General features: G+C 69.6%; 55 protein-coding genes and 2 riboswitches (1 of these 57 only partly in view). Of the genes, 25 read left to right on the forward strand and 30 right to left on the reverse strand.

Annotated elements, in window-relative coordinates:
* The 3 genes from ACQP2T_RS40060 to ACQP2T_RS40070 form a co-directional block, all read right to left on the reverse strand.
* Positions 1-77 carry the beginning of a C40 family peptidase gene (locus tag ACQP2T_RS40060; RefSeq protein WP_433510062.1) on the reverse strand. The gene continues 325 nt to the left of window position 1, outside the view, so only the first 77 of its 402 coding nucleotides appear in the window; its start codon is at positions 75-77; its stop codon lies beyond the left edge, outside the window.
* Positions 78-264: 187 nt separating this feature from the next.
* Positions 265-423, reverse strand: a riboswitch (cyclic di-AMP (ydaO/yuaA leader).
* 899 nt (positions 424-1,322) lie between these two features.
* Complete coding sequence (locus ACQP2T_RS40065; protein WP_433510063.1) at positions 1,323-2,297, reverse strand: C40 family peptidase; 975 nt, start codon at positions 2,295-2,297, stop codon at positions 1,323-1,325.
* Between the two features lie 84 nt (positions 2,298-2,381).
* Complete coding sequence (locus tag ACQP2T_RS40070) at positions 2,382-3,704, reverse strand: NYN domain-containing protein (protein ID WP_433510064.1); 1,323 nt, start codon at positions 3,702-3,704, stop codon at positions 2,382-2,384.
* Between the two features lie 153 nt (positions 3,705-3,857).
* Between ACQP2T_RS40070 and ACQP2T_RS40075 the strand changes: the two genes are divergently transcribed.
* Positions 3,858-4,934, forward strand: a complete 1,077-nt coding sequence (locus ACQP2T_RS40075; RefSeq protein ID WP_433510065.1) for a phosphotransferase family protein — start codon at positions 3,858-3,860, stop codon at positions 4,932-4,934.
* Here ACQP2T_RS40075 and ACQP2T_RS40080 read toward each other — a convergent pair.
* Positions 4,909-5,571 (reverse strand): response regulator, encoded by a 663-nt coding sequence (locus ACQP2T_RS40080; RefSeq protein ID WP_433510066.1) that lies wholly within the window; start codon positions 5,569-5,571, stop codon positions 4,909-4,911. The two genes, ACQP2T_RS40075 and ACQP2T_RS40080, sit on opposite strands and share 26 nt — an antisense overlap.
* Entirely contained in the window at positions 5,568-6,767 is a 1,200-nt protein-coding gene (locus ACQP2T_RS40085) for a sensor histidine kinase (RefSeq protein WP_433510067.1), read from the reverse strand. The genes ACQP2T_RS40080 and ACQP2T_RS40085 overlap by 4 nt, the downstream gene beginning before the upstream one ends.
* 495 nt (positions 6,768-7,262) lie before the next feature.
* Between ACQP2T_RS40085 and ACQP2T_RS40090 the strand changes: the two genes are divergently transcribed.
* From ACQP2T_RS40090 to ACQP2T_RS40100, 3 genes are read left to right on the forward strand one after another with little or no spacing between them, the layout of a single operon-like run.
* Positions 7,263-7,490 carry a hypothetical protein gene (locus ACQP2T_RS40090; protein WP_433510068.1) on the forward strand — a complete coding sequence of 76 codons (228 nt, stop codon included), beginning with the start codon at positions 7,263-7,265 and terminating at the stop codon, positions 7,488-7,490.
* A 56-nt stretch (positions 7,491-7,546) separates the two neighbouring features.
* Positions 7,547-8,038: a PH domain-containing protein gene (locus tag ACQP2T_RS40095; protein WP_433519895.1), complete on the forward strand. Its 492-nt coding sequence runs from the start codon at positions 7,547-7,549 to the stop codon at positions 8,036-8,038.
* Positions 8,035-9,696 carry a PH domain-containing protein gene (locus ACQP2T_RS40100; RefSeq protein WP_433510069.1) on the forward strand — a complete coding sequence of 554 codons (1,662 nt, stop codon included), beginning with the start codon at positions 8,035-8,037 and terminating at the stop codon, positions 9,694-9,696. Before ACQP2T_RS40095 ends, ACQP2T_RS40100 begins: the two co-directional genes overlap by 4 nt.
* 282 nt (positions 9,697-9,978) lie before the next feature.
* Here the strand turns inward: ACQP2T_RS40100 and ACQP2T_RS40105 are convergent, their stop codons facing one another.
* From ACQP2T_RS40105 to ACQP2T_RS40115, 3 genes are all read right to left on the reverse strand, one after another.
* Positions 9,979-11,517, reverse strand: coding sequence for a hypothetical protein (locus tag ACQP2T_RS40105; protein WP_433510070.1), 1,539 nt, complete (start codon positions 11,515-11,517; stop codon positions 9,979-9,981).
* Positions 11,518-11,593: 76 nt separating this feature from the next.
* On the reverse strand, positions 11,594-13,075 hold the full coding sequence (locus tag ACQP2T_RS40110) for a serine/threonine-protein kinase (RefSeq protein WP_433510071.1): 1,482 nt from the start codon (positions 13,073-13,075) through the stop codon (positions 11,594-11,596).
* A complete protein-coding gene (locus tag ACQP2T_RS40115; protein ID WP_433510072.1) occupies positions 13,065-14,561 on the reverse strand; it encodes a serine/threonine-protein kinase in 1,497 nt (498 codons plus the stop codon). Before ACQP2T_RS40115 ends, ACQP2T_RS40110 begins: the two co-directional genes overlap by 11 nt.
* 86 nt (positions 14,562-14,647) lie before the next feature.
* Between ACQP2T_RS40115 and ACQP2T_RS40120 the strand changes: the two genes are divergently transcribed.
* Positions 14,648-16,348, forward strand: a complete 1,701-nt coding sequence (locus ACQP2T_RS40120; RefSeq protein WP_433510073.1) for a DEDD exonuclease domain-containing protein — start codon at positions 14,648-14,650, stop codon at positions 16,346-16,348.
* 9 nt (positions 16,349-16,357) lie between these two features.
* Positions 16,358-16,645: an Lrp/AsnC family transcriptional regulator gene (locus ACQP2T_RS40125; RefSeq protein WP_225298448.1), complete on the forward strand. Its 288-nt coding sequence runs from the start codon at positions 16,358-16,360 to the stop codon at positions 16,643-16,645.
* A gap of 451 nt (positions 16,646-17,096) precedes the next feature.
* Here ACQP2T_RS40125 and qcrB read toward each other — a convergent pair whose 3' ends face one another.
* Genes qcrB through ctaE form a run of 4 tightly spaced genes read right to left on the reverse strand, consistent with a single transcriptional unit; the run spans position 17,097 to position 21,332 of the window.
* Positions 17,097-18,749: a cytochrome bc1 complex cytochrome b subunit gene (gene qcrB / locus ACQP2T_RS40130; protein ID WP_433510074.1), complete on the reverse strand. Its 1,653-nt coding sequence runs from the start codon at positions 18,747-18,749 to the stop codon at positions 17,097-17,099.
* Positions 18,746-19,858: a cytochrome bc1 complex Rieske iron-sulfur subunit gene (gene qcrA / locus ACQP2T_RS40135; RefSeq protein WP_433510075.1), complete on the reverse strand. Its 1,113-nt coding sequence runs from the start codon at positions 19,856-19,858 to the stop codon at positions 18,746-18,748. The genes qcrB and qcrA overlap by 4 nt, the downstream gene beginning before the upstream one ends.
* Entirely contained in the window at positions 19,855-20,667 is an 813-nt protein-coding gene (gene qcrC, locus ACQP2T_RS40140; RefSeq protein WP_433510076.1) for a cytochrome bc1 complex diheme cytochrome c subunit, read from the reverse strand. The genes qcrA and qcrC overlap by 4 nt, the downstream gene beginning before the upstream one ends.
* A 14-nt stretch (positions 20,668-20,681) precedes the next feature.
* Positions 20,682-21,332: an aa3-type cytochrome oxidase subunit III gene (gene ctaE / locus ACQP2T_RS40145; RefSeq protein WP_225298440.1), complete on the reverse strand. Its 651-nt coding sequence runs from the start codon at positions 21,330-21,332 to the stop codon at positions 20,682-20,684.
* A 197-nt stretch (positions 21,333-21,529) separates the two neighbouring features.
* On the opposite strand from ctaE, the gene ACQP2T_RS40150 reads away from it, so the two are divergent.
* Both ACQP2T_RS40150 and trpD read left to right on the forward strand, forming a co-directional pair.
* Positions 21,530-21,928: a hypothetical protein gene (locus ACQP2T_RS40150; RefSeq protein WP_363990350.1), complete on the forward strand. Its 399-nt coding sequence runs from the start codon at positions 21,530-21,532 to the stop codon at positions 21,926-21,928.
* Positions 21,929-21,937: 9 nt separating this feature from the next.
* Complete coding sequence (trpD, locus tag ACQP2T_RS40155) at positions 21,938-22,984, forward strand: anthranilate phosphoribosyltransferase (RefSeq protein ID WP_433510077.1); 1,047 nt, start codon at positions 21,938-21,940, stop codon at positions 22,982-22,984.
* A gap of 128 nt (positions 22,985-23,112) precedes the next feature.
* On the opposite strand, the gene ACQP2T_RS40160 is transcribed toward trpD, so the two are convergent.
* The 4 genes from ACQP2T_RS40160 to ctaC form a co-directional block, all read right to left on the reverse strand.
* Positions 23,113-24,396 (reverse strand): Ig-like domain-containing protein, encoded by a 1,284-nt coding sequence (locus ACQP2T_RS40160; protein ID WP_433510078.1) that lies wholly within the window; start codon positions 24,394-24,396, stop codon positions 23,113-23,115.
* A 141-nt stretch (positions 24,397-24,537) separates the two neighbouring features.
* On the reverse strand, positions 24,538-24,951 hold the full coding sequence (locus ACQP2T_RS40165) for a cytochrome c oxidase subunit 4 (protein WP_225298434.1): 414 nt from the start codon (positions 24,949-24,951) through the stop codon (positions 24,538-24,540).
* Positions 24,951-26,612 (reverse strand): aa3-type cytochrome oxidase subunit I, encoded by a 1,662-nt coding sequence (ctaD, locus tag ACQP2T_RS40170; RefSeq protein WP_433510079.1) that lies wholly within the window; start codon positions 26,610-26,612, stop codon positions 24,951-24,953. Before ctaD ends, ACQP2T_RS40165 begins: the two co-directional genes overlap by 1 nt.
* Positions 26,609-27,403, reverse strand: a complete 795-nt coding sequence (gene ctaC / locus ACQP2T_RS40175) for an aa3-type cytochrome oxidase subunit II (RefSeq protein ID WP_433510080.1) — start codon at positions 27,401-27,403, stop codon at positions 26,609-26,611. The genes ctaD and ctaC overlap by 4 nt, the downstream gene beginning before the upstream one ends.
* Positions 27,404-27,578: 175 nt before the next feature.
* Between ctaC and ACQP2T_RS40180 the strand changes: the two genes are divergently transcribed.
* The 3 genes from ACQP2T_RS40180 (at position 27,579) to ACQP2T_RS40190 (ending at position 29,476) form a co-directional block, all read left to right on the forward strand.
* A complete protein-coding gene (locus ACQP2T_RS40180) occupies positions 27,579-28,721 on the forward strand; it encodes a cysteine desulfurase family protein (protein WP_433510081.1) in 1,143 nt (380 codons plus the stop codon).
* The gene (locus ACQP2T_RS40185; protein WP_225298426.1) at positions 28,718-28,963 is read left to right on the forward strand and encodes a sulfurtransferase TusA family protein; all 246 of its coding nucleotides are present in this window, start codon (positions 28,718-28,720) and stop codon (positions 28,961-28,963) included. Before ACQP2T_RS40180 ends, ACQP2T_RS40185 begins: the two co-directional genes overlap by 4 nt.
* 81 nt (positions 28,964-29,044) lie before the next feature.
* Positions 29,045-29,476, forward strand: coding sequence for a CBS domain-containing protein (locus tag ACQP2T_RS40190; RefSeq protein ID WP_433510082.1), 432 nt, complete (start codon positions 29,045-29,047; stop codon positions 29,474-29,476).
* Between the two features lie 164 nt (positions 29,477-29,640).
* Here the strand turns inward: ACQP2T_RS40190 and ACQP2T_RS40195 are convergent, their stop codons facing one another.
* The gene (locus ACQP2T_RS40195; protein WP_363989488.1) at positions 29,641-30,627 is read right to left on the reverse strand and encodes a carbohydrate kinase family protein; all 987 of its coding nucleotides are present in this window, start codon (positions 30,625-30,627) and stop codon (positions 29,641-29,643) included.
* A 113-nt stretch (positions 30,628-30,740) separates the two neighbouring features.
* Entirely contained in the window at positions 30,741-31,094 is a 354-nt protein-coding gene (locus tag ACQP2T_RS40200; RefSeq protein WP_357944942.1) for a HesB/IscA family protein, read from the reverse strand.
* Between the two features lie 157 nt (positions 31,095-31,251).
* Between ACQP2T_RS40200 and nadA the strand changes: the two genes are divergently transcribed.
* Entirely contained in the window at positions 31,252-32,409 is a 1,158-nt protein-coding gene (nadA, locus tag ACQP2T_RS40205) for a quinolinate synthase NadA (RefSeq protein ID WP_433510083.1), read from the forward strand.
* Positions 32,410-32,656: 247 nt separating this feature from the next.
* Here the strand turns inward: nadA and ACQP2T_RS40210 are convergent, their stop codons facing one another.
* The 7 genes from ACQP2T_RS40210 to ACQP2T_RS40240 all read right to left on the reverse strand — a co-directional run bounded on the left by ACQP2T_RS40210 (position 32,657) and on the right by ACQP2T_RS40240 (position 39,697).
* Complete coding sequence (locus ACQP2T_RS40210) at positions 32,657-33,274, reverse strand: SIMPL domain-containing protein (protein ID WP_433510084.1); 618 nt, start codon at positions 33,272-33,274, stop codon at positions 32,657-32,659.
* A 36-nt stretch (positions 33,275-33,310) separates the two neighbouring features.
* On the reverse strand, positions 33,311-35,503 hold the full coding sequence (locus ACQP2T_RS40215) for a serine/threonine protein kinase (protein WP_433510085.1): 2,193 nt from the start codon (positions 35,501-35,503) through the stop codon (positions 33,311-33,313).
* A gap of 261 nt (positions 35,504-35,764) precedes the next feature.
* Complete coding sequence (locus ACQP2T_RS40220; RefSeq protein ID WP_433510086.1) at positions 35,765-37,147, reverse strand: alpha/beta fold hydrolase; 1,383 nt, start codon at positions 37,145-37,147, stop codon at positions 35,765-35,767.
* Positions 37,148-37,172: 25 nt separating this feature from the next.
* Positions 37,173-37,730, reverse strand: a complete 558-nt coding sequence (pspAB, locus tag ACQP2T_RS40225; protein ID WP_357640042.1) for a PspA-associated protein PspAB — start codon at positions 37,728-37,730, stop codon at positions 37,173-37,175.
* Positions 37,731-37,734: 4 nt separating this feature from the next.
* On the reverse strand, positions 37,735-38,631 hold the full coding sequence (gene htpX, locus ACQP2T_RS40230) for a zinc metalloprotease HtpX (RefSeq protein WP_358188227.1): 897 nt from the start codon (positions 38,629-38,631) through the stop codon (positions 37,735-37,737).
* Positions 38,632-38,633: 2 nt separating this feature from the next.
* Complete coding sequence (gene pspAA, locus ACQP2T_RS40235) at positions 38,634-38,912, reverse strand: PspA-associated protein PspAA (protein WP_357944926.1); 279 nt, start codon at positions 38,910-38,912, stop codon at positions 38,634-38,636.
* The gene (locus ACQP2T_RS40240; protein ID WP_433519896.1) at positions 38,909-39,697 is read right to left on the reverse strand and encodes a PspA/IM30 family protein; all 789 of its coding nucleotides are present in this window, start codon (positions 39,695-39,697) and stop codon (positions 38,909-38,911) included. Before ACQP2T_RS40240 ends, pspAA begins: the two co-directional genes overlap by 4 nt.
* Positions 39,698-39,874: 177 nt before the next feature.
* Between ACQP2T_RS40240 and ACQP2T_RS40245 the strand changes: the two genes are divergently transcribed.
* Together ACQP2T_RS40245 and ACQP2T_RS40250 are read left to right on the forward strand one after the other, a co-directional pair.
* The gene (locus ACQP2T_RS40245) at positions 39,875-40,459 is read left to right on the forward strand and encodes a DUF3043 domain-containing protein (RefSeq protein ID WP_433510087.1); all 585 of its coding nucleotides are present in this window, start codon (positions 39,875-39,877) and stop codon (positions 40,457-40,459) included.
* 149 nt (positions 40,460-40,608) lie between these two features.
* Positions 40,609-41,223, forward strand: a complete 615-nt coding sequence (locus ACQP2T_RS40250; protein WP_433510088.1) for a hypothetical protein — start codon at positions 40,609-40,611, stop codon at positions 41,221-41,223.
* 106 nt (positions 41,224-41,329) lie between these two features.
* Here the strand turns inward: ACQP2T_RS40250 and ACQP2T_RS40255 are convergent, their stop codons facing one another.
* Complete coding sequence (locus tag ACQP2T_RS40255) at positions 41,330-42,007, reverse strand: TenA family protein (RefSeq protein ID WP_433510089.1); 678 nt, start codon at positions 42,005-42,007, stop codon at positions 41,330-41,332.
* A 145-nt stretch (positions 42,008-42,152) separates the two neighbouring features.
* Positions 42,153-42,248, reverse strand: a riboswitch (TPP riboswitch).
* 380 nt (positions 42,249-42,628) lie between these two features.
* Here ACQP2T_RS40255 and ACQP2T_RS40260 point away from each other — a divergent pair.
* Together ACQP2T_RS40260 and ACQP2T_RS40265 are read left to right on the forward strand one after the other, a co-directional pair.
* A complete protein-coding gene (locus tag ACQP2T_RS40260; protein ID WP_433510090.1) occupies positions 42,629-42,811 on the forward strand; it encodes a winged helix-turn-helix transcriptional regulator in 183 nt (60 codons plus the stop codon).
* 313 nt (positions 42,812-43,124) lie between these two features.
* The gene (locus ACQP2T_RS40265) at positions 43,125-43,568 is read left to right on the forward strand and encodes a hypothetical protein (RefSeq protein ID WP_433510091.1); all 444 of its coding nucleotides are present in this window, start codon (positions 43,125-43,127) and stop codon (positions 43,566-43,568) included.
* On the opposite strand, the gene ACQP2T_RS40270 is transcribed toward ACQP2T_RS40265, so the two are convergent.
* Positions 43,558-43,776: a hypothetical protein gene (locus ACQP2T_RS40270; RefSeq protein WP_433510092.1), complete on the reverse strand. Its 219-nt coding sequence runs from the start codon at positions 43,774-43,776 to the stop codon at positions 43,558-43,560. The genes ACQP2T_RS40265 and ACQP2T_RS40270 overlap by 11 nt on opposite strands.
* A gap of 203 nt (positions 43,777-43,979) precedes the next feature.
* Here ACQP2T_RS40270 and ACQP2T_RS40275 point away from each other — a divergent pair, with 203 nt between their 5' ends.
* A complete protein-coding gene (locus tag ACQP2T_RS40275) occupies positions 43,980-44,981 on the forward strand; it encodes an aldo/keto reductase family protein (protein ID WP_357944918.1) in 1,002 nt (333 codons plus the stop codon).
* 66 nt (positions 44,982-45,047) lie between these two features.
* On the opposite strand, the gene ACQP2T_RS40280 is transcribed toward ACQP2T_RS40275, so the two are convergent.
* Positions 45,048-45,197: a hypothetical protein gene (locus ACQP2T_RS40280; RefSeq protein WP_393471862.1), complete on the reverse strand. Its 150-nt coding sequence runs from the start codon at positions 45,195-45,197 to the stop codon at positions 45,048-45,050.
* A gap of 354 nt (positions 45,198-45,551) precedes the next feature.
* On the opposite strand from ACQP2T_RS40280, the gene ACQP2T_RS40285 reads away from it, so the two are divergent.
* Entirely contained in the window at positions 45,552-46,289 is a 738-nt protein-coding gene (locus tag ACQP2T_RS40285; RefSeq protein ID WP_433510093.1) for an SCO2322 family protein, read from the forward strand.
* 318 nt (positions 46,290-46,607) lie between these two features.
* Positions 46,608-47,675, forward strand: coding sequence for a bifunctional adenosylcobinamide kinase/adenosylcobinamide-phosphate guanylyltransferase (locus ACQP2T_RS40290; protein ID WP_433510094.1), 1,068 nt, complete (start codon positions 46,608-46,610; stop codon positions 47,673-47,675).
* A 140-nt stretch (positions 47,676-47,815) separates the two neighbouring features.
* On the opposite strand, the gene ACQP2T_RS40295 is transcribed toward ACQP2T_RS40290, so the two are convergent.
* Positions 47,816-48,616 carry an ABC transporter ATP-binding protein gene (locus ACQP2T_RS40295; protein WP_433510095.1) on the reverse strand — a complete coding sequence of 267 codons (801 nt, stop codon included), beginning with the start codon at positions 48,614-48,616 and terminating at the stop codon, positions 47,816-47,818.
* 262 nt (positions 48,617-48,878) lie between these two features.
* Between ACQP2T_RS40295 and ACQP2T_RS40300 the strand changes: the two genes are divergently transcribed.
* From ACQP2T_RS40300 to sucB, 4 genes are all read left to right on the forward strand, one after another.
* Entirely contained in the window at positions 48,879-49,673 is a 795-nt protein-coding gene (locus ACQP2T_RS40300) for an adenosylcobinamide-GDP ribazoletransferase (protein ID WP_433510096.1), read from the forward strand.
* A 267-nt stretch (positions 49,674-49,940) separates the two neighbouring features.
* Entirely contained in the window at positions 49,941-51,434 is a 1,494-nt protein-coding gene (locus ACQP2T_RS40305) for a leucyl aminopeptidase (RefSeq protein WP_433510097.1), read from the forward strand.
* A 51-nt stretch (positions 51,435-51,485) separates the two neighbouring features.
* Complete coding sequence (gene lpdA, locus ACQP2T_RS40310; RefSeq protein ID WP_433510098.1) at positions 51,486-52,850, forward strand: dihydrolipoyl dehydrogenase; 1,365 nt, start codon at positions 51,486-51,488, stop codon at positions 52,848-52,850.
* A gap of 39 nt (positions 52,851-52,889) precedes the next feature.
* Positions 52,890-54,359, forward strand: a complete 1,470-nt coding sequence (gene sucB, locus ACQP2T_RS40315) for a 2-oxoglutarate dehydrogenase, E2 component, dihydrolipoamide succinyltransferase (protein WP_433510099.1) — start codon at positions 52,890-52,892, stop codon at positions 54,357-54,359.
* 316 nt (positions 54,360-54,675) lie between these two features.
* Here the strand turns inward: sucB and ACQP2T_RS40320 are convergent, their stop codons facing one another.
* A complete protein-coding gene (locus ACQP2T_RS40320; protein WP_433510100.1) occupies positions 54,676-54,864 on the reverse strand; it encodes a hypothetical protein in 189 nt (62 codons plus the stop codon).
* Positions 54,865-55,063: 199 nt separating this feature from the next.
* Between ACQP2T_RS40320 and ACQP2T_RS40325 the strand changes: the two genes are divergently transcribed.
* Positions 55,064-55,378, forward strand: coding sequence for a hypothetical protein (locus ACQP2T_RS40325; protein ID WP_433510101.1), 315 nt, complete (start codon positions 55,064-55,066; stop codon positions 55,376-55,378).
* A 68-nt stretch (positions 55,379-55,446) separates the two neighbouring features.
* The gene (locus tag ACQP2T_RS40330; protein ID WP_433510102.1) at positions 55,447-56,295 is read left to right on the forward strand and encodes a hypothetical protein; all 849 of its coding nucleotides are present in this window, start codon (positions 55,447-55,449) and stop codon (positions 56,293-56,295) included.
* Positions 56,296-56,535: the final 240 nt, after the last annotated feature.

Raw genomic sequence — 56,535 nt, forward strand, 5'->3', positions numbered from 1 at the left:
TCCTTGGCCACGGCTACGGCCGTACGGGCCTTCACCTTTTGCCGAGCGACCGCTGTCTGCTGCGCGACCTTCTTCACGGACCTGACGGCTTTCGCCGCCGTATTAGTCCCGGAAACTTCGGCCGCATCACGCGTTGTCGCCGCCTGCGCCGTCGGGGCAGGGAGGACCAAACCTCCGGCCGTCACGGTCATCGTGAGCGCTGCGCCACTCAGGGCAATGCGGGACAGACGGGGGTTACTGGGGGAGGTAGACAGGATTTCTCCTTGGGACTTCCACGAACGCCTACCGGGTTAGCTGACGGATTCGGGCCTGGAAGTCGCCCTACGGCGCAATACGCGCCGATTCACCCCTGATCCCGGGAGCGGGATCGCTGGGTCCCCGGCTCCGTGCCTCCTGGCTGCACGGACTCGGCAGGCCACCGCCACGTAATGACATATGGAAAGGCGGTGACCTAACGGATTTCTTATTTGTCCACATCGGGGACCCGATGGAGAGTCGCGACGCCATGGCTTGTTCGCCGCGACGCCAGAAGCTACGCCCTTGAGTAACGAGCTGGCAAAGCCGTCATGGGGCTGTCAGGATCACTCAGAGGTGTCAGTAAAGTCCCCAACCGCAGCTGGAGCGCCGGGTTATGTTATTCAAATGTGACCCTTCTCACACTTGACGACACTGTGATCTGTCAGGTCCCTTTTGTCACTCTTGTCACACTGGTCCCGCTAACAACACGCCGCAGGGCCCGTGATCGTGTCGCGACCGCGCGGATGTGGGCGTCGCGAAGGTCGCCGCCGGGCCGAGATCAGTGATTGTCGTCACCCGCTGAAGGCGTTCGAGCAGCGCTCAGCCGACCCGGCCAGCGGCATCGGCCTGCGCGCCGAGGTCCGGTGACCAGCGAATCGGGGTCAGTTGAACAGCCGGTCGGATTCCGCCGAACAAGCGACCGGAGCCCGCCGAACAGCCGGTCAAAGCCCGCTGACCACCGGGCCGAGTTCGTTGACCACCAGACGGGTCGTCAACCAGCCGACCGGGGCCCATGGACCCCCCGGCCGGGATCCGTTGACCACCGGCCGAGGTCCGTTCGCCACCCGGCAGAGGTCCGTTGGCCAGCAAGCGGGTGAGTCCACATGGACCGCCAAGCGTCCATCAGCGGACCATCCGGTCCATGGCCACCTGAAACCACGGACCGGGTCAAGAGGGCGCACGTAACGGCGCCCAGCGCGCTCCACCGGAGGAGCGTTCCCCTGGACAGAGCCAAGCCACGCACGGCGGGTGGGGCTCACCGTGCTTGCCGTAAAGAAAATCAGTGGCTCTTCATCCAGAAGAAGCTACGGACGGATTGCTCCGACCAGCGTGCCGCCATAGGAGGACAGCGTGACCACCTTGACCACGTCGCCGGTCTGGGGGGCGTGCACGATCTGCCCGTTGCCCGCATAAATGCTGACATGCCCAAGCCCTGAGCTGAAGATCAGGTCGCCGGGCTGCAGGTCCTTCAGATCCACCTTGCGGGCCGATCCCCAGGCCCACTGCTGCCACGTGGTGCGGGGCAGCGACACGCCCCCAGCGCGCCACGACGCCTGCGTGAGGCCCGAGCAGTCCCAGCCGCCCGGTCCCGTGCCGCCGAACACGTACGGCTTGCCCACCTGCGCGTAAGCGAACCTGAGCACCGCCGCCGCGTTGCCGGAGGCCGAGCCCGTGTACTTGATGCCGGTGCTGTTGGGGTCACCGGTCTTGTAGGCGCCGAGCTTCTCCAGCAGCTTCTTCTGCTTCACGATCAGCTTGCGGACCTCCGAGCGCTCCTTCTCGACCCCGTCGCGCTCCTTGTCGGCCGCCTGCAGCGCCGCCTCGGCCTTGTCGCGTTCGTCCTTGAGCCCGCGGTTCTCGCGGTCGAAGGCCGCCAGCCGCGCCACCTTCTCCGACGACAGCTCCCCCGCGAGCGCCATGCTGCCCAGCAGGCCCGTGGGATCCGGCTGGCCGATCATCGTGGGCCAGGAGGTGGCGTCGGGGCCACGCGTGTAGGTGTCGACGGCCATGTCGATGACCTGGGCGCGCAGTGTGGCAACCGTTTCAAGCTTGCGCTTGTAGCTGGCGTTCAGTTTGCCGTACTCGCCTTGGGCCGCCTTGTACTTCTCGGTCGCCGTGTTGTAGCGGTCGACGACCTTGTCGGCCTGATCGTTCAGCTTTTTAAGCTTGGCTTTCGCCTGTTTGATCGTGGGCTTCGGCGCGGCCAGTGCCTCGCTTGTGGGGAAAAGCAGCAGCCCGATCGCGAGTCCCGCGGCCAGTGGCGCCCGGCCAAACCTCACAGTGTCGCCTCCAGGGGAATATATCTGGGGCGAAATGGTACAGAAGTGGCGGGTGTGCTTTCACCCCCACAACCGATTCGTAATCTACGCGCGGCCCAGCCTGCGCAGCAGCAGAGCCGACGGAACCGGTCTGGCTCCCATGCGCCGGACGGACTCGGCCACCTCACGGTCGGAGGAGACCACCGCCATGGCCCGGCCGGGCGGCTCGGCGCGGACGAGCTGGCGGATCAGGTCGTCGGCGATCTCGCCGGGCGCGCTGAAGAGCACCCGCACGCCGCGCGGCGCCACCACCTGGACGGGCGCGTTGAGCTCGGCGCCGTCGAAGACCACGGTCACCTCGACCCTGGTCTGCGCGACCAGCCCGCCGAGGCCGGTCATCAGCCGGTTGCGCTGGTCGGCCAGGGTCAGCGTGCCGTAGCCGGTCTTGGTCACGTTGTAGCCGTCGATGATCAGGTGCACCTGCGGCAGCGCGAGCAGCTGGTCGAGCAGCTGCGGGTCGTCGTCGGCCAGCGCGCGGGCGGGCACGCCCCTGACGCCGGGGCGCTCGCCCGTGAGCGCGGCCACCGAGTCGGCGGGCCTGCTGATCATGGTGGGCAGGGCCAGCTCCCTGCGCAGCCCGGCGGAGGCGTCCTGGAGCGCGTCGAGCAGCACCCTGACGCGGGCGTCCTCGATGCTCCTGCCCTCACGCGCGGCCCGGCGCGAGGCCTCGAGCTGTTTCTCCACGTCGGCCAGCCGCTCGCGGAGCCGGCGCAGCTCGGACTCGCCCGCGCTGCCCGCGGCCGTGGCGGCGGACTTGGCGTCGTCGGCCGCGTGCTCCATCTCCTCGGCGCGGCGCACGGCCGCCTTGCTCCGCTCGCGGGCCTCGTGGAGCTTGCGGCGCAGGTCGGAGTTCTCGGCGCGGGCCGCCCTGAGCTGCTCGCGCAGCCGGTCGGACTCGTCCTTGGCGGCGCTCTTCTGGGCGGCGAGCTGCTCGCGCAGCCGGGTCACCACCTCCTCGCGCTCGGTCCCCTCGGCCGCGACCGCCGACTGCTCGAGATCGACCCGGGCGGCCTCGACCATGTCCGCCCAGCCGACCGGCCGCGTCAGATAGGCCGCGGCGGCCACCAGCACGGGGTCGGCGGCGGGTGGCACGTTGCCCTCGACCAGCGAGGCGACGAGCTCGGGCCATCCGGCGGCCACCGACTCGGCGACCACCTCGCGGAACTCTTTGTCGTTCTCCAGCTGGGCGGCGATGGGCGCGCTGCCCAGTTTGGCGCGCTTGCGCGGGTCGAACTTGGCGATGCCGCGCAGCGGCGGCGGAACCGTGGCAGCGGGCATGGACCCGAGGACCTGCGCCGCCAGATCGACGACGTTGAGTCTCACCTGCTCGGGAAGCGGGCGAGACAGACCTTCACCCGCTGAACTCATCCCAGGGTCCCTTCGTGACATGCCCTTTCAGACAAGGGTACGGCTGTCGTGTACCTGTCCGTAACGGCAGGTCGGATATGGACAAGCGCTTGCTAGGGGTATACGACTGGGCCGGGACCCGCGTTCACCCGGTGTTCATCCAGGAGGCCCACCGTGACGGACGAGATGCGCACCTCCACCCGTGACCTGGAGGAACTGCACGATCGGCTGGGAATCTGGCTCAGCGGGCGAGTTGACCGGCCGGTGACGGTGTCCGAGCTGTCGAGGCCGATGGAAAACGGCATGTCCAGCGAAACGCTCTTCTTCACCGCGTCCTGGCCCGGAGAGCGCGTCCGATGCGTGGCCAGGATGGCGCCCGCCCAGGAAGCGGTGCCCGTCTTCCCCTTCTACGATCTGCGGGCCCAGTTCGAGATCATGCGCTCGGCCAGGGAGAAAGCTGGAATTCCAGCGCCCAGGGCCCTCTGGTTCGAGCCCGACCCTGGTCCGCTGGGCACGCCCTTTTTCATCATGGAACGGGAGGATGGTGACGTACCGCCCGACGTGCTGCCGTACACGTTCGAGGGCTGGATGCTCGACGCGGCGCCGCGTGATCGGCGCCGGCTGCAGGACGCGACGGTGGCGATCGTGGCCGCGCTGCACGACGCGCCGTTCACCGAGCGGGACCTGGCCGTACTCCCGGAGGGCGGGCTGCGCCGCCACGTGGACGGGCAGCGCGCCTATTACGAGTGGGCGCACGGCGGGATGCGGATCCCGCTGCTGGAGCGGGGCTTCGACTGGCTGGAGGCGCACTGGCCGCGCGACCCTGGACCCGACGTGCTCTGCTGGGGCGACGCCCGCATCGGGAACGTGATGTATCGCGACTTCAGGCCGGTGGCGGTGTTCGACTGGGAGATGGCCGCGGTGGGGCCGCGCGAGCTCGATCTGGCGTGGATGATCTTCCTGCACCGTTTCTTCCAGGACATTACGGAGGCCATCGGCATGCCCGGAATTCCCGACTTCATGCGACGCGACGACGTTTGCGGGAAATATCGGGAGCTGACGGGTTATCAGGTGCGGGACATGGAGTTCTACGAGATGTACGCGGCGCTGCGGCACGGGGCCATCATGGCCAGGGTGTGGCAGCGCCGGATCTACTTCGGCGAGCAGCCCATGCCGGACGACCCCGACGACCTGGTGCTGCACCGGGCCACGATCGAGCGGATGCTCAAAGGCTGGCGTCGTACACCGTGAGCGCGATCTGCACCCGGTTGTTGAGGTCCAACTTGGTGAGGATCCGCGAGACGTGCGCCTTGACCGTGGCCACGCTCATGTAGAGCTCGCGGCCGATGGCGGCGTTCGACTTCCCCTGGCCGACGGCCAGCGCCACGTCGCGCTCGCGCTCGCTGAGCTTGGCCAGCAGGTCACGGGCCCTGTCCGTACGCCGGCCCGCGCCGCCGCCGTCCTCGGAGACGTGCGTGATGAGCTGGCGGGTCACCGCGGGCGACAGGATCGGCTCGCCGGCCGCCACCTTCCGGATCGCCTCGACCAGCTCGCGCGGCGGGATGTCCTTCAGCAGGAACCCCGCCGCCCCCGCGCGCAGCGCCCGCACCACCTGGGCGTCGGCATGGAAGGTGGTCAGCACCACCACCTCGGGCGGCGACGCGGCCGCGCGCAGCGCCTCCGTCGCGGTGAGCCCGTCGACGTCGGGCATCCGGATGTCCATCAGCACCACGTCGGGCCGGTGCGCGGCGATCAGCGGCGGCACCTCGGAGCCGTCGCCCGCCTCGGCCACGATCTCGATGTCGCCCGTCCCGCCCAGGATCATCGACAGTCCGGCGCGCACCAGGGCGTCGTCGTCGACGATCAGCACGCGGATCGGCGCGGTCATGCGTCCTCCAGGGAAGTCTCCACCGGCCAAGGTAACCAGGCGCGCACCAGGAAGTCGCCTTCGCGGGTCGCGCCGTGTTCGAGCCGGCCGCCCGCAAGCTGGGCCCGCTCGGTCAGGCCGATGAGCCCCGCTCCCGCTCCGGGGATGCGGGTGATCTGCCGTACCCGGAGCGGATTGCGGACCTCCGCCGTCAGACCCGTGCCCGGACCGCCGGCGACGGTGACCGTCACGGGAGCGCCGCTCGCGTGCTTGCGCGCGTTCGTGAGCGCCTCCTGAACGATGCGGTACACGTTGCGGCCCAGCCCCTCCGGCGCGTCATCACCGGCGTCGAGGGCGAAGTCCACCTCCATGCCCGCCTCATGGCACTCCTCGATCAGCGGGTGCAGGTCGGCCAGCGTGGGCTGCGGGCGGTCGGGGACGGGGTCGCCGGCCGGAGGCGCCGAGTGGCGCAGCACGCCGATCACATCGCGCAGGTCCTGCAGCGCGTGGTGGGCGCTGCTCCTGATCGCCCCGGCGGCCCTGGCGATCTCCTCGGCGGGCGCGTCCGGCCGGAACTCCAGCGCTCCCGCGTGCAGGCTGAGCATGGAGATGCGGTGCGCGAGCACGTCGTGCATCTCCCTGGCGATCCGCTCGCGTTCGAGCCGCTTGGCCTCCTCCGCCGCGATGTCGGCGCGCTGCGTGAGCGACCAGACGAGCTGCCGCCTGGCCCGGACCACGATGCCCCAGGCGAACACCGTCAGCCCGATGGCCGCCCCGATGATCGCCGGTCCCAGCACGCCCAGCTCCGCGTCGGGCCTGAGGATGGAGAACGGGATCAGCGTCACGAGCCCGAGCAGTACGAGCGGGCCGGAGATCTTGAACGGCCGGTGCACCGCCACGGTGAACATGGCGACGACCGCGGCCCCGCCCACCAGCGACAGATAGATCGACAGCACATTGGTCACCAGCGCCAGCCCGACCGGCCACCTGCGGCGCAGCCACACCGCCGCGCACGCCAGCGCGCCGACCACCTGCTCGATCGCCACCACGGGCGTCGGCTGCCCCTCCAGGTCCGGGATGCTCAGCAGGGCCAGCCCGCAGGCGACCAGGAACATCAGGACGTCGACGATCCAGTCGCGGGTCGAGCGGCGCACCGGACGCCGCTCGTCGCCGTCCCCCAGCAGGACTGAGGGCAGCAGCCACCTGTATTCCGTCACGTTCCACGAGGTTAGAGCGTCTTCGATTCCCTGTGTTTACCTAAGCAAAACGAACATCGGCGTAGCCTCGTCGCACCTGGCCGAGGCCGGGCAGTGATCCGGTGGAAGCCGAAGCCGCGTCCGTCCGGCGAGCCGGGCGGACCGTGGTTGGAGAGCCGCGTTGTCGGGGCCTGACTGCGCACTCCTGGAGGGAGCGCGCCTCTTGGGCCACCGCCCCGCCGGACGCTTTCCCGTTGATGCGGACACCAACGGGGGCGGGGACCGAGCGCTCAGTCAGGCACCCGGCTGTGACAGAAAATTACCTCACGATTACCAACCGTCGCAACCGATCAAGCCAGAGAAATCCAACAACAGTTCTGACTGAAACCACCGGCTCGCATAGCGAGTGACGACAGTTCATACCCTGCCCGGGCCCAAGAACAGCGACCAAAGTCGATGGTCGCCGAGACCTACGGCCGACGCGGCGGGCATCGCGGGCGCGGAAGGCTGGATGGCATGAAGGTGATATTGGACGTGTTGGGCTGGCTGCTGGTGGCGCAGGGCGTCGGCGGCGTGGTCAACACCCTGCTGGGCTGGTGGCGGTGGGCCCACGACCTGCTGCTGGTCAACATCCTGCCGTTCCTCCACGGCCGCGAGATCTTCGCCGCCATCGTGATCGGCGTGCTCGGGCTGGTGCTGCTCTCGGCCTCGGCGTCCATGGGCAAGCCGGCGAGCCGGACGTGAGCACGACGCGACCAGGCGAGCCGGACGTGAGCACGACGCGACCAGGCGAGCCGGACGTGAGTACGACGACGCTGCGTCCGCCGCGCAACCAGGCCGACAGACGGGCCATCTCCTGGTGGACGGTCCAGGCGATGATCCTGGCCGTGCCGGTGGCCGCCGCCGCGGTGGCGGCCTACTGGCTGTTCACCGACCGGTCCGGCTGGCTGGGGATCGTGACGGCCGTCTTCGCGGCGGGCTGCCTGCTGCTGGCGGTGGCCGCGCCACGCGCGTACTACCGGGTGGAGCGCTGGGAGGTCACCGGCGAGGCCGTCTACACGCGCAAGGGCTGGCTGACCCACACCTGGCGGGTCGCGCCTATGTCGCGCATCCAGACGGTCGACACCGCGCGGGGGCCGGTGCAGCGGCTGTTCAGGCTGGCGGACGTCACGGTGACCACGGGGTCGGCGGCGGGCGCGATCAAGATCGAGGCGCTGGACCACGAGCTGGCCGCCGAGCTGGCACAGCGACTCACCGCGATCACCCAGGCGACACCGGGAGACGCGACGTGAGCTGGCGGAAGCTCTCCTCACGGAGCCTGGGCGCGTCGGCGGTGCTGTCGCTGGCGATCGTGGTGCCCGCGGTGACCGTCCTGGTGCGCACCCTGATCGGGCGCGACTGGTCACTCGGCGCCACGGTCGCGGCGGGCGCGGGCGCGGCCGTGCTGATCGTGGCCGGGGTTCTGGCCTACGACGGGGCGCGGCTCCGCTCGACCCGGTGGCGGCTCACCACGGAGCGCCTGGAGCTGCGCTCGGGCATCGCCGTACGGCAGCACCGCTCGATCCCGCGCGACCGCGTGCGCAGCGTCGACCTCACGGCGGATCCGGTACGGCGGGTGTTCGGGCTGACCGTCGTCAAGGTCGGCACCGGTGAGCACGCGGGCGAGGGGACCGAGCTCACCCTTGACCCGCTGGCCAGGTGGGAGGCCGAGGAGCTGCGCCGTACCCTGCTGCGGACCGGCGAGGTCCCGCTGGGGGACGACCGCGCGGTGGCGGAGCTGCGGTGGGCCTGGATCAGGTACGCGCCGCTGTCGGTGTGGTCGTTCGCGGGCGGCGCGCTGGTGCTGGGGGCGCTGTACAAGCTGCTCGACGCGTTCGGCGTGAACCTGTTCACCACCGGGACGGCGGCGGGTGCCTGGGGCTGGGTCACGGGGCAGCCGTGGCTGGCGGTGCCGATGCTCGTGGCGGCCAACGTGGTGATCGGGGTGGCGGGTGCGCTGCTGCTGTTCGCCGAGTCGTGGGGGCGCTACCGGCTGGAGCGCGAGCCGGGGCGGCTGCGGCTGCGGCGTGGGCTGCTGACCAGCCGGTCGCTGACGCTGGAGGAGCGGCGGCTGCGCGGCGTGGAGCTCAGTGAGCCGCTGCTGCTGCGGCTGGGCGGCGGCGCGCGGGTCAAGGCCGTCGCCACCGGGCTGCGCAAGGCGGCCGAGAACGAGACGGAGGACGTGGCCGCGCTCACCCCGCCACTCCCCCGCGCACTGGCCGAACAGATCGCGGAACGCGTCATGAGCCTGGGACGGCCCGGAGCGGTGGCCTCTCCGGTGGACCCGGGGCCTGCCACGACTCCGCCCGCGGTGGACCCGGGGCAGGCCGCCGCATCGCCCGCCGTGAGCCCGGGGCTGGGCGTGACGTCGCCCGCGGTGAGCCCGTGGCGGGCCGGGCTGGTGGCGCATCCGGCGGCGGCCAGGCGCAGGCGCCTCGTCCGCGCGGTCGTCGCCGTCGTGGTGGCGGCCGCGTTGGCCGGGGTGCCGCCGCTCCTCTGGACGTGGCCAGCGGGCTGGATCTGGCCTGCGGCCGTGCTGGTCATCGGGCTCCCGACCGGCCTGTGGCTGGCCGCCGACGCCTACCGGGGACTCGGCCACGCGCTCGGCCCGCACCACCTGATCACCAGGAAGGGCTCGGCCGCACGGCGTACGGTCGCGCTCGACCGGAGCGGCATCGTCGGCTGGACGGTCGAGCAGTCGTTCTTCCAGCGCCGCGCCGGTCTGCTCACGCTCACGGCGACGACGGCGGCGGGAGACGGGCACTACGACGTGGTCGACGTCGGCACGGGTGAGGGGCTCGACCTGGCGGCACGCGCCGTACCCGGCCTGCTGGAGCCCTTCCTCGCCGGGAAAAGCAGCGAGCCGCGGATCTCCCCCGGCTTGCCCATGCCCCTGTATTGGACAAGCTAGATCACGCGGCTCATTTGCTTTGCGGTCCCACGCTATTTGCCGCACTTGCAGCGCACTTGCAGAGCTGTAACCGTCGCCGTCAAGCTCCGGCCGGGTGCCTCTGGGGGTGGCCGCGTGCCTCTGCGGGGAGCTGAGCGGCCCCCAGAGGTCCGGCGCGACGCCGGTCATGCCTGTGACCGTGAGCGAGCTCGCGATGCGCGACAGCGGCCGCTGGACGGCCTGAAGCACCCAGTCAGGCCGGACGCCCAGCATCCGGCCAGGCCGGGGGCGCCCGCCGCCCGGTCAGCTGCCGATCGGCTTCTTGGCCAGTTCGGCCAGGTACGTCTTGGCCAGGGACAGCGCCCCGTCGCGCGCTTCCTTGTCGGGCATCAGCTTGACCTTGGGCGAGTTGACGGGCTCGTCCTTGGGCCGCTCGGCGCCCGAGTAGTCCACCACGATCACCGTCGCCCCCTGTCGCAGCAGCACCGTGCCCGTGGAGGCGAACGTCTCGCCGTGCATGATCCGCATGTACTGGCTGAAGGCCGCCTCTCCCAGACCCTTGACCTCGGAGAGCGCGCTCCACGAGATGCCGCCGATGGTGGAGCCCGCGTTGACGCCGCGGCTGCCGCGCTCTCCCGTGTAGTAGGCGCGCGCGGCCGGCACGTCCTCGACGCCGGCGCGGTTGGTGAAGCGGTGCGTGGTGATCAGCACGCTGCGGATCCGCTTGACGTCGGCGCCCACGGGGATATCCAGGTTCAGCCACCGGCACTCGGTCTGCGCGTCGTTGCCCACCTCGGTGCCACGGGCGCGCGGCGTGGGAGTGGGGACCAGCTTGGTGACCGGTCCGGTCATGGCCTGGCAGGCGGCCGGGAAGACGGTGAGGTTGGTCGGCGAGGGCGTCCCCTCGGGCTTGGGCGTGCTGGTGACGGCGGACTTGTCCGGCTGGGCCAGCACGTTGGGGTGCTGCGCCTTCCAGGCCGCCACGCCCTTGGCGATGTGCCCGAGTACGGTGCTGGCCTCGCGGATCCCGTTGGCCTCGGTGACCGACTGGGTGGTCGCGTTGCTGAGGATCTGCGCGTCCTTGCGCTGCTGGTCGGCCTGGTATTTGACCTTGATCGTCATGTCGTCGACGCGGGCGTGGGCCTCGCCGAAGGAGTACCACAGCAGCTTGCCGGAACGGCGCCAGGTGTATTGGGCGAACGCGGCGTCACCGATGCCGGGCACGTCCTTGACCGGGGAGACGTACTCCTTCTCCCCCTTCTTCGGCGTGGGCTTGGCCGTCTCGGCGTACTTGCCGCCGCCGTAGTCGATGTCGTAGGAGTTCTGGGCCATGGTCCGGCCGGTCTTGGCGCCGTCGCCGCGGTGCTGCTCGACGCGGACGTCGATCTCCCGGCTGCGCCAGTATTCGCCGAACGAGATGCGGCGGTTGACCCAGTTGCAGGTGAAGCTGAGCGTGTAGTCGGAGTCGTTGGAGCCCTTGGCCACCGTCGCCTGAGGCACGAGGCGTTCGGTCTCGCTCTTGGGCAGCATCGAGCACACGTCGAGCGCCGGCGCCGCCGCCGAGACGGGCGACTTGACCGGCTTGGCGCCGGTCGAGGGCGTGGAGCGGGCGACCTTCCCGTACACGATGTACGCGCCCGCGCCGCCCCCGACCAGCACGACCACCGCGACGGCCACCACGGGCAGGATCCACGACCGCCTGCGCGGCGGCGGAGGAGGCGGAGGCGGGGGCGGCCCCCAGGGCGATCCGGGCGGTCCGGGTGGCATGGTCGGCTGCTCGAACTGCCTGCCCTGGATCGGATAGGGGTTGGTCGGCGGCTCGAACGCGCTACCGGGATTCACGAGGGACTCCTGAGGTTGCCCTGACTTGCGGGGAAACATGCTAGTCACACCACTTGCAAGATGCTTGCGAAGGGCTTCAGCCGCGGAGCGCCGCGGAGACCACGCGGGCGGACTCGATCGCCGTCTTCCTGTCGGCCGGGGAGCTCAGCGGAACGTCCTCGCGGCGCAGGATGACCTCGCCCACGAGATTGCTCGTACGGAAGAGCAGCGTGCTGTCCGATCGGCCGGATTCGGTACTGCCCATGTAGAGCTCGTAGGCGTCCTGGACGAACGCCGCCTCGCCCACGCCCGGCACGTCGGCCAGGGGACCGACGGTCTTGCGGAAGACCGTGCCCTTCGCCGCCGCGCGGCTGCCGCGCTCGCTGTCGAACCGCAGCCGGGCCACGGCGGGACCGCTGTAGTCGCCGTCGGGCTGCTCGGCCCTGGTCCGCACGGTGATCGAGCGGACGACCCGGGAGCCGTCGCGCACCTGCCACACGCACTCGCCCGCCCTGGTGCGTTGCCGCTGCACCGCACCGGTGGACGCCTGCCTGGGATCCTTCAGCAGTTGCCCGGCCTTCGCGTCACCGATCAGCCCGCACGGGTCGGGCGCCGCCGCGTAGCTGCCCGTCTCCTTCGGCCCGTTCAGTACGCTCACGCCGTACCAGCCGCCCACCCCCACCACGGCGACGGCGGCCAGCACGGCGGGCACGAGCCACCATCGGCGCCGGCCGGCACCGGAAGCGGACACGAGCCCCCGGCGAGCGGACGTGGGCACACCACTCAGCCGCTCGCCGATCTGCTCGGCCGACGGCCGGGCCGCGGGATCCTTGGCCAGCATGGCCATCAGCAGCCCGCCGAGCTCACGCCCCGCCCTGGCCGGGAACGGCGGGTCGTGCAGCAGCACCGCGGCGGCCACCGCGGCCGGCAGGGCGCGCTCGAACGGCGGCCGTCCCTCCACCGCGGTGTAGAGGCTCGCGCCGAGTGACCACAGGTCGGAGGCGGGGCCGGCGGCATGCTCGTTCAGCCGCTCGGGGGCCATGTAGCCGGGCGAGCCCGCGGTGCCCCGCCGATCGCCCCGGCCGCCCATCGGGGTCGCGATGCCGAAGTCGGTGAGCATGGCCGAACCGTCGGCGTCGAGCATGATGTTGCCCGGCTTGACGTCCTGATGCAGGATGCCGTGCGCGTGCGCCACCCGCAGCGCCGACAGCACCTGCGCCCCGATGCGGGCCACGGCCTGCGGCGGCAGCGGGCCGCGCTCTCCGATGACCTTGTCCAGCGAGCGCCCGGCGACCAGGTCCATGACGATCCACGGCTGGTCACCGTCGAGCACCACGTCGTGGACGAGCACGATGGCGGGATCGCGCAGCCGCCCCGCGGACCTGGCCTCATGGATCGCCCGATCGGCGAACTCGGCCCGCTGGCGCGGCGTCAGCCCCTCCGGCACCCGCATCTGCTTGACCGCGACCTGCCGGTCTAGCGTCTGGTCGAGCGCCCGCCACACGGTGCCCGCGCCGCCTTCGCCGAGCCGCTCCACCAGGCGGTAACGGCCGGCCAGGAGGTAGAAGTCAGCCTGCACTGCGCAACGCCCGCTCACTGGCCCGCGCCGCCTTCAGCGCCGACTGCCTGATGTCCTCGTCGGTGGGCTTGGTGGCCAGCGTGGTGTACTCGACGCTCACCACCAGGTTGGCCAGCCGGTAGTAGACGTGGGCGGAGTGCACCCGCCCCGACGGCCCGGCGAGCTCGAAGGCGAAGCCCTCCTCCCCGACGCCGGTGAGGGCGTGGACCGGAGTGCGCTTGGCCTTGAGTGAGTTCTTCACCCCGATCTCCGGCCAGGTCCAGTCGACCTCGTCGTACTTGGCCCAATAGCGCTGCTGATTGCCCAGCAGCGTGTGGGCCGTCACCGGAGTCATCGACCAGGGGTCGGCGGTGTCGGAGTCCTTCTGGAGCTGCAGCCCCACGCCGCTGCCCTGGACCGGCCAGCCGCACTTGGGGCCCACCTCGTCGGAGCCGGGCTGTGGCTTGGGCGGCTGCCGGGTGTTCAGCAGCTCGCCGATCTCGGCCTGGGCGAGGAGCGAGCACACGTTCATGGGGACGCTGAAGGCTTCTGGCACCTTGTCCTGATTTTTCGCCACAAAGTAGGTGACGCCGACGGCGATCAGCAGCACCGCCACGGCGCCGGCGATCCAGACGATCGCCTTACCGCGGCGCTTCACCCGGCCGGGCGCGGTGAGGTCGTGCTGCGTCGCGAGCCGCACCGTGCGCCCCGCCGCGACCTCGCCGAGCGCGTGAATGGCAGTCCGCGCGTCGAGGCGGGTGGCGGGATGGCGCGCCATCATGGCGGCGAGGACCGGCCCGATCGGGCCGGGCACGACCGGCGGCGGCAGCGTCAGCGTCGCCCTGATCCGCTCGGCCGGCGAGCCGCCGTAAGCCGGCCCGCCCGCGGCGGCCGTGAAAAGCGTGGCGCCGAGCGACCAGATGTCGCTGGCCGAGCCGCCCGGCTCACCCTCCAGCCGCTCGGGCGCGATGAAGCCGGGCGAGCCGATCATCAGCCCCTGCTCCGTCAGCGTCGCCTGCCCCTCCTGCCGGGCGATGCCGAAGTCGGTGAGCACCACCCGGCCGCCGTCGGTGAGGAAGACGTTGCCCGGCTTGACGTCGCGATGCTGCAACCCCTGCGCGTGCGCGGTGGACAGCGCGTCCAGGACGCGCGCCCCGATGTCGGCGAGTTGCTCCTGCGGCATCGCTCCGCGCTCCCGGACCGCGTCCGCGAGAGTACGGCCCCGCAGCAGCTCCATGACCAGCCACGGCCGCTCGTACTCGACGATGACGTCGTGCAGCGCCACGATGCCCGGATGCCGCAGCCGGGCGGTCGCCTGGGCCTCGCGTACGGCCCGAGTCACGAGGTCGCCGCGCTCCTTGGCGGACAGGCCCTCGGGCAGCGTGAGCTCCTTGACCGCCACCTCGCGCTCAAGCATCTCGTCCCTGGCCAGCCACACCCTGCCCATGCCGCCACTACCGAGCGGCCGCAGCAGTGAGTAGCGGCTGGCGAGTCTTCCCCCGGACATAAACGGAAGGGTAACTAAGGATCAAGCCAGACAGTTATTCGTTCGAAACTGATAACTGTCGGTCTACCTCTCTATGGTCTTGGTTCGTGGATCCGGTTCAAGGCACTCTCGACGAGCTCGGCACTCCGCTGAGCGACGTCACGTTCGTCGTGTTCGACCTCGAGACGACCGGGGGTTCCCCGGCCGATCACATGATCACCGAGATCGGCGCGGTCAAGGTGCGGGCGGGCGAGGTGCTCGGGGAGTTCTCCACGCTGGTCGACCCCGGCGGGCCGATCCCGCCGTTCATCTCCGTGCTGACCGGCATCACCGACGCCATGGTGGTGGCCGCGCCGCGCATCGAGTCGGTGCTGCCGGCCTTCCTCGAATTCATCCGCGGCACGACCCTGGTCGCCCACAACGCGAGCTTCGACACCCGTTTCCTCAAGGCGGCCTGCGCGGCCCACGGCTATCCCCCACCGGCCAACCCGGTCGTCGACACCGTCGACCTGGCCCGCCGCGTGCTGACTCGTGACGAGACGCCCAACGCCAAGCTCGCCACGCTGGCCCGGTTCTTCCGCAGCCCGACCGACCCCTGCCACCGCGCCCTGCAGGACGCCCAGGCCACCGTCCACGTGCTCCACGGGCTGATCGAGCGGGCCGGCTCCTTCCAGGTCCACACGCTCGAAGAGCTCAAGTCCTTCGTCCGCGCCCCCACTCCCGAGCAACAGCGCAAGCGCCACCTGGCCGATTCGGTGCCCCACTCCCCCGGCGTCTACCTCTTCGAGGACGAACGCGGCGAGGTCCTCTACATCGGCAAGAGCACCAACCTGCGCAACCGCGTCCGCTCCTACTTCACCGCCAGCGAGACCCGCCCGCGCATCCGCGAGATGATCGGCATCGCCGAGCGGGTCCGCCACATCGTCTGCACCACCGCCCTCGAAGCCGAAGTACGCGAGCTGCGCCTGATCGGCGGCGCCAAACCCCGCTACAACCGCAGGTCGCGCTTCCCGGAGAAGGTCGTCTGGCTCAAGCTGACCGATGAGCCGTTCCCCCGGCTGTCGATCGTGCGCGAGCTCAAGGACGACGGCGCCGCCTACCTCGGTCCCTTCTCCAGCAGCCGCTCGGCCGACGACGCCCGCATCGCCTTGCACGAGGCGGTGCCGCTGCGCCAATGCACGCAGCCGATCAGCCTGCGCACCCACCGAGCGGCCTGCGTCCTCTACGAGATGGGGCGCTGCGGAGCGCCGTGCGAGGGCAAGGAGAGCCAGACCGACTACGCGCTGCACGCCCAGGCCGCCCGCCGGGCCATGACCCTCGACGCCTCGTCCGTCTTCTCCGCGGTGTCGGCCCGAATGGAGCGCCTCTCGGTCGAGCAGCGCTACGAGGAGGCCTCGGTCGACCGTGACCGTCTCGCGGCCTTCGTCCGCACCGCGGCCCGCATGCAGCGCCTCACGGCCATCACCCGCATCCCCCAGCTGGTCGCCGCCAGCCCGGCCTTCGACGGCGGCTGGGACATCCACGTCATCCGCTACGGCCGGCTCAGCGCGGCCGGCGTCATGCCACGCGGCGCCCACCCCGTCCCCTATGTCGAGTCCCTCGTGGCCATGGCCGAGAGCGTCATCCCCGGCCCCGGGCCCGTCCACGCGGCCAGCGCCGAGGAGACCGAGTGCATCCTGCGCTGGCTGGAGTCACCGGGGATCCGCCTGGTGGAGATCGACGGCGAGTGGAGCCTGCCCGCCCACGGCGCCGCCCGCCACAAGGCCCGCATCGACCTCGCCTACCGCGGCCTCGATCAGGGCCGCTAGAGTTGGCCCATGGTCACGGCTATCGTCCACATCAACGCCGAGGTAGACCGGATCCCGGAGGTCGCCCAGACGATCGCCGAGATCGAGGGGGTCAGCGAGGTCTACTCCATCACCGGCGAATACGACCTGCTGGCGATGGTCCGGGTGGCCGCCTACGAGCAGATCGCCGAGGTGATCCCGGGGCGCCTCAACAAGGTGGCCGGCGTGCTCCACACCGAGACCCACATCGCCTTCCGCACCTACTCCAAGCACGATCTCGACGCGGCGTTCTCGATCGGCTTCGGGGAGAGCGACTAGCCCCACTAATCCGGACTTTTATCACCGGCACGGGCTGAGCGCCGCCCATAGCGCGGGAAATCAGGCTTTTTTACGGCAGGCACGGTGAGCCCCAATGCGCGTACGGGGCTGGGCCCTGTCCAGGGATACGGTCCTGAGGTGTACGGGGCTGGGCGCCGTAACGAGACGGTGAGACCGTGGCTTCCGGCAACCCCTCGCGGGGAACAGCCCACCGCACCGCCATGTACCGCTCACTGCGCCCGCCGTGTGCGACCCACCGCGCCCGCCGCGTACAGCTCGATCTACTCGCCGTGCGGCAGCCGCTTGATCACACCGGACTCGACATCGCGCGAGCGTGATCACACCGGACTCGACACCGCGCGAGACGACTCCCGCGCGGGAGAGCACCGGCCCTGAAGACAAAAGAACGGGCCCGGACGGATGATCCGCCCGGGCCCGAACCGAAGAGAAACTACCGCGTCACGGAGTGGTCGTCGCCGGCGCCGATCGCCGCGTGCTCCTCCTCATGCCCATGCCCATGCCCGTCGTCGAGAGGAATCTTCTCCCCTCCGTACGCCTTGGACATCCGGGCGCGCAGCTTGCCGAGCGGGCCACGCATGCCCTTCGGCGGGATGCCCGCGCTGTCGGGCGCGGCCGGCAGCATCAGCACCGGCTCCTTGCCCTGGACGTGCGCGGCGATGTCGTCGTCCGCCGGCGTGTGCAGCTCGATGTACTCGCCGTGCGGCAGCCGCTTGATCACACCGGACTCGACACCGTGCGAGACGACGCCCGCGTCGTAGCGCTGCAGGCCGAGGCAGATGCGATAGGTGATCAGGTACGCCAGCGCGGGCAGTACGAAGATCAGCACCCGCCCCGCGTACGTGGTCACGTTCAGGCTGATGTGGAAGTTGGCCGAGATCTCGTCGTTGGCGCCGAGCAGCCAGAGCACGCCGTAGAACACGATGGCCGTCATGCCGATCGCCGTGCGGTGCGGGTTGTTGCGCGGGCGGTCGGCGATGTGGTGCTCGCGATTGTCGCCCGTGACCCAGCGTTCCAGGAACGGATAGAGCGCCAGGCCCGTCATGATGATGCCCATGGGTACCAGCGCCGGGATGATGACGCTGAGCGGCAGTGTCCCGGCATGGGACGTGCCGAACAGGTTGATCTCCCACGGCACCATGATGCGCAGCGCGCCTTCGAGGAAGCCCATGTAGAAGTCGGGCTGCGAACCGGCCGAAATGTCGGCGGGCGTGTAGGGCCCGAACAGCCAGATCGGGTTGATCTGGGCGAAGGTCGCCAGCCCCGCCACCACCGCGAACGTGAACAGGAAGTACGCGCCCGCCTTGGCCATGAAGGCCGGGTAGAAGGGTGCTCCCACCACGTTGTGGTTGTTGCGGTTCTTGCCGGGCATCTGGGTGTGCTTCTGCGTCCACATGAGCACCATGTGGGCGGAGACGAGCGCCAGGATGATGCCCGGGATGAGCAGGATGTGCAGTGAGTAGAACCGGGAGATGACATCCTCACCCGGATATTCCCCGCCGAACAGGAAGAACGTGACGTACGTGCCGACCAGCGGCAGCGAGATCGCCACACCCTCGGTGATCCGCAGACCGGCGCCGGACAGCAGGTCGTCAGGCAGGGAGTAGCCGGTCAGGCCCTCGGCGAGCGCCAGCGTCAGCAGCCCGACGCCGATCAGCCAGTTGAGCTCGCGCGGCTTGCGGTAGGCGCCGGTGAAGAACACCCGCAGCGCGTGCACCATCATGCCGGCCACGAACATCAGGGCCGCCCAGTGGTGCATCTGCCGCATGAGCAGACCACCCCGGACGTCGAAGCTGAGCTCCAGCGACGACGCGTATGCCTGGGACATCATGACGCCCTTGAGCGGGGCGTACGACCCGTCGTAGGCGATCTCCGCCATGCTCGGCTTGAACCAGAACGTCAGGAACGTCCCGGTCAGCAGCAGGATGACGAAGGAGTAGAGCGCGATCTCACCCAGCAGGAACGACCAGTGGTCGGGGAAGACCTTGCGGAAGTTGCGCTTGAGGAAGTTGCCCGCGCCGAGGCGCTCGTCGAGGAAGTTCGACGGGCCGGCGATGGCCTTGGGTACGGTGGTCAGCTCGCTCATGCCTGGCCTCCCTTGGACCTGGCCTCGGCTTCGGCGTCGCCGCGCTCCCAGTAGCTGGGACCGGGCGGCACGTTGAAGTCCCCCTTGGCGACGAGGAAACCCTCACCGTCGACCGTGATCGGCAGCTGCGGCAGCGGCCGGGCGGCCGGGCCGAAGATGACCTTCGCTCCGTCGGCGGCGTCGAAGGTCGACTGGTGGCAGGGGCAGAGGATGTGGTGGGTGGTCTGCTCGTAGAGGGCCGCGGGGCAGCCCACGTGCGTGCAGATCTTGGAGTAGGCGACGATGCCGTCGTGCGTCCAGTTCTGGTTGACCCCGGACTTGATCTCTTCGGGGCGGAACTTGATCAGGATCAGCGTCGCCTTGGCCAGGGCGTTCAGGTCGTGCTGGTAGCCATCGGGCACCACCGACAGGATGCCGCCCGGGGAGTTGAAGTCGGCCGCGCGGATCGGCTGGCCGGTGCCCTCGACGACGAGCCTGCGCGGCTTGCCGTCCTTGGTCTTCTCACCCCAGACCGTGTGCCGCAGCGTCTTGTTGAAGGCGGCGCCGGGCATCTTGGAGTTGTCGAGGTCGCGCAGCAGCACCACCGGGAGCAGGCCCAGCGGCGCGGCCGCGAGCAGCAGGGTGCGGCGCAGCAGCTTGCGCTTGACGAACCCGCTCTCGTTGGCGCCCTGAATGAAGGTCTCGGCGACGACCCCCCGCTCCTCCTCGCCGGAGACCATGGGGTGGCGCTCCTGGACCAGGGAGTATTTCGGCATGATCATGCGGACCCAGATCACGATGCCGGAGGCCAGCCCCAGCAGCGCGATCGTCAGCGTGCCGCCGAGCGCCAGGTTGGACACGCCGGTGCTCTCCGGGCTGCCGACCTGGAAGTAGACGTACGAGATGATGAACGCGATGGCCGCGAGGAACGTGATCGTGAAGCAGAGCGCCACGATCTTCTCGGCCTTGCGCGCCTTCTGCTCGTCCTGCAGCGTGACACCCGGGATCTCTACCTCGGCGTCCTCGCGTTCGGGGGCGCCGAGCATCGAGGTGCCCGGTGCGGGGGTGCCGATGACGCGCCGTGGGACGCGCTCGTCCGGCTGCTCGATCTCATGCTCGTTGTCTGTCATGACTTCTGTCGCTTCTTCGCGGTGATCCAGATGGCGGCGAGGGCGAGGGCGCTGAGGCCCGCTATCCAAGCTACGAGACCTTCGGTGACCGGGCCAATACGCCCGAGGCCAAAACCTCCCGGGTCCTTCTGCTCGCGAACACTGGTGATGTAGGCGATCATGCTGCGCTTCTCTTCAGGCGTGATCGTCGAGTCGTTGAAGACCGGCATCGCCTGCGGGCCGGTGATCATGGCCTCGTAGATCTGCGTGGGAGACGCCTGGTTCAGGTTGGGGGCGTATTTGCCCTGCGTCAGCGCGCCGCCCGCGCCGGCCCAGTTGTGGCACTGGATGCAGTTGGCGCGGAACAGCTCACCGCCCTTGCCCGCGTCGCCGAGCTTGGCGTCGACCTGCTCCTTGCCGGGCACCTGCGGACCGCCGCCGAGCGACTGCACGTAGGCGCCGAGCTTGCGGATCGAGTCAGGGTTGACCCAGCTGTGCTCCGGCTTGCGCGGCGCCTGGGCGCCGGAGTCGGCCGCGGGCATGCGGCCCGTGCTCACCTGGAAGTCGACGGCCGCGGCCCCGACGCCGATGAGCGTGGGAGCCTTCCCGCTGACGCCCTGCGCGTTGAGCCCGTGGCAGCTGGAGCAGTGCAGCTCGAACAGGGCCTTGCCCTCGGCCACGTCGTCGACCCTGCCTGACGCGAGGGCCGCGTCAGCAGGCTTACCCACCTGAACAAAGGCGGTGTATGCCATCCCGACCAGCGCCAACGCGAAAATCAGGACGGCGTATCTCGCGAGGGGATGCCGCCGCCAAGCGGTGATCCTAGTCACAGAGATCCCGTTCCTTAACGAATAATGTAGATGGTCGCGAAAAGGCCGATCCAGACGACGTCGACGAAGTGCCAGTAGTAGGACACGACGATGGCGCTGGTGGCCTGCTCATGCGTGAAGCGCTTCGCGGCGTACGTCCGTCCCAGCATGAAGAGGAACGCGATCAGGCCACCCGTGACGTGCAGGCCGTGGAAGCCCGTCGTCAGGTAGAACACCGAGGTGAAGGCGTTCGCGGAAAGGGTCGCGCCCTCCTTCGCCAGCTCGCCGTACTCGTACAGCTGACCGGCGACGAAGACCGCGCCCATCAGAAAGCTCACGAGGTACCAGAAACGGAGCTTGCCGACCTGCCCCTTCTCCGCGGCCCATACGCCCAGCTGGCACGTCACACTCGACAGGACCAGGATGATCGTGTTGACCGTCGCGAACGGGATGTTCAGGTGAGCGCCTTCGGCTTCCACGCCCTTCTGCAGGAGCGCGGGGCCCCACTCGAGGCCGTTGCCCTCGCTCACCGACCGGATGGTGAAGTACATCGCGAACAGCGCCGCGAAGAACATGAGCTCAGAGGACAGCCAGACGATCGTACCGACGCTGACCAGATTGGGTCTGCGGTACGGCTGTGCTGTCGTCGTCGAAGTTATTGCGGATGCTGTCGCCACGGGCAGCATTATTGCGGCTTCTGTGGGCGGTCCCGCGCACGACCCCCCCGTAAGCAGGAACAAACATGCCCGTAACCTCAAAAAATGAGGACAAAACGCCCGCCAGAGACGGCGGCCTGGGATTGCGGGCCGGGGCACCGGTACGATCCCAGGTGACCATACAGCTACGACCGATAGTGAGCGCGACCGTGAGCACCGACGACACGATGAGGGTTCTCGTCTACAGCGACGACGCCGCCACCCGTGAAGAGGTTCGGCTGGCGATCGGCCGGCGACCCGCCGCCGATGTCCCCCTCGTGGAGATCGTGGAGTGCGCCACCGAGCCCAAGGTTCACCAGTGGCTGGGCTCCGGCGAGATCGACGTGGCCATCCTCGACGGCGAGACCCAGCCCGCCGGCGGCATGGGCGTCTCGCGCCAGGCCAAGGACGAGGTCTACGACTGCCCGCCCGTCTGCCTGATCATCGCCCGGCGCGACGACCGCTGGCTGGCCGAGTGGTCCAAGGCCGACGCCGTGGTCCCGCAGCCGCTGGAGCCCATGGTCCTGGCCGACACCGTCGCCGACCTGATGCGCCGCCGCGCCTCGACCCGACTCAACGCGAAGTAGGTGCCTGCCGTGGATGCCCGGACGACCTGGCCCGCCCTGCTCTCGGCTCTCCTGTCGGGTGAGCATCTGACCGCCGACGAGACCTCCTGGGCGATGCGGGAGATCATGTCCGGCTCCGCGACATCGGCCCAGATCGCCGGGTTCGCGGTCGCGCTGCGGGCCAAGGGTGAGACGGTGGCCGAGGTCGTGGGCCTGGCCCGCACCATGCTGGAGCTGGCCACCCCACTCGACGTCGAGGGCCCGGTCGTCGACGTCGTCGGCACCGGAGGCGACCGCGCCCACACGGTCAACGTCTCGACGATGGCCGCCATCGTGGCCGCCGGCGCGGGCGCCCGCGTGGTCAAGCACGGCAACCGCGCCGCCTCCTCCTCGTGCGGCGCCGCCGACGTGCTGGAGCACCTGGGCATCCGCCTCGACCTGACGCCCGAGCAGACGGCCCTCGTCGCCCGCGAGGCGGGCATCGCCTTCTGCTTCGCCCCGGTCTACCACCCCGCGCTGCGCTTCGCCGGGCCGCCGCGCAAGGAGATCGGTGTCCCGACGGTCTTCAACTTCCTCGGCCCGCTCACCAACCCGGCCCGCCCCGCGGCCCAGGCCATCGGCGTCTTCGACAAGAACATGCTGCCGGTCCTCGCGGGCGTCTTCGCCGAGCGCGGCGTCTCCGCCCTGGTCTTCCGCGGCGACGACGGCCTCGACGAGCTCACGATCGCCACGACCTCCACGGTCTGGATCGTCAAGGAAGGCGTCGCCACCCAGACCGTCTTCGACCCCTCCGTCCTCGGCATCCCCCGGGCCGACGCGGGCGCCCTCAAGGGCGGCGACGTCGCCTTCAACGCCCAGGCGGTCCATGACCTCCTGCGTGGCAAGACGGGCCCGGTGCGCGACGCCGTGCTGCTCAACGCGGCGGCCGCCCTGGTGGCGCTGGACGGACCCGGCGACGACCTCGACGCGGCGATGATCGACGGCTACGCGCGCGCCGTCCAGGCGGTCGACTCCGGCCGCGCCGCCGCCACGCTGGACCGCTGGATAGAGACCAGCCGCTCCCTCCGCCCGGCTTGACCCCTTCGGGACCTCTGCGACCGCAAGGCGCCCAAGAGGGCTGCCGCGAGGGCTACAGGGACGGACAGAGCCCTTCAGCGGTTGAGGAGCGTTCAGTGGTTAAGGAGCGTTCAGCGGTTGAGGAGCGTTCAGCGGTTGAGGAGCATGGTGGGGGCGGCCTTGAGTGAGCTCCACTTGAGCCACTCCCGCCAGCTCTCCTGCCAGTGCCCCCACCCGTTGGTCGGCTCCAGCACCCGAGGTGAGCCCGTGATGATGATCGGGTCCCCGATCAGCGTGTTCTTGAGGAACCAAGCCGCGTTCTCCGGGCTGACGTTCACGCACCCGTGGCTCACGTTCGAGTAGCCCTGCGAGCCGACCGACCAGGGCGCGCTGTGGATGTACTCGCCGCTGTTGGAGATGCGCACGGTGTCGTAGACGGTCAGCTGGTAGTAGCCCGCCGAGCCGGGCCCGATGCCGGGTGAGGTCATGACGGTCACCGGCTCCCTGGACATGGCCAGGTGGATGCCGGAGGTCGTGTAGTACTTCCACTCGCCGCCCTGGCCGGCGCTCATCGGCATGGTGCGGATCTTCTTGCCGTCGCGGCGGACCGTCAGCACGTGGACGTCGGTGCTGCCCTTGGTGATCTGCGAACGGCCGATCTTGAAGTCGAAGGCGAAGTCGCGCTTCCCGTACACGCCCTCGGCCCCGCGCACCCCGGCCAGGTGGGCCTCCATGCGGACGTTGGTGTGTGCCGGCCAGTAGTGCAGCGGCCGGAAGTCCACATGCCGGTCGTCGAACCAGTGCCAGGCGCCCTCGACCGGCTTCGAGCTGTGGATGACGAGATTGCGCTCCACCGCCACCCGGTCGGTGATCGGCTGGTCGAACGTGATCATGACCGGCATGCCGACGCCGACCGTCAGGCCGGTGTCGTAGCGGTTCGGCGTCACTGTCTCGATGTCGAAGGTCTTGGTCGCCTTGACCGTCGAGAACGTGCTGGTGCTCTCGATCGGCTTGCCGTCGGCTCCGGCGGCGAGGGTGGTGATCGTGTACGTGGTGCCCGGCCTGGCGGTACGGGTGCTGCGCCAGGCGGTGCCGTCGGCGCTGAGCACGCCCGGCAGTTCGCCCGCCTTGCCGCCGCCCTGGATCCGGACGCTCTTGAGGGTGCCGGACTGCGCGGTGACCACCACGGTCTGGTCTGTCGGGATATTTCCGGCTTTGTTGAGTGGATTCACCACCACGGTGGCCGCCACAGGCGGCTTCGCGACCCCGTCACCGACCGCGGCGGTCTGTCCGGCCGCGGCCCCGGCGGCCGGACCCCTGGTGGCGGCACCGGTCGCCCCGGCGCTTCCGGAAGGTTCGGTCTGGGCCCCAGAACACGATGTCAGCAGGGCCAGGGCCAGCAGCCCGGCGGATCCATGAGCCAAGCGCCCCACGTGCACTCCCCCGTCCGAGATCGATCCATTCCCCTCACTTGTTACCCTGAGTGCTTGATTCGTCACATCCGTGTACCGGCAAAGAACAACAAAAAGCGGGCGTCCTCTCCCAGAAGAGGACACCCGCCGAAAGTCTCGCGGTCAGTGCGAGAAGTTACCCCGGTAGTACTGGAACACGAATCCGATCATGGCCATGATGATCAGGAACACGCCGATCAGGAACATCCAGAACCCGATCACGAACCCGGCGAACGCGAACGCCGCCGCCAGGCAGAGGAACAGCGGCCACCAGCTGCTCGGGCTGAAGAACCCGATCTCACCGGCGCCGTCGCTGATCTCGGCCTGCTTGTTGTCCTCGGGCTGGTCGCCGATGCGCCGCGCCGTGAACATCAGGTAGTAGCCGATCATGAACGCGAAGCCGACCGAGATGGCCATGGCCGTGGTGCCGACCGGCTCCCCGTGACCGGTGTCCGCCTTGGTCCAGAACCAGTAAGCGACGTCCACACCGGCGAAGAACAGGCCGCACAGCAGGAACAGCCAACCCTGTACCTTCATCAGGCCTCGACCTCCTGGGGCGTCTTGGCGGACACGTGCGGGTAGTGCAGGTCGAACGCGGGACGCTCGGACCGGATCCGCGGCAGCATGGTGAAGTTGTGCCGCGGCGGCGGGCAGGAGGTCGCCCATTCGAGCGAGTTGCCGTAGCCCCACGGGTCGTCGACCGTGACCTTGGGCGCGCTGCGCGCGGTCTTCCAGACGTTGTAGAAGAACGGCAGCACCGACAGGCCGAGCACGAAGGCGCCGACCGACGAGATGAGGTTCAGGTCGGTGAAGCCGTCGGCGGGGCTGTAGTCGGCGTAGCGGCGCGGGAAGCCGACGACGCCGAGCCAGTGCTGGATCAGGAAGGTCGCGTGGAAGCCGATGAACAGCAGCCAGAACTGCAGCTTGCCGAGCTTGTCGTCGAGCATCTTGCCGGTGAACTTGGGCCACCAGAAGTAGAAGCCGGCGAACATCGCGAACACCACCGTGCCGAACACCACGTAGTGGAAGTGGGCCACGACGAAGTAGGTGTCGCTGATCTGGAAGTCGAGCGGCGGCGAGGCCAGGATGACGCCGGTCAGGCCGCCCAGCAGGAAGGTGATCAGGAAGCCGATCGAGAACAGCATCGGCGACTCGAACGTGAGATGCCCACGCCACATCGTGCCGATCCAGTTGAAGAACTTCACGCCCGTCGGCACCGCGATGAGGAACGTCATGAACGAGAAGAACGGCAGCAACACCTGCCCGGTCGGGAACATGTGGTGCGCCCAGACCGTGATCGACAGGCCGGCGATCGAGATCGTCGCGGCCACGAGGCTGATGTAGCCGAAGATCGGCTTGCGGCTGAACACCGGGAAGATCTCACTCACGATGCCGAAGAACGGCAGCGCGATGATGTAGACCTCCGGATGGCCGAAGAACCAGAACAGGTGCTGCCACAGCAGCGCCCCTCCGTTCTCCGGGGTGAAGATGTGGGTGCCGAGCTTGCGGTCGGCCTCCAGGGCCAGCAGCGCGGCGGCCAGCACCGGGAAGGCCATCAGCACGAGCATGCTGGTCAGCAGGATGTTCCAGGTGAAGATCGGCATGCGGAACATCGTCATGCCCGGCGCGCGCATGCAGATGATCGTGGTGATGAAGTTGACCGAGCCGAGGATCGTGCCCAGGCCCGACAGCGCCAGACCCATGATCCACAGGTCACCGCCCATGCCCGGCGAGCTGATCGCGGTCGACAGCGGCGTGTAGGCGAACCACCCGAAGGAGGCGGCGCCGTTGGGCGTGAAGAAGCCCGACACCGCGATGATGCTGCCGAACAGGTAGAGCCAGTAGCTCACCATGTTCAGCCGGGGGAAGGCCACGTCGGGCGCGCCGATCTGCAGCGGCATCAGCTCGTTGGCGAACCCGGCGAACAGCGGCGTCGCGAACATCAGCAGCATGATCGTGCCGTGCATGGTGAACAGCTGGTTGAACTGCTCGTTGCTGGTGAACTGCAACCCCGGCTGCGCCAGCTCGGCCCGCATGATCAGCGCCATGACGCCGCCGATCAGGAAGAAGACGAACGACGTGATCAGATAGAGGTGACCGATGATCTTGTGGTCGGTGCTGGACAGCCACTTCACGACCACCGCGCCCTTGCTGGCACGCCTCGGGGTCGTCGAGATTGGCTCTTGGATGGCGGTCACTGAGCGCTCCCAGCCTGAGTCGCGATGTACTGGTCGTACTCAGCCTGCTTGACGAGCTTCACCGAGAAGAGCATGCGGCTGTGGTCGACGCCGCACAGCTCGGCGCAGCGGCCCGCGTAGACGCCGGGCTTGTCCAGCGTCTTGATCTCGAAGAAGCGGCCCTTGTTGTCCTTGGGCAGCCCCGGGATGACGTCACGCTTGAACAGGAACGCCGGCACCCAGAAGGAGTGGATGACGTCGGGCGACTCCAGCTCGAACTCCACCGTCTTGCCCACGGGCAGCACGAGCTGCGGGCCCGACTTGTAGTCGCTCACGGGCTGGCCCACGACCGGCTTCAGCGTCTTGCCGTTGAGCGTCGTGGTGAACCGCCAGCTCCACTGGAACGCCTCCACCTTGACCTTGACGTCAGGGTGGCCGGAGAGCTGCTGCAGGTCCCGGCTGTCGCGCGCGGTGAAGAAGAAGAACACCGACACCATGACCAGCGGGATCAAGGTGTAAAGCATCTCGATCGGCAGGTTGTAACGGACCTGCGGCGGGAGCTCGGCCTTGGCCTTGCGCTTCACATGGAACACACACGCCCAGATGATCAGGACGATGACCACGGCGCCCGTGGCGAGTGCGGCGACCCAGGCCCCGTTCCAAAGATTCTGGACGATGTCGCCCTGGCTGGTGATGTGCTCAGGAAGCAGACCCTTGGACCAATCGGCCTCGGGAATGTCACTAGCACATGCCGTAGCGGAGGCCAGCAGCAACGCCAAAGCGGCGGCTCGCGGCACTCTGCGCCGGGCCAACGAACGCCGTGTCGAACGGCGAGTCGGACTCACGGATCGCCTACCCCACAGATGAAGCCCAGGAGTCCTCCTGGGCGCTCGTAATGTCTAAAAGCACAGCTGATTGCAGACACATTAGCGTGCAAGAGCCCCGCCCTCCCGCGCGCCCCCTCGATGGCGTACGGCAAGTGGGACGATGGGTCTCGTGGCGTACTTTGACGCGGCCTCGACCGAGCCGCTCCACCCCCAGGCCCGCGAGGCGCTCCTGGCGGCGATCGATGTCGGCTGGGCCGACCCCGCGAGGTTGTACGGCCAGGCCCGCCGTGCGCACCTGCTGCTGGAGCAGGCCCGTACGGAAGTGGCCGAGGCGCTCGGCGCGCGCCCGGACGAGGTGTCGTTCACCTCTTCGGGCACACAGGCCGTGCATCTCGGCGTGCTCGGCACCCTACACGGCAGGCGGAGGGCGGGGCGGCATCTGGTGACGAGCGCGGTCGAGCACTCCAGCGTGCTGCACGCCGCCAGCCTGCACGAACGCGGCGGCGGTACGGTGGAGATCGTGGGGGTGGATCTGCGCGGACGCGTCGACCCGGCCGCCTTCAAGGCCGCCGTCGCCAGGCCCGACACGGGCCTGGCCTGCCTGCAGACGGCCAACCACGAGGTCGGCACGCTCCAGCCGGTGGCGGCCGCGGCCGCGGCCTGCCGGGAGCACGGCGTCCCGCTGCTGGTCGACGCCGCGCAGACGGCCGGTCGGCTGCCGATTCCGGAGGGCTGGTCGGTGCTGACGGCCAGTGCCCACAAGTGGGGCGGTCCCGCCGGGGTGGGCGTGCTGGTGGTGCGCAAGGGCACGCGGTTCAGGTCGTTCCTGCCGGAGGACGAGCGCGAGCGGCGCCGGGTCCCTGGGTTCGAGAACGTACCGGGCATCGTCGCCGCCGCGGCCGCGCTGCGCGCGATGACCGCCGAGGCGGCGCGCGAACGTTCCCGGCTCTCCGCGCTCGTCGACAAGATCAGGCGGACCGTGCCGGAGATCGTGCCCGACGTGGAGGTGATCGGCGATCCGGTCGAGCGGGCGCCCCACATCGTGACGTTCTCCTGCCTGTACGTCGACGGGGAGGTCCTGCTCACCGAGCTGGACAAGGCGGGATTCGCAGTATCGTCCGGGAGTTCGTGCACCGCTAGTACGCTTCGTCCATCGCACGTTCTGGAAGCCATGGGCGTGCTCACGCATGGGAATGTCCGGGTGTCACTGCCCAGGGGCGCTTCCGCGGCCGAGGTCGACAGGTTCCTCGCCGTGCTGCCCGATGTGGTGCACCGAATCCGGCAGGACGCAGGAGTCGCATGACCGAGGTTATTCAGCCGGCGTTGACGATCGACGCGCTCGGGAAGAAGTGCCCGATCCCGATCATCATGCTCGCCGAGCAGATCAACTACGTCCCGCTCAACGCCGTGATAGCCGTCCTGGCCGACGATCCGGCCGCGTTCACGGACGTGCCCGCCTGGTGCCGCCTGAAGTCCCACCGCCACGTGGGCTCCTACGAGCTGCCGCAGGGTGGCTGGTCCATCCACGTACGCCGCAATTACTGACATTTCGTACGTACGGCGCAGAGCATCACAAAGTGGGTATGAAGCCCCTCGGGTCAGACCATCGACTTCCGGGGGGAAGACATGACGGACGGACACTCACACCAGACCGCGCGCGACCTGATGAGCCATGGAGCGGAGTGCATCCCCGCCCACGAGACGCTCGACCGGGCCGCGCAGATGATGCGTGACAGCCACGTCGGGGCACTGCCGGTCTGCGTGGACGACCGCGTGACCGGGATCATCACCGACCGCGACATCGTGATCAAGTGCGTGGCCGAGGGCCGCGCCCCGTCGGCCATGCGGGCGGGCGACCTGGTGGTCGGGCTGGTCTCGGTGCCGGTCGACGCCACGGTCGAGGAGGCACTCCAGCTCATGGAGGACCATCAGATCAAGCGGCTGCCGGTGATGGCGGACATGCGGATCGTCGGCATGATCACCGAGGCCGACCTGGCCAGGCACCTGCCCGACGACCAGCTGGTCGAATTCGTCCACCGGGTTTACCTGGACGTCTGACCACCTGCCGTATCACGGGCCGCGTACGCCCTGCGGTGTCGCGGGCCGCGCACGCCCTGCGGTGTCGCGGGCCGCGTACAGACCGCATCATCACGGAGCACACACCACCCCGCCGCACTGACCGTGCGGCGGGGCGCTCCGCGTGGGGAGGCGGTGGCTGTGGGTCAGGCGTGGTGGCAGCGGACGAGGTCCGCGATCTCCTCGGCGGCCCCGGCTCCGTAGGCGGCGCCGAAGCGCTCCAGGAAGGCCTTCTGCCCGAGCTCGTACTCCTGGCCGCCGACCCGCTCCAGCACGTGTGTGGCGGTCAGGTTGCCGAGCTGGCCGCAGCGCTCCAGCGGCAGGCCCCAGGCCAGACCGGACAGGAAGCCCGCGCGGAAGGCGTCGCCGACGCCGGTCGGGTCGGCCTTGCCCTGCTCCGGCGCGGGAGCGACCTGGATGGACGGCTCACCCGCGCGGTCGATGACGGCGCCCTTGGGGCCGAGCGTGGTGACGCGGACGCCCACCCGGTCGAGGATCTCGGCGTCGGACCAGCCGGTCTTCTGCTCGATGAGCCCCTTCTCGTAGTCGTTGGAGAACAGGTAGGCGGCGCCGTCGACGAGGTCGCGGATCTGCTCGTCGGCCATGCGCGCGAGCTGCTGCGAGGGGTCGGCGGCGAACGGGATGCCACGCTGGCGGCACTCGTCGGTGTGGCGCAGCATGGCGTCGGGGTCATTCGGGCTGATGAGCACCAGGTCGAGCCCGCCCACGCGGTCGGAGACGGGCCGCAGCTCGATGAGCCGCGCCTCGGCCATCGCGCCGGTGTAGAACGAGGCGATCTGGTTGTGATGCTCGTCCGTGGTGCACAGGAAGCGGGCCGTGTGATGGTTCTCGGAGACGTGCACGGAATCGCAGTCCACGCCGTGGCGCTCCAGCCAGGAGCGGTAGTCGGCGAAGTCCGAGCCGACCGCGCCCACGAGAATCGGGGTGAGCCCCAGGCAGCCCATGCCGAAGGCGATGTTCGCCGCGCACCCGCCGCGACGTATCTGCAGGTCGTCCACCAAGAAGGAGAGCGACACCCGATCGAGCTGCTCGGCGATGAGCTGCTCGCCGAAGCTTCCTGGGAATGTCATCAGGTGGTCGGTCGCGATGGAGCCGGTGACGGCGATGCGCACGGGATTCTTCTTCCTCGTTGTCGGCAAGCCAATGAACCAAACGAGGATACGCGAGTAAGGATACGCGAAGGTCCCGCGTCGCACGGATGCGAGCGGGACCTTGGGCGCATCGACTAGTTGAACGAGTCGCCACAGGCGCAGGAGCCCGTGGCGTTGGGGTTGTCGATGGTGAAGCCCTGCTTCTCGATCGTGTCGACGAAGTCGATGGAGGCGCCCAGCAGGTAAGGGGCGCTCATCCTGTCGGTGACCACGCTCACGCCGCCGAAGTCGGACACGACGTCGCCGTCCATCGAGCGGTCGTCGAAGAAGAGCTGGTAGCGCAGACCGGAGCAGCCACCCGGCTGCACGGCCACGCGCAGCTGCAGGCCCTCTTCGCCCTGCTGCTCAAGCAGGGCCTTGACCTTGGCGGCGGCCGCGTCAGTCAGGATCAGGCCCTGCGTCGTGGTCTCGCTGCTCTCAACCGTCATCTGCTGACTCCCTAACCCGGCTGTCTGTTTACGACGTCCTACTTAGACGCTACCAACACATCCCCCGTGCTACACATTCCCAGCCCTCCGGACCCCCGGAATAAGCGCTACGGGCGATATGTCATGATGAGTATCGTCAGTTCGACGATAAGGGGGTATGGCCATGGCCACCCAGACTGGGCTGCCGCTCTTCGTACTCGGCCGGGACGCCGATCCGCACAGCGAGAAGGGGGTCGACTGTCCTGGTGAGCTGCCACCGGCCTCCGATCCGGACCTGGTGGAGCGGGCGCGCAAGGCCAAGGAGGCGCTCGGTGACCGTTTGTTCGTGCTGGGCCACCACTATCAGCGTGACGAGGTCATCCAGTTCGCCGACGTCACCGGCGACTCCTTCAAACTCGCGCAGCAGGCCGCGGCCCGGCCGGAGGCGGAGTTCATCGTCTTCTGCGGCGTGCACTTCATGGCCGAGTCCGCCGACATCCTGACCGGCCCGGAGCAGAAGGTGATCCTGCCCGACCTGGCGGCGGGCTGCTCGATGGCGGACATGGCCACCTTCGACCAGGTCGAGGAGTGCTGGGAGTCGCTGGAGGACGCCGGTCTCGCCGATCAGGTGATTCCCGTCACGTACATGAACTCCAGCGCCGACATCAAGGCCTTCTGCGGCCGCAACGGCGGCGCGGTCTGCACCTCCTCCAACGCCAAGCGGGCCCTTGACTGGGCCTTCGAGCAGGGGCAGAAAGTGCTGTTCCTGCCCGACCAGCACCTGGGCCGCAACACCGCGGTGCTGGAGATGGGCATGTCGCTGGACGACTGCGTCGTCTGGAACCCCCACCGCCCGAACGGCGGTCTCACCCGCGAGCAGCTCGACCGCGCCAAGATGATCCTTTGGAAGGGCCACTGCTCGGTGCACGGCCGGTTCACGGCCGAGTCGGTCGATGACGTACGGCGGCGCATCCCTGGCGTCAACGTGCTCGTGCACCCGGAGTGCAAGCACGAGGTGGTGCTCAAGGCCGACCACGTCGGCTCGACCGAGCACATCATCAAGACGCTGGAGGCGGCCCCGGCGGGTTCGAGCTGGGCGATCGGCACTGAGCTGAACCTGGTCAAGCGACTCGCCACGCAGTTCCCCGACAAGAACGTCTCGTTCCTGGACAGGACGGTCTGCTACTGCTCGACGATGAACCGGATCGACCTGCCGCACCTGGTCTGGGCGCTGGAGTCACTGGCGCTCGGGGAGGTCGTCAACCAGATCACGGTCGACGCCGACACCACCCACTGGGCCAAGGTCGCCCTGGACCGCATGCTGGCCCTCCCCTAACCTCTCACGACCGCCGGGCATCCCTCCCAAGAGCCCCAGCCACGACGGGCTGTCCTCATGCACTCCCCCGCAGGGGTTCCCTCCAGGGACCCCTGCCATAACGCACCGCCCCCACCCACCCCCCAAGGCCACCAGCCACCACGAACCGCCCTCATCCGCGCCCCCGGAGGGGGTATCCCTCCCCAAAGAACCGCAACCCACAACGGACCGTCACGGGGATCGAGACGGTCGCGTGACGAACCCCCCACTACTCGCCGAAGGCGTACACAACCCGGACGCCAATCGACAAGGTCTGGCGTCCGGGACTGATCGACGCCTTCGCGTCCGCCGCCAGCGCGGCGAACGCCATCGGCTGCGGCCCGCCCACCGACTCCTCGGTCACCGAGACGACCCCGCCCAGCGGCCGCCCGGCCAGTTCGGCGTACTGGGCGGCCTTGGCGGCGGCGTCACGGAACGCCCGTGTCCTCGCCTCCGCCAGGGCCCCGCTGGGGTCGGACAGCTCGAACGACACCCCGTTCAGCCGCGCCTCCTCCCCCACCGCCGCCACGGTGTCGATCACCCGGTCGGCCCGCGACAGGTCGCGGACCAGCGCCTCGACGCCCTGCGCGGCCCTGTACGCGGCCACCTTGGGATAGACCTCGTACTCGGGGCCAAGGGACAACTCGCTGGTACGCAGGTCCTCCGGGGCGATGCCGGCCCCCGTCAGCGCCTCCGTGAGCCGGACGGCGGCGGCCCTGACGGCGGCGAAGGCCTCGGCGGCCGAGGTCCTGCGCACCTCCACGCCCGCGTTCAGGCGCATGACGTCGGGCGCGGCCGAGACCGCCCCCTCGCCGGCGACGGCGATCTGCTCGTGCTCCGTTTCCACGCGCACCCCCTTGGGTCCGTAGGATCGGCGGGTTCGTCAGGGCGTACCGCGGCTGAAGCGCATGCCCATCTTGTCGAACTCGGCCCGCTTGGCCGCGGTGGCCAGCACTCTGATGACCTGCCCCTTCAGATCGATCACAACCGCCTCGTATCCGGCGCCCTTGGCCCGCCACACGGCCAGGTGCTGGTCATCCCACCAGCCGATGAGCCGGTTGGTGGCGAACGGGATGGTGACGGGCGTGCCGCCGCCCGTCGTGGACCTGGCGCAGACCGCGCCGCCCGCCGCGGTGCAGTGGGACAGGAACAGCCCGCCCGACGGGGAGACGTCGTCGCCCTCCACCCAGACGGGCGAGCCCGCGCTGGACAGCGTACGCAGCGCGTTGCCGTCCAGGTCGTAGAACTTCATCCGGCCGCCCACCCACGTGCCGACGGCCTGCCCGCCGGCGTCCCAGAAGAAGCGCCACTCGCCCGCGCCCTTCTCCTTGACCTGGTAGACCTTGCCCGTGCCCCGCGCGACGTCGATGACGCCGTAGCCGTACTCGACGCTTTCTCCACCCGTGTCCTTGAAGAGCGTGACCAGGCCGAGCTTGCCGTCCGGCGACCAGCGCGGCGTCGTCGGGAACACCGGCCTGGTGCTGAGCCTCACCGTGCGCTTGGCGCCGGTCCGGTGGTCGATGATCGACACGAGGGAGTAGCCGTCACTGCTGTAGTCGACGTCGGTGGCGAGCGCGCGGGCGCCGTCGGCGTCCAGGGCGTACTCGAAGTAGTGGTTGTCGAGCGTGAAGTCGTTGGAGGCGGCCCGCCGGATGTAGACGCCTTTGCCGCCGTTCAGGCTGTAGGAGGCCAGCTTGATCGGGTCGGAGCCGTTCTCCCGGATCTCGACGGAAGTGCCGGGCAGCGCGATCGTCCGGGAGCTCTGGTCCGGGGTCGGGGTCGGGGTCGGGGTCGGGGTGTATGAGGCGTCCGTGCTGTTCGTCTCGTCCGGTGTCGGCGAGGAGGTGCCGATCGGGCCGGGCAGGGACGCGAGTCGTACCGCGACGATGCCGCCGACCGTGGCCAGCGCCAGCGTGCACGCGACCGCCGTGGCGACGATCCACCCGATGCCCCGCCGACCGCCTGTCCGGGCGGGCGGCTGGGTCAGCGGGAGTTGTTGTTGGTATAACGGCCGCGCGTACGGGGGCGGCGGAGGCTGCTGGTACGGCATGTGCGCCGACGGCACCGGCCCGGAGCCCCCGGGCGGCCCGGACACCTGCGGAGGCGTGAAGCCCGAACTCACCGGCGGCCCGGGCACCTGCGGAGATGTGAAGCCCGAGCTCACCGGCGGGACCGGGCCTGCGGCCGCCACGGCGGTGCCCTGGCGCAGGAGGCTGGGTGGGGCGCCGCCGGGCTGCTGTTGGAGGCCGGATGGGGCGCCGCCGGGCCCGTGGCCGAGCAGCCGCATCAGCGCCTCACCCGCCGTCGGCCGCCGGCCAGGATCCTTGGCCAGGCAGTCCGCCACCAGCGAGCGCAGCGCCGGATCCTGAATCGGCGTGACGTCGGCGTCGGTATGGATGATCCGGTTGACCACCGCCGGCAGGCTGTCCTGCCCGAACGGCGGCTGCCCGGAAGCGGCGAACAGCAGCGTGCACGCCCACGCGAACATGTCCGCCTGAGGCCCGGGAGCCGCCTCCGTGAGCTGCTCGGGCGCCATGAACGACGGCGTGCCGATGGCGCTGGCCGTCAGCGACGAGGTCAGGTCGAGCGCCCTGGCGATGCCGAAGTCGATCACCCGGGGCCCGTCGGAGGCCAGTACGACGTTCGACGGCTTGAAGTCGCGGTGCACGATGCCCGCCTGGTGGATGGCGACGAGCGCGGTCACCGTACCGATCGCCAGGCGGTGCAGGGACGTCCCCGAGCGCGGACCGTCCGTGCGCACCACGTCATCGAGCGTCGGCCCGTCGATGTACTCGCTGACGATGTACGGCAGGCCGCCGAACAACCCCGTCTCGACGACCTGAGCGGTACAGAAAGGGGCGACCCGCCGGGCCATCGCCACCTCGCGGACGAACCGTTCCGAAGCCTCGTGGTCCCCGGCCAGGTCCGCGCGGAGCAGCTTCACCGCGACCTTCGCGCCGTTGGCGGCGGTCGCGAGGTAGACGGTCCCCTGCCCGCCCTCGCCCAGCCGCCCCGACAGGGTGTACGCCCCCACCGACGCGGGATCCCCTGGCCTGAGGGCCACGAGGTCCGGCATTACAACCCCCATATATGGCGTCTTTTCCGCCATTCTGGTGGGTTCCGCGGCTCCGCGTCAGCCCATCGCCCCACACACCAGCCAGAACACGCCGGTCGCGTCGGTCCGCGGTCCGCCACCGAGGCCGGGGCGCGCCCTCGCGTCACGGCCCCAGACGACGTCGCGTCACAGGCCGCGGACGGCCTCGCGTCACAGGCCGCGGACGGCGTCGCGTCACAGGCCGCGGACGGCGTCGCGTCACAGGCCGCGGACGGCGTCGCGTCACAGGCCGCGGACGGCGTCGATGATCGCGCCAGAGGCGGCGAGGTGGATGCGGCGGGTCGAGGAGGTCAGGCGGACGTGGTCGGCGTTCAGGTCGCCCGCCAGCCGCTCCTGACGTCGCGCCCTCCCGCCCACGCCGATCACGGTCACCGGGCTGATCACCGTCACCGCTACGTCGGGAAAGGCGTGCCGCGTCCGGACAAGGCGCAGGTCGGCCGCCATGTCCCGCCGGGCCAGAAACTCCCCAACGGCCGCGGCGAACACCCTGCCGGTACGGTACCCGCGCCCCTGGTCCGGCAGCCCGCTGACCAGCCGATGGACGACCGGCCCCGCCAGGAAGGCGAGCGCGGCGGCACCCCAGGCGCCGCCCAGCGCGGGCAGCCATCGGCCGACCGACCTGCCGAGCGATGAGGCGCGCCGGTCACGGTCGGCGCGGCTCGGGTCGACGAGCACCAGCCGGGACACGCACATCGGATGCAGCCTGACGAACGCCTCCGCGTGCCAGGCGGCCACCGAGTGGGCCACCACGGTGACCTGTTCGGGATGGGCGGGGGCCAGGGCGGCCAGGCGGGCCGCCTCCCCGTACAGGGTGGGTGGAGCGGGCGAGGCGGGGCTGCGGCCGAGACCGGGCCGGTCGAAGCGGATCACCCGGTGGCTCCGCGCGAGTTCGGCGGCCACCCCGTCCCAGTGAGACGACGCGCCGCCCAGCCCCGCGCTGATGAGCACGACCGGCCCCGCGCCCTGAACGACCACGTGCGGCCCCTGACCAGGCGACAGCGGACGGTCGGCGGCCTCCAGCAGCCGCAGCGCGACGTACACCAGCCAGACCGCCACCAGCGTCGCCTGCCCGCGTTGCGCCAGCCCGGCCGGGTATCCGCCCGCGATGGCCGCCAGCGTCAGCGCGGTGACGCCCAGGGCCGCGCCGGTGATCAGCCAGGCGAGGCAGGTGTCCCAGTATCGGCTCAGCAGGGCCATCGCGGCCAGCACGGCGGCCGTGGCCAGCACGCCGGTCACGACGTGGACGTGGTGCGAGAGCGACAGCGGGCCGAGCTCGCAGACGGGATCGCCCAGCGCGGCGCAGTCGAGCGGGAACAGCCCACCGGCGAGCACGAGAACGCCGAAGGCCGCCAGCCCGAGCCAGGCGAACCGCTCCCGCCGCACCTGGGGCGTCAGTGCCACCCCGAGCACGATCGCCAGGCCCGCCAGCACGTCGGCGGTCCTGAACAGGCGCGTCGCGGGTTGATCGCGCGCCGCCAGCTCGCCGACCAGGCCGTCGCTCCGGTCGACCAGCGGGCTGGTGAACTGGCCGGGCATCCAGGCGCTGTACAGCACGGCCGCCACCACGAAGGCGGTGGCCGCGAGCACCAGCAGTCGTCGCTCCACGTGATCATTAGATCACCCGGTGCGATCAGAGGCCGGGGGCGCCCCATACCGGGAACCAGCGGCCGAGATCCTGTTCCAGCGGCAGCTCGCCCTCCAGCGCGCCTCTGGCCTGGAGTTCGAGCGCGTTGTCGCGGTGCTGGCCGGACAGCGGCGCGAAGGGGTAGAACGTGCCGCGTTTGTACAGGTAGACGACGGCGAGCCGCCGGCCGTTGGGATCGGTGAACGACACCAGCGAGCAGAGCAGCGAGGGGCCGAACCCGGCGCCCTCCAGCGAGGCGTTGACCGCGTGCAGCTCGGTGACCAGGTCGCTGACGTCGTCGGGCGATCGGCGCACCAGGAGCCAGGTGTAGCCGTAGCCATCGGAGGATTTGTCGACGCGGTCGCCGAGCAGCGCCTGCACGTCGCTTTCGAGAGTGGCGAACGCGCCGCCCTCCGCCGCGCGGAAGGACACCGAGCCGAGACCGGTGGGAACGAGACCGGTGGCGGCCTGCAGTGTCACCGCCGCGGACGGCAGGGCGAACAGTGCGTCGAGGTTGGGCGGTGCGGGCTTCGACCGGCCTAGCAGGGTGTCGAGCCAGCCCATACGGTCAGCCCCTTCCGAGTTGGGCGGAGATCCTGGCCAGCTGCTCCAGGCGGCGCTCCAGCGGTGGGTGGGTGGAGAACAGAGTGGCGATGGAAGCGCCCTTGGCCAGCGCCGGGGCGAAGTAGAAGGCGTTGAACGGCGCCGCCTCACGCAGGTCTTGGCTCGGGATCCTGGCCATGTCGCCGGTGACCTTGGTCAGCGCGCTGGCCAGGGCCGACGGCCGCTGGGTGAGTAGGGCGCCCGCCCGGTCCGCGGCCAGTTCGCGGTAGCGCGACAGGGCTCGGGTGAGCAGGAAGCTGATCGCGTACACGACGATCGAGACCAGCATGATGATCAGCCCGATCGGCACGCCGCCGTTGTTGTCCCGGCTGCGGCCCAGCCCTGTGTACAGGGCGAACCTGGTCATCAGACCGGCCACGATGCCGAGGAACGAGGCGATCGTCATGACCGCGACGTCACGGTGGGCGACATGCGACAGCTCGTGTGCCAGCACGCCCTCCAACTCCTGGGGCTCCAGGCGGCGCAGGATGCCGGTCGTCACGCAGAGGACGGAATTGTTCTGGTTGCGGCCGGTGGCGAAGGCGTTGGGGACGTCGGAATCCGCTATCGCCACCCGCGGCTTGGGCATGTCGGCCATCGCGCACAGGCGGTCGACCATGCCATGGAGCTCGGGAGCCTCTTGCGGCGAGACCTCCCGGCCGTGCATCGCGAACAGCGCGATGCGATCGGACAGGAAGTACTGCGCGAGCAGCAGGCCCCCGGCGAGCACCAGCACGACCAGTCCTTGAACGCCCACGGCGATGAGGACACCCATGAAGGCCACGTAGAGCAGCCCCAGCAGGAACATCGTCACGACCATGCGGGTGGTCAGACCGCGGTCGGGCGCGAACCGCGTGTTCATGGCTAGCCCGGGATGAGACCCTGGTCGCCCAGCATCTCCCGGACCTCCTCGATCGAGGCGTCCGCGGGGGGAAGGATCAGCTCTGACGGCTCAAGGCTGTCGTCGGGAAGCGACTTGCCCACGAGGCGAACCTTGTCGAGCAGGGCGTGCAACTTGACCCGGAAGCTCGCCTCGTCGTCGGACTCGATGGCCGACTCGAGCTCGCTGTCGAGCTGGTTGAGCACGGAGATGTCGTCGGCCGAGATCTCGACCTGCCCCTCGCCCATGATTCTGACGATCATGCGCCCTCCCCAGGCTGGCGCAGCTGCTGCGTGTTCTGAGGCTGAGCCTGCTGAGGCGCGGCCTGCTGGCCGCCCTGGCCCGGCTCGATGGCGCTCTTGGGCGCCGGACCCTGGCCGAGCTCGGCCTTCATCCTGGCCAGTTCCAGCTCCACGTCCATGCCGCCGCCCATACGGTCGAGCTCGGCCTGGATGTCGTCGCCGCGCGTGCCGCTGTAGTCATCGAGCGCGCCGCTGGCGAGCAGCTCGTCGATGGCACCGGCGCGGGCCTGCATCTGCGCGGTCTTGTCCTCGGCGCGCTGGATCGCGAGACCGACGTCGCCCATCTCCTCGGAGATGCCGGAGAAGGCCTCGTTGATGCGCGTCTGCGCCTCGGCCGCGGTGTAGGTGGCCTTGATCGTCTCCTTCTTCGTACGGAAGGAGTCGACCTTTGCCTGCAGCCGCTGGGAAGCCGTGGTCAGCTTCTCCTCCTCGGCCTGCAGGTTCTCATGCTGGATCTTCAGGTCGGCCATCTGCGACTGCAGATTGGACCGGCGCTGGAGGGCCTCGCGGGCCAGGTCCTCGCGCCCGACGGACAGCGCCTTGCGGCCCTGCTCCTCATAACGCCTGGCCTGCTGTTCGAGGCCGTTGACCTGCAATTCCACCCGCTTGCGCGAGGTGGCGACGTCTGCCACGCCCCGGCGTACCTTCTGCAGCAACTCCAGTTGCCGCTGGTAGGAATAGTCGAGGGTCTCGCGCGGATCCTCCATTTTGTCCAGGGCCTTGTTGGCCTTGGACTTGAAGATCATCGAAAGTCTCTTCATCACGCTCATGCGCGTCGGCCGTCCCCTTCTTAGGTCGTGCTGGTGTTCACCCAGTGCAGCGCAGCCGCCTTGGGATTACCCTACGCATAACGCACGGGGGCGTCACTAAGTTGCCATCCAGGTAGGGTTGACGTCGTGTTGCGACGCCGTTCCCAAACCTCCGTGGACGACACCCCCGTCCCCATTGACGATCCTAAGCCCCAGGGCAAGGGTCGTCCCACACCCAAGCGCCGGGACGCGGAAGGCAGACGGCGCCAGCCGGTCACCGCGCCCAAGGACCGCAAAGAGGCCTATCGACAGGCCCGCGCCAAGCAGACCGTCGAGCGCGAGCGGGCCCGCAAGGGCATGCTCGCGGGCGACGAACGCTATTTCCCGGCCCGCGACAAGGGCCCGGCGCGCAAGTTCGCGCGCGACTGGGTCGACTCGCGGCGGCTGCCGAGCCAATACTTCCTGCCGTTCTCGCTGGTGATCCTGCTGGCGACGTGGATCCCGTGGCCGGCCGACATCCGTCCGCTGGTGCTCGGCTACGTGATCACGATCGGCTGGCCGATCATGATGATCGGTGTGCTCTTCACCTCGATCTTCGTGGCCTGGCGGATCAAGAAGCTGGTGGCGGAGAAGTATCCCAAGGAGAACCTGCGCGGCGTCGGCTTCTACGCCGCGATGCGGGCCCTGCAGATCCGCAAGCTGCGCTTCCCGCCGCCCACGGTCCTGCCGGGCGGCAAGCCGGTGCCGCCCAAGAAGTAACGCGGTTCACTGCGGCTTTCGCGCCGTTTCGCTCCTGCTTCTCCCAGCGCGGCACTCCTCGGGTGACCGCGGGCGTCGGCCGCCCAAGGCCGGATGTGGACACGCTCGCGGGGTGTTCAGCCCCTCGTGGCGGAGTCAGACTGTCGCGCATGACAGATCGTCCGCCCGAGAGCACCGGCTCCACATCGTCGTCGGACAGCCGCGGGACGACCGGGGCGAAGTGCGCGCTCGCGGTCAAGGGCCTGATGGGGATAGAGGCCATCACCTGGGGCAGCGGGAGCTCCTGGCGTACCGGCACGGGAGTTCCGGATCACATCGCGGCGCCCATCCAGTTGATGTGCTTCGAACTCCTGCCCTATGCCCTGCTCAGGGCCGGGCACATCAGCGAGAAGACGTTCCTGCTGGGCATGCGGAACCGGTCCTCGACCAAGTACGACGGCGGGTCGGAGGCGTGGGCGGGCTTTCTGTGCGATCCGGTGTCGAAGGATCGCGTGCCGGTGGACGAGCTCGCGGGCCTGCGTACCGTGGCGGGCGACGTCATCGTCATGATCGGCGGCTCCGCCGACGCGTTCCACACCGTGACCGTCTCGGGCACCGCCTCGACCGGCCCCGCCAAGGAAGGGCCGATGATCTACTCCCTCGCCGACCGCAGCCCGACCAGCGATCCCACCGAAATGACCCTCGGTAAGATCATCGCTCAGTTCCTGCCTTATGAGACGGTCGCCGTACAGGTGCTCACCGTGAAGCCGAGCCTCCTGGAGTGAGTTCACGGCCACCAGTGGAAAGAGCTGTCGCGGCGCCAGGTGGGGGCGCCGATCTGTCACGGGCGGGCGCCTCTTTCGATTTTTTCGACGAGCGGCAGGGGCTCGTTCACAGCCATTGGCGGGTGGGCCAGGCTTCGAGGCGCCACGCGCTGTCCCAGAACATCCACTCGTATTCGGTCGCCCGGATGAACGCCTCCGCCATGGCTTCGCGGATGGCGGGGCCGGACTGGGCGGCCTGCCGGTCGGTGATGGCCCTCGCCTGTTCGGCGGAGACGGCGAAGGCGGGGTCGGAATAGGTGGCGATCCACGCGTGGTACGGATGGTCGCGCCGCCCCTCCGTACGCGCCAGCAGTGCCGTGCCGACGTCCTGGTAGACCCAGAAACACGGCAGCACGGCGGCGGCGAGCACGGGTAGCGGCGCGGTGAGCGCGGTGGCCTGAAGGTAGGACGCGTACGCCAGGCAGGTGGGCGAGGTGGGAATGGCCGCCATCTCCTCGGCGTCCAGGCCGAATTCGCCGAGATAACGGCCGTGCAGGGCCCGTTCGACCGTCAGCGCCGTATGGGCGGACTGAGCGAAGAACGCGGCGTCGGAGGAATCGTCCGCCCGCGCCGCCGCCGTCGCCAGCGTTTTCGCGTACGCCGTCAGATAACGGCTGTCCTGAACGAGATAGAAGGCGAAACGCTCCCGGTCGAGACCGCCGTCCCCGAGCGCGTTGTTGAACGGATGGTCGCGGATCGCGTCGAGCAGCTTGGCCGCGCGCATCCAGATTTCATCGCAGAACATACCCTCACTCACCAGAGTGCGTGGAAATGGTGGACGGGGCCGTCTCCCCCGGCCTGGAGAACGCCCGCGGCCCGCGGCGCGCCGTTCAGATATCCCTGGCCGTCCACCCTCGAGCCGGTGCCGACAACGGAGAGGATCTTGGAAACGGGAGCCACCCGGACGTCCCTTCGCTAGTGCGAACTAGATCAGGTTCTACGGGTGTGATCTCAGCCCGACCTGCCGGGCACCCCGCGTCGCAGATCAGGGTAACAGAGGTCATGGTCGCGGACGGCGGTCCACTATGGGCCCGCGAGGGGGCGGTCTTCATCCGGTCGCGTTCCCCAGCGAGGCGGAAGGCACGCATCCAGCCGAACTTGCCGGGGATTCTCGCGGTCGACCAACGACCCGAGCACCTTCATTCCGGCCGCGTGCCGAGCGGGAATCGCCGGCGCCTCGAAGAATTCGATGAATTCCGCGCGGCGGCCTTCCTTCACCCGATAGGGTCCGCACCTCGACCATTAAGGCCGTCCCTCTCCGCCACGACCGCCACGATCGGCGGCAAGTGGAAGCTCATCATCCTGGAGTGGCTCGCCGAATCGCCCGAACACTTCGCCGACCTGCGGCAGGTGGCTCCGCCAGGAAGTGCCGGCCGAACAACTCCGGGAGCCGGCCGCCGACGGTCTGGTCAATCGCGAGCCGGCGGGAAAGGCCCCGGTGCCGGTGGAGTATTCGCTGACGGAATACGGGCGTTCGGCGTTGCCGATCGTCGAGAGCATGCCGCTGTTCGGCCGCCGTCATATCGAACGCCGGGCGACGATCGACTGATTCCGCAGAGCGAACGATTGAGCCCGTTGCCGAACCCGGACCAGGTCTGAATTCCTCTCTTGGTGCCTTAGACTGGCTCGCCCGTAATGCGCGCCGTGCCCGGCGCAGGGTTTCATTTGAGAAGCCTGGCAGTGTTTCATTTGAGAAGTCAGGAAGTGCTACCTCGGGTATCGGCCATCGGGTAAGCCGGAAGCGCTTCGGCCTGTATCATCCGAGCGGGCTCTAAACGCCCCGCATCGCCTCTTCTCGGCATGCGCCGAATCACCAGGATCAACTCCCTGTGGCCGCACGGCTCACAGCAAGGAGGATTTTCATGCGCATTTTACGTACCGGCTATAAACTCGCCCCGGCAATGGCGGCGGCGTTCTTGGTTCTGACGCTGACCTCATGCGGCAGCGGCAGTGGCAGCGGCGAAACCGCCGCCACGGGAACCACCGCTGCCGAAGCCGCGGACACGAACCAGAAGGCGACGGAAAAAACAGCCGCCCCCGCCGGTGAAAGCGTCAAAACCGGCGTCATGGATCAGCTGCGCAAAACGCGGGAGATAAAGGAGCTGCCGTACAAGCCGGCGGCCGTGACGAAGTTCGTGTCGTGCATGGCCAACGTCCTGGTGAAGTACAGCAACAAGAAGGACCTGCAAGCCTTCGCCCATGGCTCGCTCGACCTGGAGAGCATCCGGCAGACCGACAAGGCCGCAGCCGACAAGGCGGGCTTCAAGTGCACGGAGGTCGTCAGCAAGGACGATCTCAAGCAATAGACGGCGAGCCCGCCGGATGCCGTACTCCAGCACCCGGCGTCCGATCCAGCAGGTCGATCGGCCGGGCACGCGCCTGGTCCATCGGCGGCGCGGCCAACCCGGACGATCCCTTGGCCAGGGGCTCGCGAACCACCAGGCTTTGCGGCCCCGGCAGCACGGCCATGGATCGTCCGCCCGCCTCGCGCCGCTCGCGCTCGCCCAACAGCATCCGTACGGCCTGGTCCAGGTCTCGCGTCGCCGGAGCGCGACGAACGGCAGGCTGACCCGCATGGAACGGACGCCGTACGCGACCTTCTCGCGGTCGGCCGGGCTGATGGGTGCGGTGTCGAGCAGGGCGCGCTGGGCCCCGGCGGGCAGACCGCACCCATCCCGATTTAGATCACCGCATGAGACGGGCCTAAGGTCGGATCTATGGAATTCCGTACCCTCGGTCGCAGCGGTCTCAAGGTCAGCGAGATCAGCTACGGCAACTGGCTCACCCATGGCTCCCAGGTCGAGGAGGACGCCGCCAAGCAGTGCGTGCAGGCGGCGCTCGACGAGGGCATCACGACGTTCGACACCGCCGATGTCTATGCCGGCACCAAGGCCGAGTCGGTGCTCGGCCGGGCCCTGAAGGGCGTACGCAGGGAATCGCTGGAGATCTTCACGAAGGTCTACTGGCCGACGGGCCCCGGGCCGAACGACCGCGGCCTGTCCCGCAAGCACATCACCGAGTCCATCCATGGCTCGCTGCGGCGCCTGCAGACCGACTACGTCGACCTGTACCAGGCGCACCGCTTCGACTTCGAGACGCCGCTGGAGGAGACGCTCAAGACCTTCGACGATCTCGTACGGCAGGGCAAGGTCCTCTACATCGGCGTCAGCGAGTGGACGGCCGACCAGATCGCCCAGGCGCTGAAGATCGCCGACGACATGGGCTTCGACCGGATCGTGTCCAGCCAGCCTCAGTACTCGATGCTCTGGCGCGTCATCGAGCCGGAGGTCGTACCGCTCAGCGAGCGTGAGGGCATCGGCCAGATCGTCTGGTCGCCCATCGCGCAGGGCGTACTGACCGGCAAGTACCTGCCCGGCCAGGCCCCGCCGGCAGGCTCCAGGGCGACCGACACGGCCGGCGGCGCCGACATGATCGCCCGCTTCATGAACGACGACGTCCTCACCCGCGTACAGGAGCTCCAGCCGATCGCCGCCGACCTCGGCCTCACCATGGCGCAGCTCGCGGTCGCCTGGGTCCTGCAGAACCCGAACGTCTCCAGCGCCATCGTCGGCGCCTCACGCCCCGAGCAGGTGCGCGACAACGTCAAGGCGGTCGGGGTCAAGCTCGACTCCGACGTACTGGAGCGGATCGACTCCGTGCTCGGCCCGGTGGTCGAGCGCGATCCCGCCAAGACGGCCAGCCCGCCGAAGCGCCCGTAACATCCCCGGCAGCAAAAACCCCTTGAGCGACAATCACGCTCAAGGGGTTTTTCATTTCTCTTTGCTTCACTCCGGACGCAATGACAATCCCGTGTATTCGACCCGGTCCTCGTCGAGCAGCGCCACCTGCTCGACCCCGGATTCCAGCAGCTCACCCCAGTTCTCGCCAAGCCAGGACTCCGCGTCCGCCTGGCTCGGGAAAACTTCTCGCGGCAAAGGGCGATCCGTTACCTCACCACCATTTGCATTTTCATAACGCCACCGCCATGTCATGCCATACGCTCCTTTTCCGCGGGTTCGCCGACGCACCCTCCGACGGCACTGGAACCTTACTCCCGAGCTTGGAGGTCAATCGATGCTGCGCGCGTATCGTGTGGCGGCGAAAGCCCCCGTCGGGGCGTCTCGTGCGACGGGAGCTGCCGTCGGGGCACCTCGTGTGACGGGAGTCGCCGTCCGGGCACCTCGTGTGACGGGAGCTGTCTTCGGAGCGGCTCGTGTGGCGGCAGGCGTCGCCGTCGCGGCGGCCGCCTTCCTCGCCGCCCCCTCCCCGCCCTCGCCGCTTCCTCGGCTTTGCCGGCCCTGACCACGCCCTCCGCCCTCCCCGCCCTCGCCGCATTCTCCGTCTTTCCCAACCTCGCCACGCCCCCCTTCGGACCGAACGAGCCCGTCCCCGGAGCGCCCGACCCCAACGTCGTACGCCTATGGAGCGTCTGGCAGAGCGACGGCACCGCGTGGCTCGCGAGCTCCCCCAAGGACTCTCCACCGGACGGATCAGTGATCGGCTGGCGCTTCTCCGCCTCCCCCGACGGCACCGCGACGGAGCCGCCCGGGGGCGACCTGCCGTCGTTCCAGACGGTGTGCGGCAAGGACCCCGCGGCTTCTGGCAGCAAGCGGGTCGTGGTCAGGGTGGACTTCGGCGACCCCGAGTCTGACGCCTTCCCCGGTGAGCAACCGCCCGAGGAAGGGCTGACGAAGTGTGTGACGGGCGCGGAGACCGCCTCCACGACCCAACTACTGACCACGGCCGCCAAGGCCCGTGTGAACGCTCAGGGGGACGTGGTGGCGATCAACGCCTACCCAGCCAAGGCCGCCGCCGACACCGACCTCGGCACCCCCGCCTCACCCGCCAGCGCCTCACCGGACGGCGCCTCACCCGCCGACGCCTCAGCGGACGGCACCTCACCCGCCGGCGCCTCGTCGGACGGGCCGCCACTCACGCTGATCGCGGGCGGCGCGGTCGCCCTCGTCCTCCTCAGCGGCGGCGCCATCGTGGCCACCCGCCGCCACTCCCGAACCCCCGCTCACTGACCCACGCCCACGCCCACGCCGCCAGGCTCCAGGCGCCAGGCCCAAACACGCGAAGAGCGGCAATTCCGCTTCGTGCCGCCCCCAACCCCAAGACCCCCAGCCCGCCGAAACCGGCAGTCCCGCTGTACGCCACCCACCCCCATGGCCCTCAGCCCGCCGAAACCTGCAGCCCCGCTGCGGACCACCCTCCAACCCATGGCCCCCAACCCGCCGAAACCAGCAGCCCCGCTGTACGCCACCCCCCCATGGCCCTCAGCCCGCCGGGAGTGGTAGGTCCGTTGCGGACCGGGATGCCGGGTTCTATGTACGCTCGGCCCGGTGAAACTCCTTCTCGCCGGTACCGCGGGCCTCACAGGCTGGCCGGAGGCGGGTTGCCCGTGCGCCTCATGTGCCGGGCTCCCCCACGGCCACCGACGACCGTTCGAGCTCGTCGTCGACGGTGTGGCGCGCTTCCCGTTCGACGACGTGCCACCCGGTTACCGGGCCCTGGCCGACGGTCACGGCCTGGAGGGCCCCGACGGCACCCGGCTGCTGTACACGCTCCCGGCGGCGACGGCAGCCCCGGACGCAGCGACGTCCCCGGACGCGACTGCGACCCCGGACGCCACGACGGTTCCGAACGCGACAGCGGCCCCGGCTACCCCGTACGACATCCTGCTGATCGATCCGCTCGACCGGCCCGAGCGGATCGGGCTCCTGCGCCAAACGGGCTTGGTGGCCGACAGCACCCAGGTGGTAGCCGTCGGGATGGACCACCGGGTCAGGTCCGAGGAGGAGTTGTCGCGGCGGCTCGCCCTGTGGGGCGTACGAACCGTGCCGGATGGGACGACGCTCGACACCGCACTCGCCACCCCACCGGCTCCAGCACAGCCGAGGAGAACCCTGCTGCTGGGCGGTTCCCGTTCGGGCAAGTCGGCGGAGGCTGAGCTACGACTGGCCGCCGACCCGTACGTCACCTATGTCGCCACCGGCTCGCGCGGCGAAGGCGACGGTGAGTGGGCGGCGCGGGTACGGGCCCACCGCGAGCGCAGGCCCGCACACTGGGCGACGGTGGAGACCACCGACCTGGCGGGGACGATCCGCGCGGCGACGACGCCACTGCTGGTCGACGGGCTGGGCACGTGGCTGGCGGCGGTGTTCGACGAGTGTGGTGCCTGGGACGGCGATCGGGCGCCGGTCGCCGCGCGCTGCGATGAGCTGGTGGCGGCGTGGCGGGGTACGACCCAGCGGATCGTGGCCGTGTCGGACGAGGTGGGCATGGGTGTGGTGCCCGCCACGGCCAGCGGGCGGGCGTTCAGGGACGAGCTGGGGCGGCTCAACGAGCGCCTCGCCGACGAGTCCGAATATGTCGCCCTTGTGATCGCCGGCCGCCCAGTGCGTCTGTGACACCGGGATACGCGACGTCGGGCCGGGCGGCGAACTGCTCTGGCGTACGACCGGGCCTGGTTGCCGACCGCTCCGGATACGACCGGGCCCGGCGGACCGCTTCGGCGTACGGCCGCAGACCGCCCTGTAGGACCGCCGGTCTAGTTGCGGATCGCTCTGGCGTACCAGCGACCCTCCATGCGGTCGACGTGCAGAGAACGGCCGAAACAGTCGGACAGGTTCGCGGGCGTGAGGACGTCCGCGACCGGCCCCGATGCCAGGACGCGCGCGTCGCGCATGAGCATGGCGTGCGTCGTCGTGGCGGGTACCTCCTCCAGGCGGTGGGTCACCGTCACCGTGGTGAGCACCGGCCTGGTCGTCGCCAGGTCCTCCACCGTCTCGATGAGGTCCTCGCGGGCCGGCAGGTCGAGGCCGGCGAACGGCTCGTCGAGCAGCAGCACAGCCGGGTCCGCCATGAGCGATCTGGCCACCCTGATCCTGGCCCGCTCACCCTGGGAGCACACCCGGAACAGGCGTTCGGACAGGTCCTTGCAGCCCACGTCCCCCAGCAGGCGCAGTGCGCGGTCCCGCTCGGCGTCGCCGTACTTGTCCCAGAGCGGGGCGCTCGTGCCCGTGTGGCCGGTGAGCACCACGGTGAGGGCGGTGGCGCCTTCCTCCTCCAGGAGTTCCTCGTCGATCAGCCGCTGGCTGGAGGCCACCAGGCCGATGTGGCGCCGCAGCGAGCGTACGTCGGCCCGGCCGAGCCGGTGGCCGAGGACGCTGACCGTGCCCTCCGTCGGGTGCCGTACGGCCGCGGCCAGCGAGAGCAGCGTCGTCTTGCCGGCACCGTTGGGCCCGAGCACGGCCCAGTGCTCGCCGTACTCCACTCGCCAGTCGACCGCACTCAGCAGCGACTTGCCGGCGACCCGGACTCCTACGCCTTCGAGTTCAACAACGTGCATCCGGCCACCCTAGTGGCCGCCCCCGGACTCCCTCAGCGTCCGATGGGTGGGTGTTATTGCTATTTTTACGGCCGGCCCGGTGAGCCCCACCCGTCATCTGCGGCTGAGGTCTGTCCAGGGGCACGCTCCTCCGGTTCACCGGGCTGGGCGCCGTGACGTGCGTCTGCTTGACCCCGGTCCGTGGACACGCCGACACCATAGGGAGGGTGCACGTCTTCTTGGCCCGGTCCGTGGGCGCGTCGGCGACCGTAGGGAGAGCGTGATGGACGGGGTGCGGTTCGCGATCGGGACGTTGAGTGTGTTCCCGGTCCGGGTGACACGCGTCGATCGCCAGGTGGCGGGACGGGCGATGGTGCTGGCCCCGGTTGTCGGGCTGATGCTGGGCGCCGTGGCCTGTGTGCCGTTGCTGCTTCCGGGGCCGCCGTTGCTGGGTGCGGCGCTCGCGGTCGGACTGCTGGCCGTACTGACGCGGGGGCTGCATCTGGACGGCCTGGCCGATCTCGCGGACGGGCTGGGCAGCGGGAAGCCCGCCCCTCAGGCGCTCGACATCATGAAAAAGTCGGATATTGGGCCGTTCGGCGTGATCACCCTGGTGCTGACGCTGCTCATCCAGGTGACCGCCCTTTCCGGGCTCGCGCCGACGCCCTTGTCGACCACGCTGTCCGGGCTCGAAGCGCCCGCCCTGGCCGGGCTCGGGCCGTCCGCCCTGGTGGTCGCCTGCGTCACCGGCCGGTTGGCGCTCACCTGGGCCTGCCGGTCGACCGTTCCCGCCGCCCGCCCCGGCGGGCTCGGCGCGCTGGTCGCGGGCACGGTACGGCCGGGCGCCGCCTGGGCGGCCACCGCCCTTGCCCTGGCGGCGGCAGCGGGCCTCGGCCTGGTGGCGGGACAAAGGATGGTGTACGTCCTTCCCCTCGGCATGGCGGCCGGGCTCGCGGCGGCCTTGCTCCTGCTCCGCCATGCCAGGCGGCGCCTGGGCGGGGTCACAGGTGACGTGCTGGGGGCGCTCGTCGAGACCGCCACGGCCACCACGCTCACGATCTGCGCCGTGCTCGGCTGACCGAGGCGGTCTCTCGTACCGGATGATGAGGAGACGCGGCCTGTCGCACACCCAAGCGGAGTACGGCGGCGAATCGCGAGATCATGGCAGCTCCTCCGGCGTCGTGATGAGGTCTTCGCGGCGCCGGCCGAGCCTCGTGGCCTCTTTCCAGCGACTCGCGGGCGCCGCAGGAGCACCGCCCGGCCGACGCCATGTTCGCGCGTCAGCGAATGGTAGGATGAACCCCTGTTTGTGAGTACCTCTAAACCCTGGATAGCATCGGTTTACGTGACCACTGTGCGGCTGAACTCAGCAGATCCAGTCTCTTTCGACACCGACGCGCTGATCGTCGGGTTCAGGTCCGGCCCCGAAGGCCCTCGCCCCGCCACGGGCGCCGAGTCCCTCGACGCGGCCTTCGGCGGCAGACTCGCCGCCACGCTCACCGCCGTCGGCTTCTCCGGCAAGCCCGGAGAGCTCGCCAAGGTGCCCGTGTTCGGCGCCATCACCGCTCCGCTGCTGGTCGCGGTCGGTCTCGGCGACTCCGCCAACGCCACGGCCGACGCCGAGGCACTGCGCCGCGCCGCCGGCGCCGCCGTACGGTCCCTCGCCGGCACCGCCCGCGCCGCGCTCCTCCTGCCCGCCGAATCGGCCGCCCAGGCCGAGGCCGTGGCGCTGGGCGCACTGCTGGGCGCCTACGGGTTCTCCCGCTACCGCACCAACGGCGAGGTGAAGGAGCCCGTGGGCGACCTCACCGTACTGTCGGCGAACGAAGCGGATGGATCCGACGGGATCGCCGGCCGCGCCTCCGTACTCGCCGAGTCGGTCACGCTCGTCCGCGACCTGGTCAACACGCCACCCTCCGACCTGTGGCCGGCCAAGTTCGCCGAGATCGCCGAGCAGCGCGGCGGCGAGGCCGGGCTGAGCGTCGAGGTGCTCGACGAGAAACAGCTCAAGGACGGCGGCTACGGCGGCCTCATCGGCGTCGGCCAGGGCTCGGCCAACCCGCCGCGCCTGGTCCGCCTCTCCTACACCCACCCCGAGGCCACCAAGACGCTGGCGTACGTGGGCAAGGGCATCACGTTCGACTCCGGCGGCCTGTCGCTCAAGCCGTCCGCCTCCATGGACTGGATGAAATCCGACATGGGCGGCGCGGGCGCGGTTCTGGGCGCCCTGATCGGCGTCGCCCGCCTCGCCCCGAAGGTCAACGTCGTCGGCTACCTCTGCCTGGCCGAGAACCTGCCCAGCGGCACCGCGCAGCGCCCCTCCGACGTCATCCACAGCTACAGCGGCAAGACCGTCGAGGTGCTCGACACCGACGCCGAAGGCCGCCTGGTCCTCATGGACGGCATCGCCCGCGCCGCCGAGGACTCCCCCGACCTGATCGTCGACGTGGCCACCCTCACCGGCGCGCAGATCGTCGCACTCGGCTGGCGCACGGCCGGCGTCATGGCCAACGACGACGCCGTGCGTGAGCTGGTCGTCGAGGTGGCCGGCGCCGCGGGCGAGGGCGCCTGGGGCATGCCGCTGCCGGAGGAGCTGCGCAAGGGCCTCGACTCCCCGATCGCCGACATCGCCAACCTCCAGCCCGAGCGTTGGGGCAGCATGCTGGCCGCGGGCATCTTCCTGAAGGAGTTCGTGCCCGACGGGGTGCGCTGGGCGCACATCGACATGGCCGGACCCGCGTTCAACAAGGGCGAGCCGCACGGCTACACGCCGAAGGGCGGCACCGGGGCCATCACCCGCACGCTCATCGGACTGGCCGAGCGGCACGCGAGCATCTGAAACAAATGAAAAGATGACGGCATCACGAACACCCCGACAAGGAGCCTGACTGTGGCCTACGACATCGTCGTCCTGGGAGGCGGCAGCGGCGGATACGCCTGCGCGCTACGGGCGGCTGAGCTGGGCAAGACGGTCGCCCTGATCGAGAAGGACAAGATCGGCGGCACCTGCCTGCACAGGGGATGCATCCCCACCAAGGCCCTGCTGCACTCGGCCGAGGTCGCCGACGAGACCCGCGAGAGCGAGACGTTCGGCGTCAAGGCCCGGTTCGACGGCATCGACGTGCCGGCCGTCCACGCGTTCAAGGACAAGATCGTCACCCGCGCCTGGAAGGGCGTGCAGGGCCTGCTCAAGGGCGCCGGCGTGACGATCGTCGAAGGCGAGGGCCGCCTGGTCGGATCAAACCGGATCCAGGTGGGCTCCGAGGTCTACGAGGGCCGCGACATCGTCCTGGCCACCGGCTCCGCCCCCAAGTCGCTGCCCGGCCTGGACATCGACGGCGAGCGCGTCATCACCAGCGAGCACACGCTGAGGATGGACCGCGTGCCCTCCTCGGTGATCGTGCTGGGCGGCGGCGTCATCGGCGTCGAGCTGGCCAGCGTCTACCGCTCGTTCGGCGCCGAGGTCACGATCGTCGAGGCGCTGCCCCACCTGCTGCCGACCGAGGAGGAGTCGAGCTCCAAGCTGCTGGAGCGCGCCTTCCGCCGCCGCGGCATCAAGTACGAGCTGGGCGTCTTCTTCGAGGGCGTCAAGACCACCGACACCGGTGTGGTCGTCACGCTCGCCAACGGCAAGACCCTCGACGCCGAGCTGCTGCTGGTCGCGGTCGGCCGCGGCGCCGTCTCGGCCGGGATGGGCTTCGAGGAGCAGGGCATCAGGGTCGAGCGCGGCGCGGTCGTGGTCGACGAGCACTGCCAGACCTCGGTCCCCGGCGTCTACGCCATCGGCGACCTGATCCCGACCCTCCAGCTGGCCCACGCCGGGTTCGCCGAGGGCATCATGGTGGCCGAGCACATCGCGGGGCTCAACCCGCCCGCCATCGACTACGCGGGCGTGCCGCGGATCACCTACTCCGACCCCGAGGTCGCCTCAGTGGGCATCACGTCCGCTCAGGCCGCCGAGCGCGGCATCGAGATCGTCGAACAGGTCTACGACCTCGCGGGCAACCCCAAGAGCCAGATCCTCGGCACCGCGGGTGCCGTCAAGGTCATCGCCCAGAAGGACGGCCCCGTCGTGGGCGTCCACATGGTGGGCCGCCGCATCGGCGAGCTCGTGACCGAGGGTCAGCTGATCTACAACTGGGAGGCGCTGCCCGCAGAGGTCGCCCAGCTCATCCACGCCCACCCGACCCAGTCCGAGGCCGTCGGTGAGGCGATGCTGGCCCTGGCCGGCAAGCCGTTGCACGTACACAACTAATTCAAGCCCTCTGAAATCAGAACGCGAGAGAAGATAACGATGCCGGTCTCTGTACAGATGCCCCAGCTCGGCGAGAGCGTCACCGAGGGCACGGTGACCCGTTGGCTGAAGAAGGAGGGCGAGCGCGTCGAGGCCGACGAGCCGCTCCTCGAGGTGTCGACCGACAAGGTCGACACCGAGATCCCGTCGCCGTCCGCCGGCGTCCTCACCAAGATCGTCGTCGCTGAGGACGAGACCGTCGAGGTCGGCGCCGAGCTCGCCGTCATCGACGAGAACGGCCAGGCCGGCGGCGCCGCCACGCAGGAGGCCGCGCCGGCGCCCGCCGCGCAGCCCGTGCCGCAGCCGGAGCCCGAGCCTGCCCCGGCTCCCGCGCCGGTCTCCTCGATCCCGCAGCCCGCTCCTGCCCAGGCCCCGCCGCCCGCGCCCGCTCCGGCTCCCGCGCCGGTGCAGCAGGCTCCGGCCGCTCCGGCACCCGCCCAGCAGGCCCCGGCCGCCACCGCCGAGCCGACCCCGCTGCCGTCCTCGGGCGACAGCCCCTACGTCACGCCGCTGGTGCGCAAGCTCGCCAACGAGCACGGCGTCGACCTCGAGTCGATCACCGGCACGGGCGTGGGCGGTCGCATCCGCAAGCAGGACGTTCTGGAGGCCGCCAAGTCGCAGCGCGAGCAGGCCGCCGCGCCGGCTCCCGCCGCCGCCCAGGCCGCTCCGGCTCAGGCCGCCGCGCCCGCTCAGGCCGCGCCGGCTCCGGTCGCCGCCGCTCCCGAGCCCGTCGAGGTCGACACCACGCTGCGCGGCCGTACGGAGAAGATGTCGCGCCTGCGGCAGACGATGTCCAAGCGCCTGGTCGAGTCGCTGCAGACCGCGGCCCAGCTCACCACGGTCGTCGAGGTCGACGTCACCAAGATCGCCCGGCTGCGCGAGCAGGCGAAGGCCGACTTCCTGCGCCGCGAGGGCGTCAAGCTGTCGTTCATGCCGTTCTTCGAGATGGCGGCCATCGAGGCGCTCAAGCAGCACCCGAAGCTCAACGCCACGATCAACAACGAGACCATGGAGGTCACCTACTTCGACGTCGAGCACCTGGGCCTCGCGGTCGACACCGAGCGCGGCCTGATCGCGGCGGTCATCAAGAACGCCGGCGACCTCAACCTGGCCGGCCTCGCCCGCAAGACCGCCGACCTGGCCGAGCGCACCCGCGCCAACAAGGTGACGCCCGACGAGATCACCGGCGGCACGTTCACGCTGACCAACACGGGCAGCCGCGGCGCCCTGTTCGACACGCCGATCCTGAACCAGCCGCAGGTCGGCATGCTCGGCACCGGCGCCGTCGTCAAGCGTCCGGTCGTGATCGACACGCCTGAGGGCGAGGTCATCGCCGTTCGGTCGATGGTGTACCTGGCCCTCACATACGACCACCGCCTCGTGGACGGCGCTGACGCGGCCCGCTTCCTGACCACCGTGAAGCGGCGCCTCGAAGAGGGTCGTTTCGAGGCCCAGCTGGGACTCGCGTAGTTCAGGCGCACCAGGGCCGGGGAGTCTTCCTCGGCCCTGGCCACCGCCTCACAAAGGGCTTCGCTTTCGGCGCTTCGCGCTTTTGGCAGCTCAGACGTTGCCTCCAGTCGGGCCAGGGCCCGACCCCTGAAGCACCTCGCCCCGCTCGGGCGCCTTCCTGGAACGCGGCTACGCCGCGCGCTTCGCCCAAAGGCTTGGATCCTTGCCCAGAGGAATCGCGTGGGATGAGATTGGCTGGAGGCGGTCTGGGATCGCCACAGCGCCTCTACACCACACCTGGCCTCACGGCCCGTAACGGCGTTGGGGCGTTGCCTCGTCACGCTCCACGCGGGTAATTCGCCATAAGCTCGCGTACCTCCGGAACGCTGCCATACGGCTCAAGCCCTTCCAGAACCACCCGCGCCCGGTCGGCCGTGCGGTCGCTGGCCACATCTGCCGGCAGCTCCAGCATCCGCCGCGCGGTTTTCGCCGCTTCCTCCGGCTCGTTCGCGTCTGTGAGAGCCACGGCCAGCCACGACAGGTAGAGCGCGAGTTCCCGCGTGTGGGTCGTACTGGGAGAGCACCTCAGTCAGCAACGGCACTGCTCGTAACGGCCGTCGTAACTCCGTCTGGACCCGCGCCTCCATGATCTGGAGTTCCCTGGCGTCCACCCATTTCCCCATCCGGTCATCTGCGACCTCGTCCCAGCCGGCGATCACGACCCGGTGATCACGCTGCGGATCGACTGGGTGGCCCCGTCGGAGGAGGAGGCGGTCGCTGTGCTCGACAGCGTGCTCGCCGGGTATCGGTCGGACCAATGGCCGGTCAAGCGGCTGGCGGAAGGGCTCTACCAGGTCCCCGGCTTCGCGCTGGACCTTACGCCGGACACCGTACTGATCCGCTCCGGCCCGGTGCTGGCACGGCTCATCGCCGCCGACGACCCCCGTCGTGTCAGGCGGCTCGCGCCGCTGGTTCAGGCAGCGATCGCGGATGTTCGTCAAGCATCATCGGCCATTCCCGCTCGAACGAGCTCTCCGTGACAGCCCACTGTGGTGACCTGCCTGGATCGGGCGGGCTTGCCCTCCGGCAGCTTGTTACGCTGCGCACCATGATCCACCCCCTACACCGGTCATTCCGACTTCCCGCGACATTCGACACGCTGCGCGCCTTCGTTCTCGACGGCTTCGACCCCGAGGCCGGCCTGGAGATTTATGAGATCGCATGGAAGAAATGCGGTTCCTTGTTGTGCGGCGATCTCGACGCGGTGCTCCTCGATCCATCACCTGACACCAGCGATCCGTTGGAGCTCGGCTACCAGAATCAGCCGATCGAGATCGTCCCCTTTGGCCGGAACGGCGGTGACGGGCTCCACTACGGATGGGCTGTGCTCGCGCCCGAGATGGATCTCGATGACCACCCGTGCGTGTCGTTCGCCCCGGTCGACGACCACGCGGTCTGGCTCGGCGACACCACCAAACAGGCGCTGGAGAACCTCCTGGTCGGCAGCGTGGCCGGTTGGGTGGAGTGGGGGCGTGCACAAGGATGGCCGTCACCGGCGAACGATCCGCGATGGACGGAACTGTGCCGCGCCCTCGACCTGCGTCCCGAGATCGGCTCCCCGGAAATCACGGGCGGCGCACGTTCGAGCCGGGCGATCCGCCCCACGGTTCCCCCCGGCTGGCGGTACGAGCCGACTGACGATGGCATTGGTGTGCTCGCCGAGGCTGCGGCGTTCGCACCTGTGGCAGTAGAGGTTGGTCCTTCGTGGGACGGTGATGAGCACATCGCTCACGCGCGGGAACTTCTTGTCGCCGGATACGCCGCATCGGCGCTGTGCGTTCTCAAGGCGACCTACCCAGAGCGTGAGGTCGTCCAGACCATGCGAGACGCATACAAGGCGCTTGGCCGCACACTGCACGTCGAACGCGCGGAAGCCTGGCTCCGGCAAAACCCATAACGCTCGTAAGGCCGGAGGACGGTGTCGAACCGGCGCTCGGCGCATGCCGCCAGTGCCGCCACTTCGCCGACGCTGGGCACGCGTTCACCCGCACATCAGGCCAGCCGTCCGGGCCGATCATGGACCTCTGACCGTCTCGGGCTCCCCCGACGCCGAGCGACAACAGTTGCTGGATACAAACGCCGGTTTCCGATGTTCCTTCGACCCCTACACGCCTTTGCGGGGCGTCACCTCGTCACG

Source organism: Nonomuraea sp. CA-143628 (assembly GCF_050942315.1).
Taxonomy (GTDB): domain Bacteria; phylum Actinomycetota; class Actinomycetes; order Streptosporangiales; family Streptosporangiaceae; genus Nonomuraea.

Coding starts and splice junctions, on each gene's coding strand:
- ACQP2T_RS40070 (WP_433510064.1), bottom strand. CDS start 3,704: ATGAGTTCAGCGGGTGAAGGTCTGTCTCGCCCGCTTCCCGAGCAGGTG.
- ACQP2T_RS40165 (WP_225298434.1), bottom strand. CDS start 24,951: ATGAAGGTACAGGGTTGGCTGTTCCTGCTGTGCGGCCTGTTCTTCGCC.
- ACQP2T_RS40270 (WP_433510092.1), bottom strand. CDS start 43,776: ATGCTGTTGGGCGAGCGCGAGCGGCGCGAGGCGGGCGGACGATCCATG.
- sucB (WP_433510099.1), top strand. CDS start 52,890: ATGCCGGTCTCTGTACAGATGCCCCAGCTCGGCGAGAGCGTCACCGAG.
- ACQP2T_RS40090 (WP_433510068.1), top strand. CDS start 7,263: ATGAAGGTGATATTGGACGTGTTGGGCTGGCTGCTGGTGGCGCAGGGC.
- ACQP2T_RS40330 (WP_433510102.1), top strand. CDS start 55,447: ATGATCCACCCCCTACACCGGTCATTCCGACTTCCCGCGACATTCGAC.
- ACQP2T_RS40125 (WP_225298448.1), top strand. CDS start 16,358: ATGGTCACGGCTATCGTCCACATCAACGCCGAGGTAGACCGGATCCCG.
- pspAA (WP_357944926.1), bottom strand. CDS start 38,912: ATGATCGTCAGAATCATGGGCGAGGGGCAGGTCGAGATCTCGGCCGAC.
- ctaE (WP_225298440.1), bottom strand. CDS start 21,332: ATGCTGCCCGTGGCGACAGCATCCGCAATAACTTCGACGACGACAGCA.
- ACQP2T_RS40150 (WP_363990350.1), top strand. CDS start 21,530: ATGAGGGTTCTCGTCTACAGCGACGACGCCGCCACCCGTGAAGAGGTT.
- nadA (WP_433510083.1), top strand. CDS start 31,252: ATGGCCATGGCCACCCAGACTGGGCTGCCGCTCTTCGTACTCGGCCGG.
- ACQP2T_RS40185 (WP_225298426.1), top strand. CDS start 28,718: ATGACCGAGGTTATTCAGCCGGCGTTGACGATCGACGCGCTCGGGAAG.
- ACQP2T_RS40295 (WP_433510095.1), bottom strand. CDS start 48,616: ATGCACGTTGTTGAACTCGAAGGCGTAGGAGTCCGGGTCGCCGGCAAG.
- ACQP2T_RS40215 (WP_433510085.1), bottom strand. CDS start 35,503: ATGCCGGACCTCGTGGCCCTCAGGCCAGGGGATCCCGCGTCGGTGGGG.
- ACQP2T_RS40300 (WP_433510096.1), top strand. CDS start 48,879: ATGGACGGGGTGCGGTTCGCGATCGGGACGTTGAGTGTGTTCCCGGTC.
- qcrA (WP_433510075.1), bottom strand. CDS start 19,858: ATGACAGACAACGAGCATGAGATCGAGCAGCCGGACGAGCGCGTCCCA.
- ACQP2T_RS40080 (WP_433510066.1), bottom strand. CDS start 5,571: ATGACCGCGCCGATCCGCGTGCTGATCGTCGACGACGACGCCCTGGTG.
- ACQP2T_RS40275 (WP_357944918.1), top strand. CDS start 43,980: ATGGAATTCCGTACCCTCGGTCGCAGCGGTCTCAAGGTCAGCGAGATC.
- pspAB (WP_357640042.1), bottom strand. CDS start 37,730: ATGGGCTGGCTCGACACCCTGCTAGGCCGGTCGAAGCCCGCACCGCCC.
- ACQP2T_RS40240 (WP_433519896.1), bottom strand. CDS start 39,697: ATGATCTTCAAGTCCAAGGCCAACAAGGCCCTGGACAAAATGGAGGAT.
- htpX (WP_358188227.1), bottom strand. CDS start 38,631: ATGAACACGCGGTTCGCGCCCGACCGCGGTCTGACCACCCGCATGGTC.
- ACQP2T_RS40190 (WP_433510082.1), top strand. CDS start 29,045: ATGACGGACGGACACTCACACCAGACCGCGCGCGACCTGATGAGCCAT.
- qcrB (WP_433510074.1), bottom strand. CDS start 18,749: ATGAGCGAGCTGACCACCGTACCCAAGGCCATCGCCGGCCCGTCGAAC.
- ACQP2T_RS40200 (WP_357944942.1), bottom strand. CDS start 31,094: ATGACGGTTGAGAGCAGCGAGACCACGACGCAGGGCCTGATCCTGACT.
- ACQP2T_RS40255 (WP_433510089.1), bottom strand. CDS start 42,007: ATGTTCTGCGATGAAATCTGGATGCGCGCGGCCAAGCTGCTCGACGCG.
- ACQP2T_RS40180 (WP_433510081.1), top strand. CDS start 27,579: ATGGGTCTCGTGGCGTACTTTGACGCGGCCTCGACCGAGCCGCTCCAC.
- ACQP2T_RS40250 (WP_433510088.1), top strand. CDS start 40,609: ATGACAGATCGTCCGCCCGAGAGCACCGGCTCCACATCGTCGTCGGAC.
- ACQP2T_RS40115 (WP_433510072.1), bottom strand. CDS start 14,561: ATGTCCGGGGGAAGACTCGCCAGCCGCTACTCACTGCTGCGGCCGCTC.
- ACQP2T_RS40265 (WP_433510091.1), top strand. CDS start 43,125: ATGCGCATTTTACGTACCGGCTATAAACTCGCCCCGGCAATGGCGGCG.